General features: G+C 66.0%; 50 protein-coding genes, 1 tRNA gene and 1 pseudogene (2 of these 52 cut by a window edge). 27 read left to right on the top strand and 25 right to left on the bottom strand.

The window, feature by feature from the left end; all coding sequences use genetic code 11:
• Both C8J43_RS06415 and C8J43_RS06410 read left to right on the top strand, forming a co-directional pair.
• Positions 1–274 carry the 3' portion of a DUF2721 domain-containing protein gene (locus C8J43_RS06415; protein WP_093398747.1) on the top strand. The gene continues 185 nt to the left of window position 1, outside the view, so the window shows 274 of its 459 coding nt (coding positions 186–459); the start codon falls outside the window, past its left edge; the stop codon is at positions 272–274.
• Positions 271–675, top strand: a complete 405-nt coding sequence (locus tag C8J43_RS06410; RefSeq protein WP_133030215.1) for a DUF4345 domain-containing protein — start codon at positions 271–273, stop codon at positions 673–675. The genes C8J43_RS06415 and C8J43_RS06410 overlap by 4 nt, the downstream gene beginning before the upstream one ends.
• A 121-nt stretch (positions 676–796) precedes the next feature.
• Here the strand turns inward: C8J43_RS06410 and C8J43_RS06405 are convergent, their stop codons facing one another.
• A complete protein-coding gene (locus C8J43_RS06405) occupies positions 797–2377 on the bottom strand; it encodes an amidase (protein WP_133030214.1) in 1581 nt (526 codons plus the stop codon).
• Positions 2378–2496: 119 nt separating this feature from the next.
• On the opposite strand from C8J43_RS06405, the gene C8J43_RS06400 reads away from it, so the two are divergent.
• Complete coding sequence (locus C8J43_RS06400; RefSeq protein WP_133030784.1) at positions 2497–3660, top strand: MBL fold metallo-hydrolase; 1164 nt, start codon at positions 2497–2499, stop codon at positions 3658–3660.
• A 290-nt stretch (positions 3661–3950) separates the two neighbouring features.
• Here C8J43_RS06400 and C8J43_RS06395 read toward each other — a convergent pair whose 3' ends face one another.
• Together C8J43_RS06395 and C8J43_RS06390 are read right to left on the bottom strand one after the other, a co-directional pair.
• On the bottom strand, positions 3951–4337 hold the full coding sequence (locus C8J43_RS06395) for a VOC family protein (RefSeq protein WP_133030213.1): 387 nt from the start codon (positions 4335–4337) through the stop codon (positions 3951–3953).
• 170 nt (positions 4338–4507) lie between these two features.
• Entirely contained in the window at positions 4508–5338 is an 831-nt protein-coding gene (locus C8J43_RS06390) for a ferredoxin--NADP reductase (RefSeq protein WP_060526489.1), read from the bottom strand.
• Positions 5339–5504: 166 nt separating this feature from the next.
• On the opposite strand from C8J43_RS06390, the gene uvrB reads away from it, so the two are divergent.
• Together uvrB and C8J43_RS06380 are read left to right on the top strand one after the other, a co-directional pair.
• On the top strand, positions 5505–7703 hold the full coding sequence (gene uvrB, locus C8J43_RS06385; protein ID WP_133030212.1) for an excinuclease ABC subunit UvrB: 2199 nt from the start codon (positions 5505–5507) through the stop codon (positions 7701–7703).
• Between the two features lie 264 nt (positions 7704–7967).
• Complete coding sequence (locus C8J43_RS06380; protein ID WP_133030211.1) at positions 7968–9317, top strand: PQQ-dependent sugar dehydrogenase; 1350 nt, start codon at positions 7968–7970, stop codon at positions 9315–9317.
• Positions 9318–9325: 8 nt separating this feature from the next.
• Here C8J43_RS06380 and C8J43_RS06375 read toward each other — a convergent pair whose 3' ends face one another.
• A complete protein-coding gene (locus C8J43_RS06375) occupies positions 9326–9703 on the bottom strand; it encodes a PRC-barrel domain-containing protein (RefSeq protein ID WP_056051762.1) in 378 nt (125 codons plus the stop codon).
• A gap of 112 nt (positions 9704–9815) precedes the next feature.
• Here C8J43_RS06375 and C8J43_RS06370 point away from each other — a divergent pair, with 112 nt between their 5' ends.
• On the top strand, positions 9816–10400 hold the full coding sequence (locus tag C8J43_RS06370; protein ID WP_243645452.1) for a hypothetical protein: 585 nt from the start codon (positions 9816–9818) through the stop codon (positions 10398–10400).
• 799 nt (positions 10401–11199) lie between these two features.
• Here C8J43_RS06370 and C8J43_RS06365 read toward each other — a convergent pair.
• The 3 genes from C8J43_RS06365 to C8J43_RS06355 form a co-directional block, all read right to left on the bottom strand.
• A complete protein-coding gene (locus tag C8J43_RS06365) occupies positions 11200–11694 on the bottom strand; it encodes a DUF2501 domain-containing protein (protein ID WP_133030210.1) in 495 nt (164 codons plus the stop codon).
• Positions 11695–11763: 69 nt separating this feature from the next.
• A complete protein-coding gene (locus C8J43_RS06360; protein ID WP_133030209.1) occupies positions 11764–12264 on the bottom strand; it encodes a hypothetical protein in 501 nt (166 codons plus the stop codon).
• Between the two features lie 171 nt (positions 12265–12435).
• On the bottom strand, positions 12436–13953 hold the full coding sequence (locus C8J43_RS06355; RefSeq protein ID WP_133030208.1) for a fumarate hydratase: 1518 nt from the start codon (positions 13951–13953) through the stop codon (positions 12436–12438).
• Between the two features lie 196 nt (positions 13954–14149).
• On the opposite strand from C8J43_RS06355, the gene C8J43_RS06350 reads away from it, so the two are divergent.
• Positions 14150–14368: a hypothetical protein gene (locus tag C8J43_RS06350; protein WP_060526483.1), complete on the top strand. Its 219-nt coding sequence runs from the start codon at positions 14150–14152 to the stop codon at positions 14366–14368.
• Positions 14369–14864: 496 nt separating this feature from the next.
• Here the strand turns inward: C8J43_RS06350 and C8J43_RS06345 are convergent, their stop codons facing one another.
• Entirely contained in the window at positions 14865–15659 is a 795-nt protein-coding gene (locus tag C8J43_RS06345) for a hypothetical protein (RefSeq protein ID WP_133030207.1), read from the bottom strand.
• Between the two features lie 217 nt (positions 15660–15876).
• On the opposite strand from C8J43_RS06345, the gene C8J43_RS06340 reads away from it, so the two are divergent.
• A complete protein-coding gene (locus tag C8J43_RS06340; protein ID WP_133030206.1) occupies positions 15877–16626 on the top strand; it encodes an NAD-dependent deacylase in 750 nt (249 codons plus the stop codon).
• A 179-nt stretch (positions 16627–16805) separates the two neighbouring features.
• Here C8J43_RS06340 and era read toward each other — a convergent pair whose 3' ends face one another.
• The 3 genes from era to lepB form a co-directional block, all read right to left on the bottom strand.
• Positions 16806–17729 (bottom strand): GTPase Era, encoded by a 924-nt coding sequence (gene era, locus C8J43_RS06335; protein ID WP_207893342.1) that lies wholly within the window; start codon positions 17727–17729, stop codon positions 16806–16808.
• A gap of 276 nt (positions 17730–18005) precedes the next feature.
• Positions 18006–18668: a ribonuclease III gene (gene rnc, locus C8J43_RS06330; protein WP_107954640.1), complete on the bottom strand. Its 663-nt coding sequence runs from the start codon at positions 18666–18668 to the stop codon at positions 18006–18008.
• A complete protein-coding gene (gene lepB, locus C8J43_RS06325) occupies positions 18665–19474 on the bottom strand; it encodes a signal peptidase I (RefSeq protein WP_133030204.1) in 810 nt (269 codons plus the stop codon). The genes rnc and lepB overlap by 4 nt, the downstream gene beginning before the upstream one ends.
• A 125-nt stretch (positions 19475–19599) precedes the next feature.
• Between lepB and pgi the strand changes: the two genes are divergently transcribed.
• The 6 genes from pgi (at position 19600) to C8J43_RS06295 (ending at position 29183) form a co-directional block, all read left to right on the top strand.
• A complete protein-coding gene (gene pgi, locus C8J43_RS06320) occupies positions 19600–21090 on the top strand; it encodes a glucose-6-phosphate isomerase (protein WP_056065526.1) in 1491 nt (496 codons plus the stop codon).
• 124 nt (positions 21091–21214) lie between these two features.
• Positions 21215–21592: a DUF4174 domain-containing protein gene (locus C8J43_RS06315; protein ID WP_133030203.1), complete on the top strand. Its 378-nt coding sequence runs from the start codon at positions 21215–21217 to the stop codon at positions 21590–21592.
• A 106-nt stretch (positions 21593–21698) separates the two neighbouring features.
• Complete coding sequence (gorA, locus tag C8J43_RS06310) at positions 21699–23054, top strand: glutathione-disulfide reductase (RefSeq protein WP_243645451.1); 1356 nt, start codon at positions 21699–21701, stop codon at positions 23052–23054.
• A 370-nt stretch (positions 23055–23424) separates the two neighbouring features.
• Positions 23425–26382 (top strand): TonB-dependent receptor, encoded by a 2958-nt coding sequence (locus tag C8J43_RS06305; protein WP_133030201.1) that lies wholly within the window; start codon positions 23425–23427, stop codon positions 26380–26382.
• Positions 26383–26449: 67 nt separating this feature from the next.
• A complete protein-coding gene (locus tag C8J43_RS06300) occupies positions 26450–27919 on the top strand; it encodes a glucoamylase family protein (RefSeq protein WP_133030200.1) in 1470 nt (489 codons plus the stop codon).
• Between the two features lie 67 nt (positions 27920–27986).
• On the top strand, positions 27987–29183 hold the full coding sequence (locus tag C8J43_RS06295) for an acetyl-CoA C-acyltransferase (protein WP_133030199.1): 1197 nt from the start codon (positions 27987–27989) through the stop codon (positions 29181–29183).
• Between the two features lie 126 nt (positions 29184–29309).
• Here the strand turns inward: C8J43_RS06295 and C8J43_RS06290 are convergent, their stop codons facing one another.
• From C8J43_RS06290 to C8J43_RS06275, 4 genes are all read right to left on the bottom strand, one after another.
• Positions 29310–30674, bottom strand: coding sequence for a dihydrolipoamide acetyltransferase family protein (locus C8J43_RS06290; protein WP_133030198.1), 1365 nt, complete (start codon positions 30672–30674; stop codon positions 29310–29312).
• A gap of 103 nt (positions 30675–30777) precedes the next feature.
• A complete protein-coding gene (locus C8J43_RS06285) occupies positions 30778–31785 on the bottom strand; it encodes an alpha-ketoacid dehydrogenase subunit beta (protein WP_133030782.1) in 1008 nt (335 codons plus the stop codon).
• A 56-nt stretch (positions 31786–31841) separates the two neighbouring features.
• Positions 31842–33131, bottom strand: coding sequence for a thiamine pyrophosphate-dependent enzyme (locus C8J43_RS06280; RefSeq protein ID WP_133030197.1), 1290 nt, complete (start codon positions 33129–33131; stop codon positions 31842–31844).
• A gap of 138 nt (positions 33132–33269) precedes the next feature.
• Positions 33270–34289, bottom strand: coding sequence for a fumarylacetoacetate hydrolase family protein (locus tag C8J43_RS06275; RefSeq protein ID WP_133030196.1), 1020 nt, complete (start codon positions 34287–34289; stop codon positions 33270–33272).
• A 151-nt stretch (positions 34290–34440) separates the two neighbouring features.
• Between C8J43_RS06275 and C8J43_RS06270 the strand changes: the two genes are divergently transcribed.
• The 4 genes from C8J43_RS06270 (at position 34441) to C8J43_RS06255 (ending at position 37610) form a co-directional block, all read left to right on the top strand.
• A complete protein-coding gene (locus C8J43_RS06270; protein ID WP_133030195.1) occupies positions 34441–34686 on the top strand; it encodes a hypothetical protein in 246 nt (81 codons plus the stop codon).
• A 206-nt stretch (positions 34687–34892) separates the two neighbouring features.
• The gene (locus C8J43_RS06265) at positions 34893–35621 is read left to right on the top strand and encodes a Crp/Fnr family transcriptional regulator (protein ID WP_060526428.1); all 729 of its coding nucleotides are present in this window, start codon (positions 34893–34895) and stop codon (positions 35619–35621) included.
• A gap of 225 nt (positions 35622–35846) precedes the next feature.
• Positions 35847–37286, top strand: a complete 1440-nt coding sequence (locus C8J43_RS06260) for a DEAD/DEAH box helicase (protein ID WP_133030194.1) — start codon at positions 35847–35849, stop codon at positions 37284–37286.
• A gap of 57 nt (positions 37287–37343) precedes the next feature.
• Positions 37344–37610, top strand: coding sequence for a hypothetical protein (locus tag C8J43_RS06255; RefSeq protein WP_133030193.1), 267 nt, complete (start codon positions 37344–37346; stop codon positions 37608–37610).
• A 222-nt stretch (positions 37611–37832) separates the two neighbouring features.
• On the opposite strand, the gene C8J43_RS06250 is transcribed toward C8J43_RS06255, so the two are convergent.
• The 5 genes and pseudogenes from C8J43_RS06250 to C8J43_RS06230 form a co-directional block, all read right to left on the bottom strand.
• Positions 37833–38498, bottom strand: a complete 666-nt coding sequence (locus C8J43_RS06250) for a nitroreductase (RefSeq protein ID WP_133030192.1) — start codon at positions 38496–38498, stop codon at positions 37833–37835.
• 114 nt (positions 38499–38612) lie between these two features.
• Positions 38613–39908, bottom strand: a complete 1296-nt coding sequence (gene hslU, locus C8J43_RS06245; RefSeq protein ID WP_056489881.1) for an ATP-dependent protease ATPase subunit HslU — start codon at positions 39906–39908, stop codon at positions 38613–38615.
• 118 nt (positions 39909–40026) lie between these two features.
• Positions 40027–40569, bottom strand: a complete 543-nt coding sequence (hslV, locus tag C8J43_RS06240) for an ATP-dependent protease subunit HslV (protein ID WP_056053053.1) — start codon at positions 40567–40569, stop codon at positions 40027–40029.
• Positions 40570–40774: 205 nt separating this feature from the next.
• Positions 40775–41008 (bottom strand): annotated as a pseudogene (locus C8J43_RS06235) (3TM-type holin); the annotation flags it as partial.
• A gap of 87 nt (positions 41009–41095) precedes the next feature.
• Positions 41096–41632, bottom strand: a complete 537-nt coding sequence (locus tag C8J43_RS06230; RefSeq protein ID WP_133030190.1) for a glycosyl hydrolase 108 family protein — start codon at positions 41630–41632, stop codon at positions 41096–41098.
• Between the two features lie 553 nt (positions 41633–42185).
• Here C8J43_RS06230 and C8J43_RS06225 point away from each other — a divergent pair.
• Positions 42186–44468: an NADP-dependent malic enzyme gene (locus C8J43_RS06225; RefSeq protein ID WP_133030189.1), complete on the top strand. Its 2283-nt coding sequence runs from the start codon at positions 42186–42188 to the stop codon at positions 44466–44468.
• Positions 44469–44682: 214 nt separating this feature from the next.
• Here the strand turns inward: C8J43_RS06225 and C8J43_RS06220 are convergent.
• Positions 44683–44759 (bottom strand) — tRNA-Pro (locus C8J43_RS06220).
• 255 nt (positions 44760–45014) lie between these two features.
• Between C8J43_RS06220 and yajC the strand changes: the two genes are divergently transcribed.
• From yajC to C8J43_RS06200, 4 genes are read left to right on the top strand one after another with little or no spacing between them, the layout of a single operon-like run.
• Complete coding sequence (gene yajC / locus C8J43_RS06215) at positions 45015–45356, top strand: preprotein translocase subunit YajC (protein WP_055875282.1); 342 nt, start codon at positions 45015–45017, stop codon at positions 45354–45356.
• Positions 45356–46960: a protein translocase subunit SecD gene (gene secD / locus C8J43_RS06210; protein WP_133030188.1), complete on the top strand. Its 1605-nt coding sequence runs from the start codon at positions 45356–45358 to the stop codon at positions 46958–46960. The genes yajC and secD overlap by 1 nt, the downstream gene beginning before the upstream one ends.
• Positions 46961–46974: 14 nt before the next feature.
• Entirely contained in the window at positions 46975–47940 is a 966-nt protein-coding gene (gene secF, locus C8J43_RS06205) for a protein translocase subunit SecF (RefSeq protein WP_060526421.1), read from the top strand.
• Positions 47941–48315: an MTH938/NDUFAF3 family protein gene (locus C8J43_RS06200; RefSeq protein ID WP_060526420.1), complete on the top strand. Its 375-nt coding sequence runs from the start codon at positions 47941–47943 to the stop codon at positions 48313–48315. It abuts the gene before it with no gap.
• Here the strand turns inward: C8J43_RS06200 and C8J43_RS06195 are convergent.
• Positions 48297–49481 carry a glycosyltransferase gene (locus C8J43_RS06195; RefSeq protein WP_133030187.1) on the bottom strand — a complete coding sequence of 395 codons (1185 nt, stop codon included), beginning with the start codon at positions 49479–49481 and terminating at the stop codon, positions 48297–48299. The two genes, C8J43_RS06200 and C8J43_RS06195, sit on opposite strands and share 19 nt — an antisense overlap.
• 332 nt (positions 49482–49813) lie before the next feature.
• Positions 49814–50638: a class I mannose-6-phosphate isomerase gene (locus C8J43_RS06190; protein WP_133030186.1), complete on the bottom strand. Its 825-nt coding sequence runs from the start codon at positions 50636–50638 to the stop codon at positions 49814–49816.
• A gap of 169 nt (positions 50639–50807) precedes the next feature.
• Here C8J43_RS06190 and C8J43_RS06185 point away from each other — a divergent pair, with 169 nt between their 5' ends.
• Positions 50808–51770 (top strand): outer membrane protein assembly factor BamD, encoded by a 963-nt coding sequence (locus C8J43_RS06185; RefSeq protein WP_056051853.1) that lies wholly within the window; start codon positions 50808–50810, stop codon positions 51768–51770.
• Between the two features lie 73 nt (positions 51771–51843).
• On the top strand, positions 51844–53508 hold the full coding sequence (gene recN, locus C8J43_RS06180; RefSeq protein WP_133030185.1) for a DNA repair protein RecN: 1665 nt from the start codon (positions 51844–51846) through the stop codon (positions 53506–53508).
• A 403-nt stretch (positions 53509–53911) separates the two neighbouring features.
• Here the strand turns inward: recN and C8J43_RS06175 are convergent, their stop codons facing one another.
• On the bottom strand, positions 53912–54691 hold the full coding sequence (locus tag C8J43_RS06175; protein ID WP_133030184.1) for a class II aldolase/adducin family protein: 780 nt from the start codon (positions 54689–54691) through the stop codon (positions 53912–53914).
• Positions 54692–54788: 97 nt separating this feature from the next.
• Here C8J43_RS06175 and C8J43_RS06170 point away from each other — a divergent pair, with 97 nt between their 5' ends.
• Positions 54789–55457, top strand: coding sequence for a Crp/Fnr family transcriptional regulator (locus tag C8J43_RS06170; RefSeq protein WP_133030183.1), 669 nt, complete (start codon positions 54789–54791; stop codon positions 55455–55457).
• A gap of 161 nt (positions 55458–55618) precedes the next feature.
• Here C8J43_RS06170 and C8J43_RS06165 read toward each other — a convergent pair whose 3' ends face one another.
• On the bottom strand, positions 55619–56590 hold the full coding sequence (locus C8J43_RS06165) for an SDR family oxidoreductase (protein WP_133030182.1): 972 nt from the start codon (positions 56588–56590) through the stop codon (positions 55619–55621).
• A 113-nt stretch (positions 56591–56703) separates the two neighbouring features.
• Between C8J43_RS06165 and ligA the strand changes: the two genes are divergently transcribed.
• Positions 56704–57671, top strand: the start of a protein-coding gene (gene ligA, locus C8J43_RS06160) for an NAD-dependent DNA ligase LigA (RefSeq protein ID WP_133030181.1). 1156 nt of this gene lie beyond the right edge of the window; 968 of the gene's 2124 nt are visible here — the first part of the coding sequence; the start codon lies at positions 56704–56706; its stop codon lies beyond the right edge, outside the window.

Raw genomic sequence — 57671 nt, 5'->3', positions numbered from 1 at the left:
CTACGGCTGGGAGCTGCGGTTGCTCGACCGGCGGATGACGATCATCAACGCGGCGCTGTTCCTGGCGGTGTCGAGCGCGATCATGACCTGCGTGCTGATCGCGCTGCTGTTCATCGCCGAACTCGCCAAGCTGCATTTCGGCACGGCGGTCGCGCTGTGCTTCATCCTCGCGATGATCCTGCTGATCGCGGCCTTGGTATCGTTTATCTTCGAGGTCAGGATGTCGTTGAGGGCCTTCCGGATCCGGCCGGAATTGCTGAAGGACCTGTCGTGATCGAGAAGCGCCTGCTGCAAGCCGTGATCGCGGTCGCGTGCCTGTTGCCGTTGATCGTCGGTGGCCAAGGCGTGCTGCACGGGCCGGCGCCGTTCGGACATCTCGCCGACGTTCCGCGCGATCTCGATAGCCATTTCCGGTACATCTCGGGGATCTTCTTCGCCACCGGGCTGGGGTTTCTGAGCTGCATTCCGGCAATCGAGCGCAAAGGGCCGCGGTTTCGGTTGCTCGGCGGGTTGATCTTCGTCGGCGGGCTTTCGCGGGGGATTTCGCTACTCGCGGTGGGTGTGCCGTCGCAAGGCCACGTGCTGGGACTGGTCATGGAGACGGTGGTCGTGCCGTTGCTGATGCTCTGGCAGTGGAATTTCGCGAACCGGGCTGCCAGTTCGCCGTCATCCTGACGAAAGTCAGGATCCAGGGTCACGCAGTACGGACCTCCTGGCTCTGGATCCTGACTTTCGTCAGGATGACGGAACGTGTGCGGCAGCGCGGTCTGGCGGCCAGCAGACCAACCGGGTCATACTAGCGGGAAGCCTCCATCCCTGCCCCGACATCGGCGGTCGGCAGATACCGTGGCGCGACCCGCACCTTCGCCCGCTGCTCATACGCATAGCCGGCACCCAGCACCGCCGCGTCACCGTACTTCGTCGCGATGAACGACAGGCCGACCGGCAGTCCGCGGACTAGCCCCATCGGCACGGTCAGGTTCGGATACCCCGCCACCGCCGGCAGTCCGCTCGAACTCGGGCCACCGTATTGATCGCCGTACACAGGTTCGCTCAGCCACGCGGGGCCGTAGGTCGGCTCGACCAGTACGCTCGCGCCCGCCGCCTTGAGCATCGCGTCGATCCCCTCCGTACCCGCCAGCCGCAACGATTTCGCGCGCGCTGCCTTGTACGCCGGATCGTCCAGCCCCTTGGTCTTCGCCGCGGCCTCGAACGTCTCCTGCGCGAAGAAGGGCATTTCGGTGCCTGCGTTGGCGGTGTTGAACGCGATGACCTGATCGAGCGTCCGCGTGCGGACTGCTGCGGGCGTGGTCGCGAGATAGGTGTCGAGATCGGCCTTCAACTCGGTCTGGAGCACCAGCAATTCCGCCTCGCCAAGCCCATCGAGCTTCGGCTGCTTCACTTCGACCAGCACCGCGCCCGCAGCCTTCAGCACATCAAGCGAGGCCTGGTACTTCGCCGCAAGGTCGGCGGTCATCTCCGGCCGGATCACGCCGACGCGCAGGCCCGACAGCGCGCTGGTCGAAAGCCCGGCCGCATAGTCGCGCTTGTAAGCCCCTGCCCCCGCGGTCGCGGCATCGACAGGATCGGCCGCGATCATCGCCGAGAACAGCGTCGCGACGTCGCGCACGCTCCGCGCCATCGGCCCCGGCGTATCCTGGCTGTGGCTGATCGGCACGACATGCGTGCGGCTCACGAGGCCGAGCGTCGGCTTCAACCCGACCAGTCCGTTGAGCGACGACGGACACACCACCGAGCCATCGGTCTCCGTGCCGATCGCCGCCGCCGCGAAGCTCGCCGCGATCGCCGCGCCCGAGCCGCTCGACGATCCGCACGCGGTCCGGTCGAGCGCGTAGGGATTCTTGACCAAGCCGCCGACCGCACTCCAGCCGCTCATCGACCGGGTCGAGCGGATGTTCGCCCATTCGCTGAGGTTGGTCTTCCCGAGGATCACCGCCCCCGCCGCGCGGAGTTGCGCGACCACGGGTGCGTCGCGACGCGTGAGATTGTCCTTCAGCGCGAGGCTGCCCGCAGTGGTCGGCATCGCATCCGCGGTCTCGACATTGTCCTTGATCAGCACCGGCACGCCGTGGAGCGGCCCGCGGATGCGCCCGGCCTTGCGCTCGGCGTCGAGCGCCTTGGCCTGCGCCAGCGCGTCGGGGTTGAGCGCGATGACGGCGCGGAGAGTCGGGCCCTTGCGATCCATCGCGGCGATCCGCCCGAGATAGGCGCGGACGAGGTCGACGCTGCTCGCCTTACCAGCGGTCATCGCCGCCTGGAGCTGGTCGATCGACTGTTCCTCGACCGCGACCGTCTTGGCGCTCGCGACGGCTGGAAGCGCGGTCGCGAGCAATATCCCGATGATAAACTTACGCATTTTGCGAATCCCCTTTGGCGCGAGGCTATCGGGGTTGCGGGCCTGCGCCAAGCGGTCTGAACGATGCTCGACACGATGCGTTACGGACCAGCAACGGATAGGGGAATGGCGTGCGTCTCGTGTTGAAGATCGTCGGGGGCGTCGTGCTGCTGGCGGTCGTGGTCGTCGCGTTGGCGGTGACGATCGTCCCACGCTTCCTCGACCGCATCTACTATCGCGGACCGGCGAGCGGCCATTTCGACGGCGCGCACTTCGCCAATCCCGACAACGACGCCGACACGCAGCAGATTCAGCCCGCCGGTGGCGGTCGTGCGAGCTTCTTCTGGCGCTATTTCACCGGCAGCGATGGGCGGCCTCCGTGGCCGAAATCGGTCGCAGTGAACCGCATCGCGCCGCCCGCCCGCGTCGAGGGCGAACGGATGGTCGTGACGTGGGTCGGCCATGCGAGCGTGCTGATCCAGACGCAGGGGCTCAACATCCTCACCGATCCGGTCTGGGCGGAGAAGGCCGGGCCGCTCGGCACGGGGCCGAGTCGTGTCGCCGAGCCGGGGATCGCGTTCGATGCGCTGCCCAGGATCGACCTCGTGCTGGTCAGCCACAATCACTACGACCATCTCGACAAGGCGACGCTCAAGCGGCTCTGGCAGCGCGATCGGCCGCGCATCGTCACCAGTTTGGGCAACGACAGCGTGATCGGCCAGACCGGCGCGCAGGCGACCTCGCTCGACTGGGGGCAGCGAGTGGCGATCAAGTCAGGCGTTGCTGTCACCGTGACACGCAACCATCATTGGGGCAGCCGCTGGTTCACCGATCGCAATCGCGCGCTGTGGTCGAGCTTCGTCGTCACGCTGCCGGGCGGGAACGTGTTCTTTGCGGGCGATACCGGGATGGGTGACGGCCGATGGCCGGTCGAAGCGGCGGCGCTCGGGCCGGTCCGGCTGGCGCTGATCCCGATCGGTGCGTTCCGGTTCGTTGACGGGCAGATGGAGTCGGGCAGCCATATCGGGCCAGTCGATGCGGTCGAGGTCTATCGCCGACTGGGCGCGGCGCACGCGATCCCGATTCACTGGGGGACGTTCCGACTGTCGTTCGAGGGGTATGATACGCCGCCGAAGCTGCTGGCGGCGGCGATGCGGTGCACGGGGCAGACTGGGTTCGCGCCGGTGGCGATCGGGCGGACGACGGAGGTTGCGGGGTATGTGAAGCCTGCGGCGGTGACGCCAATGTCTCGGGCAGCGTTGCTCAAGTGTCTCGATACGCCGCAGGTTCGCGCACTCCGTTAATTCCTCCGCCACCCCGAAGCTGTTCGGCGGGTATCCCCTGCGACCAAGTAAGCCTGTTTCCCCGCAAAGGCGGGGACCCAGACTGGGCTCCCGCCTTCGCGGGAGACAACGAGAGAGAAGCGTAACGCCGGCTCCACATCCGACCACCCCGGCGAAGGCCGGGGCCCAGTTGGAAAGGTCGCAGTAACGAAAGACCGCGTTAAGTTAGCGACGTTCCCCAACTGGGCCCCGGCCTTCGCCGGGGAGGTGTACCCGCTCGGACGCGATAGGCGCCGAACCCAGCATGCACTTCACCCCATCTTGAACACGCAGAGCTTGTTGCCGTCCGGATCGCGGAAATACGCGCCGTAGAAACCCATTTCCTCAGGGCCACGCGTGCCAGGAGCACCTTCGTCGGCACCGCCCAGTTCGATCGCCTTGGCGTAGACCTGGTCGACCTGCTCGCGCGAATCCGCTGCCAACGCGACCATCGTGCCATTGCCCGCGGTCGCGGCTGCGCCGTCATAGGGCTTGCCGATCACCAGCATCGGCTTGCCGGGGCCCGCGCCGTAGAAGGTCAACTGGCGCGCGTCAGGCATTTGCATCAGGCGCTTGCCGCCGACCGTCGCGAACAGCGCATCGTAGAACGCGAGCGCCGAATCGATGTCGTTGGTGCCGAGCGTCGCGTAACCGATCATGGGTCTCTCCTCTTATGAATAAGGAGCGATATCGGAGGGTTACGCGGGGACGCAACTAGCTGTTCCCCCGCGAAGGCGGGGGTCCAGGCCCGAACCCTCCCGGCATGCGGCAGTGATGTAATCCCTGGGCCCCGCGTTCGCGGGGGAACAGCTAGCGTTGCGGTCGTGGATTACCCGACGAAAGCGCGCTCGATCACGAACGTACCCGGCTTCGAGTTCGCGCCCTCCTCGAAGCCATTCGCCTCGAGCATCACCGCGAACTCCTTGATCATCTCGGTCGAGCCGCACAGCATCGCGCGGTCGGTCTCGGGGTTGAGCTTCTGCTCGCCGCGGACCGGGTGGCCGAACAGCGACGCATCCTCGATCAGCGCGCCGATCCGCCGCGTGGTGCGGAACGGCTCGCGCGTCACGGTCGGGATGTAGTGGAACTGCGTCTGCGCCTCGTCGGCGATCAGCGGATCCTCCGAGAGCAGCCCGACCATCTCGTCGTGATAGGCGAGATCGCTCACGCGGCGCACGCTGTGCACGACGATCACCTGCTCATACGCAGCATAGACGTCGGGGTCGCGCATCAGGCTGAGGAACGGCGCGAGGCCGGTGCCGGTCGAGAACATGAACAACCGCTTCCCCGGCAGCAGCGCGTCGAGCACCAACGTGCCCGTCGGCTTCTTGCCGAGATACACCTCGTCGCCAGGCTGGATCAGCTGGAGCTTCGAGGTCAGCGGACCGTCTTCGACCTTGATCGACAGGAACTCCAGTTCCTCCGAATAATGCGGGGAAGCGATCGAATAGGCGCGCATGATCGGCTTGCCGCCTTCCTGGGGAAGACCGATCATCACGAACTCGCCCGAGCGGAAACGGAAGGTCGAGGGCCGCTCGATCGCGAAGCTGAACAGATGTTCGTTCCAGTGACGTACCCACAGCACCTTGGCGTTGAGGAACGCGGGGGTCTCGGGGATCAGCGCGGGCGCGCGGGTTGCTTCGACGGTCGGGGCGGTCATGCGTCTATTCCTTGGCCTGCGCGCGGGCGCTGGCGGATCGATGGCTTGCGAAACGGTCGCATTATGGGCGCGAGCCGGACGGGTCAACAACAGCTAAACTTGGCATCGCCCAAACAGGTCCCGTGGCCGTTGCCGACTCACCGTATGTTCCCCATATTCCCCCTCGATGGCCATTCAGATCCGCACCAGTCTCGCCGAGCCCGAAACCGGCGAAAGCTTCGTCCCGCACCGCCCGACCGCGCGTCCCGACAAGGTCGAGGGCGGCAAGCGGTTCAACCTCGTCAGCGAGTATGAACCCGCGGGCGACCAGCCCACTGCGATCGCCGAACTCGTCTCAGCGATCGGCGACGGCGAGAAGGACCAGGTGCTGCTCGGCGTCACCGGCTCGGGCAAGACCTTCACGATGGCCAGCGTCATCAACCGCGTCCAGCGCCCCGCGCTGATCCTCGCGCCGAACAAGATCCTGGCCGCGCAGTTGTACGGCGAGATGAAGTCGTTCTTCCCCAACAACGCGGTCGAATATTTCGTTAGCTATTACGATTATTACCAGCCCGAGGCGTATGTCGCGCGCTCCGACACCTACATCGAGAAGGAATCCTCGACCAACGAGTCGATCGACCGGATGCGGCATTCCGCCACCCGCGCATTGCTCGAACGCGACGACGTGATCATCGTCGCGTCGGTGTCGTGCCTGTACGGTATCGGCTCGGTCGAGACGTATTCGGCGATGATCTTCGACCTCAAGAAGGGCACGACGGTCGACCAGCGCGAGATCGTGCGAAAGCTCGTCGCGCTCCAGTACAAGCGCAACGACGCGGCGTTCCAGCGCGGCAATTTCCGCGTGAAGGGCGACACGCTGGAGATCTTCCCGTCGCATTACGAGGACAGCGCGTGGCGCATCTCGTTCTTCGGCGACGATATCGAGGAGATCATCGAGTTCGATCCGCTGACCGGCAAGAAGGTCGCGTCGCTGAACTCGGTGCGGGTGTATGCGAACTCGCATTACGTGACGCCCGGCCCGACGCTCAAGCAGGCGGGCGAGGCGATCAAGCACGAGCTCGCCGAGCGGCTGAAGGAGCTGGTGCTGGAGGGCAAGCTGTTGGAGGCGCAGCGGCTGGAGCAGCGCACGAACTTCGATCTGGAAATGATCGCCGCGACCGGCTCCTGCGCGGGGATCGAGAATTACAGCCGCTTCCTCACCGGCCGCATGCCGGGCGAGCCGCCGCCGACGCTGTTCGAATATCTCCCGGACAACGCTTTGCTGTTCGTCGACGAGAGCCACGTCACGATCGGCCAGATCAACGGCATGTCGCGCGGCGATCATCGTCGCAAACTGACGCTCGCCGAATACGGCTTCCGCCTGCCGAGTGCGATCGACAATCGCCCGCTGCGCTTCAACGAATGGGACGCGATGCGGCCGCCGACGACCTATGTCTCGGCAACCCCGGGCAGTTGGGAGATGGAGCAGACCGGCGGCGTGTTCGCCGAACAGGTCATCCGTCCGACCGGGCTGATCGATCCGCCCGTCGAGATCAAGCCGGTCGAGGAACAGGTCCAGGACCTGATCGTCGAAGTCGGCAAAACGACCGCGCTCGGCTACCGCACCCTAGTCACCACCCTGACCAAAAGGATGGCCGAAGACCTGACTGAATACATGCACGAGGCGGGGATAAAAGTCCGCTACATGCACAGCGACGTCGAAACGCTGGAACGCATCGAACTTATCAGAGATCTCCGTCTCGGCGTCTACGACGTGCTGATCGGCATCAACCTGTTGCGCGAGGGGCTCGACATCCCCGAATGCGGGCTCGTCGCGATCCTCGATGCGGACAAGGAGGGCTTCCTGCGCTCCGAGACGTCGCTGATCCAGACGATCGGCCGCGCCGCGCGCAACGTCGACGGCCGCGTGATCCTGTACGCCGACCGCGTCACCGGATCGATGGAGCGCGCGATGAACGAGACGTCGCGCCGTCGCGAGAAGCAGGTCGCGTACAACACCGAACACGGCATCACCCCGACGACGATCCGCCGCAACATCGGCGACATCATCGCACACGTCGCGAGCCAGGATCAGGTGACGATCCCGATCGACGAAGACCGCCCGCACATGGTCGGGCACAATCTGCGCGCGTACATCGAGGATCTCGAAAAGCAGATGCGTAAGGCCGCGAGCGATCTCGAGTTCGAGACCGCCGGGCGATTGCGCGACGAGATCCGCCAGCTGGAGAACGAGGAGCTCGGCCTCCCGGTCGACCAGCAGAAAGCGCCGGTCATGGGGCGCTCTAACGAGGGCAAGCCGGGCACGCGAAAGACGCGCTACGGCAAAAGCCAGAAGATGCGGATGGGGGGATTGCGGTCGCGATAATCGGTCGAACTTCGGTCGCCCCGCCCCTTGGCGTCCGCCCGGATCCACGGTAGCGTCGCTCATCCGGCGGGGGCCGGGTTCTGGGGAGTAACGATTATCGCTACCATCAAAGCCGTCGCGCGTTCGCGCGGCGCATCGCGTCCGTGGGCAGCAGTTGCCGCGATCACGGCGCCGATCGCGGCCTTACTGCTGACGGCCTGTGACGGTAGCGATTCGGCAAGTTCGCCGACCGTTCCCACGGCCCCGACGCCGACCCCCGCTCCCGTGAACGCGCCCCCGGTCTTCACATCGGCCAATGCGGTGAGCGTGGTCGAGAATACGACGGCCATCGTCTATCAGGCTGCTGCAACCGATCCCGAGGGCGCCCCGGTCGCCTACGCGATCAGCGGCGGCGTGGATGCCGCGAAGTTCACGCTGAACGGAACCGGCCAGCTCGGCTTCGTGGCACCGCCGAATTTTGGATTGCCGACCGACCTCGACGGAAACAACGTCTATCTGGTCCAGCTGACCGCAAGCGACGGTCAGGCAACCAGCACGATCGCCCTTCAGGTCACCGTGACGAACAGCAAGGAGGGAATCGCCGTCCACCGTGTCGCAACCGGTTTCATCCACCCCGTCGCGATCGCCAGCCTGAGTGCGACGCGGATGCTGGTCGCGGAACGATCCGGCGCGATTTACGATTTGAACCCGCAGACGGGTGCGCGGACGTTGTTCTATCAGGTCGCCAATGTCGGAACCGGCGACCGCGGGATGATCGCACTGGCGGTTGCGCCGACGTTTACCACCACCGGCATCTTCCACGTGATGTTCACGAACCCCAACGGGTTCCTGATCGTTCAGCGCTATCTCCGCAACCAAGCGGGGCCGACTGTCCCGGATAATAGCGGTCCGCTGCTGGCAGTGTCCGCGCCTCAATATCCCGGCGGGGGTTGGCTGGGCTACGACGCCGGCAACCTGATCATCGCGACGGGCGATGCCGGTGGCGCAGGCGACCCGGCTGGCAGCGCGCAGGACTCATCGTCCCGATTGGGGAAGATCCTTCGCGTGACGAACAATCCGGATCCCTATGCCGGAGCCTCTCCGCAGTTCTTCCTGGTTTCGGCGATCGCGAAAGGCCTGCGAAATCCGAACGGCGGCGCGTATTATAGCGGTGGCCTGCTGATCGCAGACAGCGGACAGGATGTCGCCGAGGAGGTCGACTTCCTGCCGCTCGGCGCGCCCGTGACGAATTTCGGCTGGCCGTTCAAGGAAGGGACCAAGATCGTCCACGGCACCCCTCCGGCCGACATCGTAGACCCGTCGATCCAATATCCGCACACCGGCGGTACGCGCTTCGGCCAAGCGATCGTCGGCGGATTCGTGGGGTCGCCAACGATCGCCTCGCTCTCGGGCGTCTATGTCTTCGCCGATCGCAACGGCGCCCTGTTCACGACGCCCGCCGATCCACTGCGCCGTGCCGGGACGATCGAGGGGCCGATGCTGGAGCGGCGCAACGAGGATTTTGCGCCCGATCAAGGCACGATCGATCGCCCGGTTTCGTTCGGCGTCGCCAGCGATGGTCAGGCCTATATCGTCGACGACGATGGCGAAATATTCAGCATCGACCAAGGGTAGCGCAGGGCTCAGCCGACGACGAGATCCTCGCTGCTCGATCCGTAATAGCTTGCCACACGGTCGGCATAGGCCTGATCAAACACCGGTGCGTTGTTCGCCCAACTGGGGCCGCCTTCGAGGACGCGCTTGTCGATCGTGACGACGTAGAGGTCGCGGACCGCGTCGAACTGGAGCAGCGAGAACGGCAGCGGGTAGAAGCTCTTGCCCATGCCGAGGAAGCCGCCGAGGCTGAGCACGGCATGCGTGACGCGGCCGGTGCCCTTGTGGACCATGAACGCGTGGACCGAGCCGACGTTGTCGCCATCGCGGCTCTCGACCTTCATCGTGCCGGAGATGTTCGACTGGACGAGCAGCTGGGTGGGGGTCTGGGCGGCGGTGTCGGACATGGACGTTCTCCTGATTTCTTCCGTCGCTGAACCGGTATCACCGTGCGGCGGTTCCCGGCTAGCGCGCTTCGTCGTACTTGAGCGGCCGCCGGGCGTGCCGCATAGCGATGCGATGCGCACCCCGTCCCCTTCCCTCGTCGGCTTGCGATCGCTTGCCAGCCCCCGCGTCCTGGCGCGTCTTGCCGGCCTGGCGGCGCTCGCGTCGATCGCCGGCTGTGTCCCGCCGCCGCGGGCTGAAGCACCGCCGCCTCCGCCGCGCACCGTGGCGCGGCCCCCCGCGCCGGCGCCGCGCCCGGTACCGATCGCCGCCGATTGGCGCGACTGGCTGTATTCACCTGGGACATGGGTGTATCGCCGCGATGCGCGCGGCTCGATCGCACTGTTCGGACCGGCCAATGCCGATGCGTCGCTCACGCTGCGCTGCGATACAGCTGCGCGCGCGATCTATCTGTCGCGCGCGGGGAGCACGGCGACGCCGCTGACAATCCGCACGTCGAGCGTGACGCGCGCCGTGTCGGTCCAGCCGACCGGAGGCACGCCGCCCTATGTCGCGGCCGCGCTGATGCCGAACGACTCGTTGCTGGAGGCGATGGGGTTCAGTCGCGGGCGGTTCGTCGTCCAGCAGCCCGGCCTACCGCCGCTCGTCGTGCCCGCCTGGGCCGAGATCGAGCGCGTCACCGAGGATTGCCGCGGCTGATTTCGATCGAGTCAGCGGGTGGCTGGCAGTCGCACAGGATTGCCCGAAAACTTCCGTAAAACAAGGCTTGTATAGCAGGCGCGGTCGGCACACATTGGCGTTGCGGTCAGGCTTGGCCGCGTTGTTTCAACAAGCGAAAGGAGGTGATCCGATGTCTCATGGTTCAGCAGTGAGTTCGGTTCGGTTCGTTCGGGGGACGCACTGCTAAGTCCGCCGGTCCGCGTGGGGAGTATCCTCTCCCAGTCAACACGTGGTCCATAGGATAGGCGGTACGCATGGTCCTCCGGGCTGGAGCTCTCCGGCCGCTGACCATGTCAGGAGGTTGTCGGGTCGTCGGGAGACGATCCGGCAGCCTCTTTTCGTTTGTGGGGTGGTCGTTGGCGGCGGTGGTCGATCCAGGTGCCATTTACGACCACATTGCGTGAGCTAACGATGCCGCCGTCTTCGAAGCCGCTCCCACTGCGCCTAGCTGACGATATCGGCAGGCACGGGCGAGCGGGTGCTAGCTTTCCCTCCCCACCGGTCATCTCCTGTGTTCCGCTTTACGGCCGAGGACGAGGCAATCAAACGTGCATAGGGCCGAAGCTGCAGCAGCCGAAGCGTCACAAGTGCGCGCCCCCCCTGCGCCGTCATCCTGATGAAAGTCAGGATCCAGGGTCGCAAAGAGCTGCATTTGGTACTCTGGATCCTGACTTTCGTCAGGATGACGGGACGTAGGCGGGACCGAGTGGGCTGCTGATGCACGCAGCTCGACCTGCTACGCGTGTTGCCGCCCCCCGCCCTTGGTCCGTAACTGCCCCTACAGGAACGACTTCGCCCGATTGAGGACGATGCTGCACATCCGCGTCTTCACCTGCCCGCCGAGGTCGTCGAGCGAAAACGCCTGCCCGTTCGGCGCCTGCACTTCGCCGTCTTGTCCGGCGGCATAGCCCGGCGACGTCTGCACATCTTGCCGTCCGGTCAGTCGCTGGAGGATCGATTGCGCGCCGGTCGCCGGGGCTTTCGCGGTGCTGCCCGCTCGCGGTGCATTCCGCCCACCGGTCAGCGCACCAAGCGCACCACCCTGCCCGAGCAGATTGTTCTTCAGGCAATACCCGAGCAGGCCAGCCGCGTTCCCGGCACCGATCGATCCGACGCTAGGCAACGCACCACCGAGCAAGCCGCCCAAGCCGCCAAGTCCACCCAGACCGCCAAGGCCATTTTGCGTCGATGCCGACTCGGGTGCGCTGGTCTGGGCCGATGCGGAAGTCGCGAGGGCGAAGGCTGCGACGAGGGCGATTGCGGTCTTGGGCATGATACGGAGCTCCGATAAGGTCGTGTTACCAACAGGACTGGCCGGGGTGCGTTCCGAACTCGGCTTCGTTCAATCGCCCGCGAAGAACGCGTCGACCGATCCGCGCTTGGCGCCTAACGCTGCCGCGACCCGTCGCCGGGCGTCGTAATAGACGAGCGCCGGCGCGCCCGGATCGGTCTTGCGAAGACGAGAGGCCTCCGCGTCCGTCAGGCTGCTCTCGCGCGCGACATGATCCGCATACCCCTCCTGCTCCCAGGTCGGGAGTATCGCGCTACGTACTTCGCCAAGGTGGTTGGCGATCATGATGTGCGTCATCTCGTGCGCGATCACGCCGGACAGCGTGCGAATGCCGCCAACCGCACGACCGTTCGTCACGCGATCCGCGGCGATGTTGCTGCGGTTGAAGACGATCGCCGAACTGAACGGCCGGCGGAACGCGAAGGCGCCCGGCGACTGGATCGCCAGAAGGCGCCATCGCCAGCCGCCGTCCGTCAGGAACAGCGACCGATCGAGCGGCCCTTTTGTAGATCGGACTGGTGCGCAACAACCCTTCCGCGCGCGCCAGTTCACTGGCGATCCGCGGATCGATCGGACGCTCGGCATAGACGGTGACGGTGCCGACGTGCTGCTTATACGGAAACGCAAGCAACTGCGGCGCGTGGACGACCGCGACGGCAAGCAGAAGGAGGAGGGCCACGACCCACCGGACGGGCCCCTGCCCCCTTCTGCGTGCGCGGGTCGTCATGCTGGCGTCAGCAACCCCTCACGCGCGATCTTCTCCCGCCAGACCAGAGGCGCGAGCTGGTGGACGTTCTCGCCCGCGGAATCGACCGCGACCGTCACCGGGAAGTCGCTGACCTCGAACTCGTAGATCGCTTCCATCCCGAGATCCGCAAAGCCGACGACCTTCGAACCCTTGATCGCGCGGGCGACCAGATATGCCGCGCCGCCGACCGCCATCAGATACGCCGACTTGGCCTCGGCGATCGCCTTGGTCGCATCGCCCCCGCGCTCCGCCTTGCCGACCATCGCCAGCAGGCCTTGGTCGAGCATCATCCGCGTGAACTTGTCCATGCGCGTCGCCGTAGTGGGTCCCGCCGGGCCGACAACTTCCTCGCCGACCGGATCGACCGGCCCGACATAATAGATCACGCGACCCCGGAAATCGACCGGCAGCGGCTCGCCCGCATCGAGCATGTCCTTGATGCGCTTGTGCGCCGCATCGCGCCCGGTCAGCATCTTGCCGTTGAGCAGCAGGCGGTCGCCGTGCTTCCACGTCTGCACGACTTCGGGCGTCAGCGTGTCGAGATCGACGCGGATCGCGGCCTTGTCGGGCGTCCAGTTGACGTCGGGCCATTCCTCCAGCTTCGGCGCTTCCAGATACACCGGGCCCGAGCCGTCGAGCACGAAATGCGCGTGGCGCGTGGCGGCACAGTTCGGGATCATCGCCACCGGCTTCGACGCGGCATGCGTCGGCCAGTCGAAGATCTTCACGTCGAGAATAGTCGAAAGTCCACCCAGCCCCTGCGCGCCGATGCCGAGCGCGTTGACCTTGTCGTAGATCTCGATCCGCAGCGCCTCGATGTCGTTCCTGGGGCCGCGCGCCTTCAGCTGCGCCATGTCGATCGAGCCCATCAGCGACTGCTTGGCGAGGATCATCGACTTTTCCGCGGTGCCGCCGATGCCGATGCCGAGCATGCCGGGCGGGCACCAGCCGGCGCCCATCTGCGGGATCATCTCGAGCACCCAGTCGACGATCGAGTCGGACGGGTTCATCATCTTGAACTTCGACTTGTTCTCGCTGCCGCCGCCCTTCGCCGCGACGTCGATCGAGACGGTGTTGCCGGGCACCATCTCGACATGCATCACGCTCGGCGTGTTGTCCTTGGTGTTGCGGCGGGTGAAGGCGGGGTCGGCGAGGATCGACGCACGCAGCTTGTTCTCGGGGTTGAGATAGGCTTTCCGCACGCCCTCATCGATCACTTCCTGAAGCGAGCGGGTCGAGTCGAGGCGGCAATCCTGGCCCCATTTGACGAAGATCGTGACGATCCCGGTGTCCTGGCAGATCGGGCGGTGGCCCTCCGCGCACATCCGGCTGTTGGTCAGGATCTGCGCGATCGCATCCTTGGCGGCGGGGCTCTGCTCGGCCTCGTACGCGACGCCCAGTGCGCGGATGTAATCCATCGGGTGGTAGTAGCTGATGAACTGGAGTGCGTCGGCAACGCTTTCGATCAGGTCGGCTTCGGTGATGACGGTCATGCAGCGCCTTTGAGATACGGATGTGTGCGCATCTTAACGGCGTTCGCGACGCGGAGGAAGCGCGCGGGCTTCGTCGATATCCCATTCGTTCGATAGGGTATTGCGCGCGATGTCGGTCCCTTGTAGCCTTTGCTACCGAAACACCCTGTTGCACACAGCAACACGACGCTCGGCCTGGATCAACCGGAGATTATCCATGAAGAAGATCGCATTCGTACCGATACTTGCAGTCCTCGGCCTTGGCCTCGCTGCCTGCAACAAGACTGCCGATACGGCCAACACCAGCTCCGTCGAGACGAACACGGTGGTCGAAGAGTCGGATGCGAACTTCTCGGCGGTCGATGGCATCGATACCGCCAATGATGCAGACATCGGCAATGCCGAGCTATCGAATGGTACGACGAACGCCCAATAAGCGCATCGGTCAGCGAGCGGGGCAAGACGATCGCTGGCTTTTCGCAGAGTTGAAAATATTACTCCCCCATACCGGGGGAGTTTTCAGTCGTTGCGCAAGCAATGTTTGCTAACGGCTTTTCCCTCTAATTGACCGTCCAAAATCTCGTCTTGTTTTTAAGGCGTCTCGTCGCCGATCAATAGTTCAGCGTATTCCCATCGTAGCGATGTGGATTACAAAGTCGCAACGTCAAGGCGAAGTGAAGCTCCCTGGACGGACCCTCGGCGGCTCGGCGGATCTCCCGGCGAGCCGCTTTTTTGGTCGTTGGTCGCGCGGGGCAAACGGCCAACGTCTGGACGAGGTCATGACCGGACGTGCGCGCTGCCAACACGCACACGCGGCGACAGACTTACCGTGTGAAACGAGAGCGGGCTGGAATGACCCTGCGATCATTCCAGCCCGCTTTCATTGCCAGCATCCCTGCATCACTGCCGGGTCACATAGTGCACCGGTGCGATTACATCGGTGGCGTCAGGCCGTCCTTGCCCACTGCGACCGACCTGGCTCCCTTGGAGTCCGCCGTGATGATCGCGAACAGCTTCTGGCCCTTGGCGAGCACGGACCGCTCGGCCGGCTCGAACCGGACGATCGGCGTGCCGGCGGGAACCACGACCTGTGCCTTGCCACCCTTGTACGAGATGCTCAGCTTGGTCTCGCCGGGCTTGCCTGCGCCGCCGGTAACGGTGCCGTTGGTCATGCCGCTCTGCTGCGCGACCGTGCCGTTCGTCATCGCGCTCTGGCCATCGACCGTACCGTTGGTCATCGCGCTCTGCCCGTCGACGGTGCCGTTGGTCATTGCGCTGGACCCATTCGTGCCGCCGCCTGCAGCCGCGACCGCGCCGGGGACGTCCCAGGGATAATGCCCCTCGCCGGTGCCACGCATCGCCTCGGGGAAGATGACCAGTTCGACCGCGCGCAGCGCGTCGTCGGGACCGGTCGTCGCGGTGCCGATGAAGTCGCCGTCCTTGAGCGTCGACAGGTCGGACTTCACCACCCAGGCGAACTTGGTGTTGGCGTCGAGCGGTACGGTGGCCGACTTGCCGTCATAGGTCTGGACGGTCAGCGCGTCGGTGCCGATCGCAGTGATCACGCCGCGGACGCGGTTGACCGCCGGGGTCGCGCTCGCCGCGGCGCTGGTGTTGCCCATGGCGATGTTCGCGGTCGAGGTGTTCGAGTCCGTCGAAGTCGTCTGACCACAGCCGCCCAGGACCGCGATCACGCCGCCCAGCAGCATCAGCTTTTTCGTCAACATCGCAGTAAGTCCTTCACAATATCAAAGCGTAGCGCCGAGACGGCACCGGCGATCGGTTCGCAGACGGCCATGATGATATGGTCGATGTACCTCAACGCCGGAAGGGACAATCGGTCGCATCGCATGGACAGGGCGGGCGGGCGACCGGAAGGCCATTTCCGCGGCGGCAGGCCGACTTCGGCTTTCCGTGCGTCGCTGCCCCGCCTAGAATGTGCCGATGCAGAATATCAGAAACATCGTCGTCCTGACGGGCGCCGGCATCTCGGCGGAGAGCGGGATCGCGACGTTTCGCGGGCCGGGCGGCTTGTGGGAGGGGCACCGGGTCGAAGACGTGTGCACCCCCGAAGCGCTCGCGGTGGATCCGGAACTGGTGCACCGGTTCTACGATCTGCGGCGCGCGGCTCTGGCGGGGGTCGAGCCTAACGCCGCGCACCACGCGCTGGCGCGGCTGGATGCGGCTTGGGAGGGCGAGCTGCTGATCGTCACGCAGAATGTCGACGATTTGCACGAGCGGGCGGGGGCGACGCGGATGCTGCATATGCATGGCGAGTTGTTGTCGGCCTTGTGTGCCGTGTGCGGCGCGCGCGAACCTTGGACTGACAGCTTGCCAGAGGGGGCGACGTGCGCGGCGTGCGGCTCAGCCGCGTTGCGGCCGGACATCGTGTTCTTCGGCGAGATGCCGTACCAGATGGAGCGGATCGAGGCGGCGCTGGCGAAGGCCGATCTGTTCGTGTCGATCGGCACGTCGGGCGCGGTGTATCCGGCCGCAGGGTTCGTCCAGACCGCCGCGTATCACGGTGCGCGGACGCTGGAGCTGAACCTCGACCCTTCGATGGGGAGCGTGTTTTTCGAGCAGACGCGGATCGGGGCGGCTGGGGTATTGGTGCCGGCGTGGGTTGATGAGGTGCTCGGCTCGTTACCTGGCATCCACCCCGGCGGAGGCCGGGGCCCAGTTGGGAAGGCCTGAGTGACGGAGCGCTGTCCGTCGTGACAACCGTCCCCCAACTGGGCCCCGGCCTTCGCCGGGGTGGTTGTGGAGTGGGCGCAGGTTGGTGCTGACCGAGGGCGGAAAGATTGTTCTCCTGCGAAGGCGGGAGTCCAGGCTGGGCCCCCGCCCTCGCGGGGGAACAGTCTTTTGCGTGAGGATCAGTCGACCCAGTCGAGGCCCATGTCGCGGTAGACTTCGCGGTCTTCGTCCCAGCCGGGTTTGACCTTTACGTGCAGATACAAATGCACGGGCTTGCCGGTGATCGAGGCGAGTTCGATGCGGGAGCGGGCGCCGATCTCTTTGATCCGGACGCCGCCCTTGCCGAGCACGATCGCGCGCTGAGTCGGGCGTTCGACGAGGATCTGCTGGTGGATCTCCAACGAGCCGTCCTGGCGTTCGATATACTGCTCGGTCTCGATCGTGCTCGCGTAGGGGAGCTCGGCGTGGAGCTGGAGATAGAGCTGCTCGCGCGTGACTTCGGACGCCAGCGCACGCTCGGTCGAGTCGGAGACCTGATCTTCGGGGTAGTGCCACGGACCTTCTGGCATCGCCTTGGCGAGCTGCGTCTTGAAGTGGGCGAGGCCGTCGCCGGTGCCGGCGCTGATGAAGAACGTCTCCGCGAAGGGCAGCAGCGCGTTCAGTTTCTCGGCGTGGATCAGCAGCTTGGTCTTGTCGGCGAGATCGACCTTGTTGAGGATCAGCCAGATCGGTTCGGTGCGGCCGACCAGCGATTCGACGATCGTGGTGACCTTGCCGCCGATCCCGCCCTTGGCGTCGACCACCAGTGCGATGATGTCGGAGCCTTCCGCGCCACCCCAGGCGGCGGCGACCATGGCGCGGTCGAAGCGGCGCTTGGGCTCGAAGATGCCGGGGGTGTCGACGAGCAGGATCTGCGTGTCGCCCTCGATCGCAACACCCATCAGCTTGGCGCGCGTCGTCTGCGCCTTGGGGCTGACGATCGCGACCTTCTGGCCGACGAGCGCGTTGACGAGCGTCGACTTGCCCGCGTTCGGCGCGCCGACGATGGCGACCAGGCCGCAATGCTTGGGGGCGGAGATTTCAGACGTGGTAGGTTCGGTCACTTAGGCTCTTTTCGGCATCGGGATATTCGGGGGTGGTCATACAGACAAAACGCCCTCGCGTCATTCCCGCCAAACTGCGGGCCCGTCGTGCGTTGTGCGCAGTCTCAGAAAGGGATTTGTTCGCGCAGAGGCGCAGAGGACGCGGAGGCGTTGCGAATGAGGCGCCGGCCCTCTGCCATCATACGCAGCCGAGTATCTCGGTGTCTTGCCGGGCACGACCTTGCCCTAATCGCACCATCTCCGCGCTCTCTGCACCTCTGCGCGAAAAAATCCTTTTTAGCCCAGCTTCTCCAGCAACGCCTTGGCGGCCGCGGTTTCAGCTTCCTGCTTGCTGGAACCCGTCGCGGTCGCTTCGGCTAGCTTGCCGACGGAGACGAGCATCGTGAATTTCGGGGCGTGGCCGGGGCCGGTGCGTTCGACGATGGTGTATTCGGGGGGCTTGCGGTTGTGCGCGGCGGCCCATTCCTGGAGGGCGGACTTGGGGTGTTGCGGGGCCTTTGCACCGGCCTGGACGCGATCTCCCCATGCGCCGCGGACGAAGGCGCGCGCGGCGTCGAGGCCGGCTTCCTGGTACCAGGCGCCGATCAGCGCCTCCATCACGTCGCCGAGCACGTTGTCGCTGTCGCTGGCGCCGTCGTCGCGCGCCTGTTTGCCGAGCTTGAGGTGCGCGCGGACGCCGAGTTCGCGGGCGACATCGGCGCAGACGGGGCCGGTGACGAGCGCGTTGAGGCGTTTCGACAGCGAGCCTTCGGGGTCGGTCGCAAAGAGTTCGTACAGCCACTCGGCGATGATCAAGCCGAGGACGCGGTCGCCGAGGAACTCGAGTCGTTCGTAGTTCGCCGCCGCCTGACTGCCGTGCGTCAGCGCGCGCTCATAGGGGGCGAGGTTGGTTGGTGCGCGGCCGAAGAGCGTCTTCAACCAGCCGGCGAGGTCGCTCAAAAGCCTTCCCCGATACGGCTCCAGCGCGCGGCACTGACCCAGGTCCACGGCTTCAGCCATTCGGCATCGCCGTCGGTCGAGAAGAAGTTGACGACCGCCTTGCCCTCGACGTTCTCGAGCGGGACGTAGCCCATGCCCTGCGGCGCGGGGAAGCGGCTGTCGCCGCTGTCGTCGCGGTTGTCGCCCATCACGAAGATGTGGCCGGCGGGGATCGTGTAGAGCCCGGTGTCGTCGCGATCAGGGAGTTCGGCCTGGTCGAGGACTTCGTAACTGCGGCCATCCGGGAGCGTTTCGCGGAAGCGGGGGTAGCGGCAGATCTGCACGTTCGCGACGACGTCGACGTACGGCGCGCCGCATTTCTCGGCGTTGAAATTGGCGGTCAGAGGGATCGTGAAGTCGGCGATGCGGAGCTTCGGGATCGCCTTGCCGTTGAGGTAGACGGTGCCCTGGCGCATCTGGATGGTCTCGCCGGGGAGGCCGATGACGCGCTTGATGACGTCGTGATCGAGCACTTCGGGTGCGCGGAAGACGACGACGTCGCCGCGCGTCGGCGTGCTGCCGAAAATGCGGCCGGGGATCAGCGGTATGCCGGCGGGCAGCGACCAGCGCGAATAGCCGTAGTTCCACTTCGACACGAAGAGATAGTCGCCGATCAGCAGCCGGGGCAGCATTGATTCGGACGGGATGCTGAAGGGCGCGAAGATGAAGCTGCGCAGGATCAGCACGACCACCGCGAGCTTCAGCAGGAAGCGGAACGTTTCGCTCGTTTCGGAACGTATGGGTTTGGTCTTCACGTCATTTGCCATGTGCGCGGGTTTGCTCAACCTGCGCCTATCGTCAAGCGTGTGCGGGATACGTGTCACCGAAAGAACGTTGTCGCGGTCTCGCGCTTGCAGCATGACCGGCGCGCACGTCTATTCGGAGAAGTAGCATGACCGCCGACTGGTCCAAGATCGAAGCCCTGCCCGCCACCAAGCTGACCGACCTGTTCGCAGCGGACTCGGAGCGCCTCTCGAAGCTGAGCCTCGACGTCGCGGGGATCCACTTCGACTGGTCGAAGACGCACCTGACGACGGACATGGTCACCGCGTTCGAGGAAATGGCGAAGGCGCAGGATCTGTCGGGCAAGCGCCAGGCGCTGTTCTCAGGCGAGGTCGTCAACGTCACCGAGGGCCGCGCGGTCGAGCACACCGCCGAGCGCGGCGAGGGCAAACCCGAGAGCGTCGCGATCGCGCAGGCGAGCCACGCGCGGATGCGGACTCTGATCGACGCGATCGAGGCCGAGGCGCTCGGCCCGGTGCGGCATATCCTGCACGTCGGGATCGGTGGGTCGGCGCTGGGGCCGCAGTTGCTGGTCGATGCGCTGGGGCGTGACGACAAGCGCTACGACGTGGCGATCGTCGCCAATGTCGACGGCGTTGCGCTGGAGGACGTGTTCGCGAAGTTCGATCCGGCGGCGACTCTGCTCGTGGTCGCGTCGAAGACGTTCACGACGACCGAGACGCTGATGAACGCCGAAAGCGTCCTGCAGTGGATGACCGAGCATAATGTCGAGGACCCCTATGGCCGTGTGATCGCGCTGACCGCGTCCCCTGAGAAGGCGATGGAATGGGGTGTCGATGAGACGCGCATCCTGCCGTTCGCGGAAAGCGTCGGCGGGCGGTATTCGCTGTGGTCGACGATCGGTTTTCCGGCAGCGATTGCGCTGGGTTGGGACCGGTTCGAGGAGCTGCTCGAGGGTGCTGCCGAGATGGATCGGCATTTCCGGCTGTCGGCGCTCCACGAGAACGCGCCGGCGCTCGCGGCGTTCGCGGACCTGTATTACACGCAGATCCGCCATGCCGAGACGCGCGCGCCGTTCGCGTATGACGAGCGGTTGCGGTTATTACCGAGCTATCTCCAGCAGCTGGAGATGGAGTCGAACGGCAAGTCGGTGACGGTAGACGGCCAGCCGCTCGGGCGTCCTTCGGCGGCGATCACCTGGGGTGGCGTCGGGACCGAGGCGCAGCACGCGGTGTTCCAGTTGCTGCATCAGGGTACGCATCTGGTGCCGGTCGAGTTCATCGCGGTGATCGAGCCGGGCGATACGTTGCCCGAGGAGCATCACCGGGCGCTGCTGCTGAATGCGTTCGCGCAGGGGGCTGCGCTGATGGCGGGCAAGCAGGTCGAGGATCCGGCGCGGAGCTATTCGGGCGATCGGCCGTCTTCGACGTTGCTGCTGGACGATCTGGATGCGCGGACGCTGGGCGCGCTGATCGCGTTTTACGAGCACCGGGTGTTCGTGAACGGGGTGCTGTTGGGGATCAACTCGTTCGACCAGTTCGGGGTCGAGCTGGGGAAGGAAATGGCGAAGGCGGCGGAGAAGGGCGGGCAGACGTTCGATCCTTCGACGGATGATCTGATCAAGCGCGCGTTTGGGTAAAACACGGTCGTCATCCCGGACTTGATCCGGGATCCAGAGCCACGCGCGGCACCGGGCGTTGCTCTGGATCCTGGGTCGAGCCCAGGATGACGGAGCTTCGATACCATCGGAGCGTTTGCCGATTATGCCCATCTTTCTCGCCGTCGCGCTCGCCGCCTCTCCTACTATCGCGCAGATGAAGTGGGAGCGGCGCGTGTTGATCGTCTCCGCCTCGACAGCCGGAGACCCCGCGCTCGCGGAGCAACGGCGCATCCTCGTCGGGTGGAAAATCCACGCCGCCGCCCGCGACCTCACTGTCGTCGAAATCGTCGGCGACACGGTCCGCGGCGCAAGCGACCCAGCCTCAGCACTCCGCCGCAAATACCACCTCCCCGCCAGCTTCACCGCGATCCTGATCGGCAAGGACGGTGGCGAGAAACTCCGCAGCGCCAAGCCCTTCCCCGCCGCAACGCTGGAGGCGACGATCGACGCGATGCCGATGCGCCAGGCCGGCCACCGATAGAGACAGCCGATCAGTGTGATCGGCGCGGCGGGGTTGCCGCCGCATCCGCCCTGCCCCAGATGGCATGCAAAGCCGCGAAGAGCCGCGCGACCTGCAAGGACTGCCTGTGACCGATTCCCAATTCGACTATGACCTCTTCGTCATCGGCGCTGGCTCGGGCGGCACGCGCGCATCGCGCGTCGCCGCGGCGCACGGTGCCCGCGTCGCGGTCGCCGAGGAATACCGGGTCGGCGGGACCTGCGTCATCCGGGGCTGCGTGCCGAAGAAGCTGCTGATCTACGGCGCGCATTTCGCGGAGGATTTGAAGGACGCCAAGCGGTTCGGCTGGCAGGTGCCCGACAATTGTGCGTTCAGTTGGCCCACGCTGCGCGACAACGTCATGGAAGAGGTCGACCGGATCAACGGCGCGTACACGACCACGCTGCAGAACAATCATGTCGACATCATTCACCAGCGCGCGGTCGTCTCTGGGCCCAACGAAGTCACGCTGGCCGATGGCACCGTCAAGACCGCGGCGAAAATCCTGATCGCGGTCGGCGCGCATCCGCTTGTGCCCGAATTCCCCGGTGCCGAGCACGGCATCACCTCGAACGAGGTCTTCCACCTCGATGATGTGCCCAAGCGCGTGCTGATCGCCGGCGCGGGCTATATCGCCAACGAGTTTGCCGGGATTTTCCACCAGTTCGGGTCGCACGTGACGCTGGTCAACCGCACCGACGTGATCCTGCGCGGTTACGACGAGTCGATCCGTGACCGCCTGCTCCAGATCTCGATGAGCAAGGGCATCGATTTCCGGTTCAACGCCGCGTTCGAGAGCATCGAGAAGGGCGAGGATGGTTGCCTGACGGTCAGCATGAAGGGCCATGAGCCGATCGTCGTCGACCTCGTGATGTTCGCGACCGGTCGCCTGCCCAATACCAAGGGGCTCGGGCTCGAGAGCGCTGGCGTCGAGATGGACGCGGCGGGCGCGGTGATCGTCGACGAGGACAACCGCTCGAGCTGCGACTCGATCTTCGCGGTCGGCGACGTCACGAACCGGATACAGCTGACCCCGGTCGCGATCCGCGAGGGGCAGGCATTCGCCGACACGTTCTACGGCAACAAGCCGACGCGGGTCGATTACGCCAACGTGCCCGCCGCGGTGTTTAGCCACCCGCCGATGGCCGGCGTGGGCATGACCGAATTGCAGGCCAAGCAGGCGCTGGGATCAGTGAAGGTCTACACGTCCGATTTCCGGCCGATGAAGAACGTGCTGGCAGGCCGCAACGAGCGCTCCCTGTACAAGATGATCTGCGATGGCGAGACCGACCGGGTGGTGGGCATCCACATGATCGGGCCAGACTGCCCCGAGATCCTGCAATCGGCGGCCGTGGCGGTAAAGGCCGGACTGACTAAGGCGGATTTCGACGCGACGGTCGCACTGCATCCGACGATGGCGGAAGAATTAGTCCTTATGAAGTAAGGGATTCTCTGCTTTCGGCGAGCAAACCTCGAGGCGGATCACCGTCCTGATAGTCACAGGTGAGCGGCAAATCCCTGCAACACATGGGTTGTTGCGGAAAAGACACGGCTTGTCGCGCAATGACCACAACCCTGGCGGAAGGCTGGATGCCGGCGAAAACGCGGCGTAAGCCCCCTCTCCCGGCAGCATACGCAAACATGCGCGGCGCCGGGACCGTCTCCATGAGGAGCGGTTCGCGGGAGTGGATCAGGGCATGGAAGCGCGGGAAATCGCGACGCAGGATACCGACAGTCGGCGCACAGCCCGACCTGACGGTGCGATGCGCGTACCGTCTGTCCCGATGCGACTTCCCAACAGGGGACTTTGGGACATGAAGACGATGATGGCCACGGCGTTGCGCGCGGCACTGGCGACGACGACGATACTCGGCACTGCGGCTGCACTGGTTGCCCCCGCATCGGCGCAGACCACGACGGCGGCGATCCGCGGCCAGGTGCGTGATGCCGCCGAGGCGACGGTCGCGGGCGCGACCGTGGTCGCGGTGAATGACGGGACCAACCAGACGTTCCGCGCGACCACCAGCGCGACCGGCAGCTATGTGCTGAACGGCCTGCGCCCTGCCACCTACACGATCACGTTCACCGGTCCCGACGGCAAGATTTCGGCGCAGCGTATCTCGGTCGGCGTCGGCCAGTCCGCGACGCTCGACGCGGTGCTCGCGGCACCGACCGCGGTGGCCCCTGCCGCCGGCGCGACCGCCGAGGGTGGCACCACCACCGGCGGCGCCAACGAAGGCGGCGAGATCGTCGTCACCGCGGGGAAACTGGTCGAGACCAAGACCTCCGAAGTCGCGACCAACGTCAGCCAGAACCAGATCCGCATCCTGCCGCAGGGCGATCGCAACTTCCTGACCTTCGCCGCGCTCGCGCCGGGCGTGCGCTACAACGACAGCGAGACCAACAAGGGCATCACCGCGGGCGCCTCGCCCGCGAGCCAGGTCAACGTCTTCATCGACGGCACCAGCCTGAAGAGCCAGACGCTCGGCGGTATCGCCGGCCAGACCGACAGCCGCGGCAACCCGTTCGGGCAGCTCGCGGTCGGCGAATTCCGCGTCCTGACACAGAACTACAAGGCCGAATACGAACAGGCTGGGTCGGCGATCATCACCGCGATCACCAAGTCGGGCACCAACGACTTCCACGGCGAGATGTTCGGCCAATATACCGATCGCAGCCTGACCGCTGCCAACATCAGCGACCAGCGCGCCGGCCGTGACAAACCGAAGTTCGAGCGCAAGCAATACGGCATCTCGCTCGGTGGCCCGATCATCAAGGACAAGCTGTTCTTCTTCGGCGCCTACGAAGGCAACGACCAGGATCGCGCATCGAGCGTGACCGTCGGCACCCCAACGCCGCAAAACCTCGCGCGCTTCGGCCAGTATGAAGGCACCTATGTCAGCCCGTACCGCGGCGATTTTTACTTCGGCAAGCTGACCTTCACGCCCGACGAGCGCCAGGTGTTCGACCTGTCGTTCAGCCGCCGCCAGGAGACCGACATCACCGGCTTCGGCGCCAATTTCGGCTCGGCCAACATCGCGTATTCGGCGGCAGTCAACAAGATCAACAAGACCGACACCTACACGTACAAATGGACCTATACCGGCGACAGTTTCCTCAACGAATTCAACGCGACCTATCTCGATACGGTCTACAACCCGTCGTCGCTCAACCCCGACGATCCGAGCTTCCAGTTCGAGGGCGTCATCACCTTCGGCGGCAAGGATTCGACCCAGCGGATCAGCCAGCAGAGCTACACGTTGCGCGACGACCTGACGTATAACGGCCTGGACAACCACGTGATCAAGGGCGGCATCCGCTTCGCCTTCCAGGATTATGACTTCACCAAGAACTTCTACGTCCAGCCGAACTACTTTTTCCAGAACGACGCGAAAAGAGGGCTCGATTTCAGCTTCCCGGCGACCGCGCAGCTCGGCGTGGGCAATCCGCGGATCATCGCGTCGAACTCACAGCTCGGCGTGTATCTGCAGGACGACTGGGATATCACTAACAAGCTGCAGCTGAACCTCGGCCTGCGCTGGGACTACGAAAGCAATCTGTTCAACAACAAGTATCGCACGCCTGCCGCGGCCGTCACGACGTTGAACGCGCTGCCCCGGACCGATTATTTCGATCCCGCGAACTACATCACCGACGGCACCGATCGCCCGACGCGCAAGGACATGTTCCAGCCGCGCGTCGGCTTCAGCTATGACTTCAACGACGACCAGCGCACCGTCCTGTTCGGCGGCTACGGCAAATATTACGACCGCAACGTCTTCAACAACACACTCGACGAGCAATTCCGCCTTCAGTACCAGACCGGCATCTTCTACTTCTCCCGCGATGGCCAGCCGCGCGACGGCAACCCCACCGTGGTGTGGAACGAAAGCTATCAGACGCGGGAGGGCTTGCTCGCGCTGCGCCAGACCGCGCAGACCGGCCTGCCCGAACTGTTCGCGGTGAAGAACAACGCGAAGGCGCCGTCGACCGATCAGTTCAGCCTTGGCCTGCGCCAGAAGTTCGGGATCTTCCGCGCCTCGGTGACCGGGTCGTATGTCCGCGGGCAGAACGGCTACACGCACCTGTTCGCGACGCGCAACGCGGACGGATCCTGCTGCGATACGACGATCCCGCGCGCGAACGGCTTCGGCAACGTGCTGATCGGCTATGATGGCCTTCGTACGCGCTACAAGGCGCTGCTCGTGACGATCGACAAGGATTACACCGTGTCGTCGGGCTGGGGCTTCAACCTCACCTACACGCTGTCGAAGGCGGAGCAGGACGGCGGCGATCTGTTCAGCCTCGATAAGGTGACGCCCGATCAATATGGCTGGCGGCCGATCGCCGATCAGGACGAGCGCCACCGGATCGTCCTGTCGGGGATCGTCGACCTGCCGATCGGCTTCCAGTTCTCGACGCTGACGACGCTCGGCAGCGGCACCGCGTTCCAGCTGCTCGACCAGTCCGCCGGCACCAGCATCAACCAGCAGACCATCCGATCGTTGTACCGGCCGAAGAACTGCCTCGGCAGCGTGTTCGCGTTCTGCGAGGTCAATCTGACGCTGCAGAACAACATCAAGGTGTTCAACACGCACAACATAAACGTCGCGGTCGACCTGCTCAACGCCTTCAACAACAAGAACTATACCGGCTATTCGGGCAACCTCGGGGTCGGCGAGAGCTATAGGTTCGGCGGGCCGACCAACCTGCCGACCGGGCTGCTCACCCTGCCGCGTCGCTTCCAGTTCAGGGTCGGATATCGTTTCTGATGCGTTAATCGGCGGGCGGCCATGTTGGTTGCCTGCCGCCATCGGCGGTCCCCGATCAGGAGTATCCATGCTCGACAGACGGCAGTTTCTGGGCACCGGCGCACTATCACTTGGCGGACTGACAGCAGGGTGTACATCGGTCGGACGACCGATCGTCAAAGCGTTTCAAGAGGTTACGGGCTTCACCCCGGCCCCGGCGCCGTCCGCCAACCCGCTTATCGACAATCTGCAGGAGCGCGCGTTCCTGTATTTCTGGGATACGACGAATCCGGTGACCGGGCTCGCGCTCGATCGCTGGCCGACGCCGTCTTTCTCGTCGATCGCCGCGGTCGGTTTCGCGCTCACCGCGTATCCGATCGGCGTCGTCAACGGCTGGATCACGCGCGAACAGGCGCGCAAGCGGACGCTCGCCACCTTGTCGTTCTTCGCCGACGCGCGGATGGGTCCCGAGCCGACCGGTAACAGCGGCTACAAGGGATTCTTCTACCACTTCCTCGGCATCACCAAGGGCCAGCGGTTCGCGCGCGCGGAAGTGTCGACGATCGACACCGCGCTGATGCTCGCCGGCATGCTGTTCGCGCAGAGCTGGTTCGATGCGGATCATCCCGAGGAGCAGCGGATCCGGGCGCTGGCCGACCAGATCTACGGTGCGGTCGACTGGACCTGGATCACGCCGCGCGCGCCGTTCCTGTCGATGGGCTGGCACCCCGAGAGCGGCTTCATCCCGAGCGACTGGAACATCTACAACGAGGGGATGCTGATGTACCTCCTCGCGCTGGGCTCGCCGACGCATCCGCTGCCGCCGTCGACCTGGACCGCGCTGACCGCAAAGTTCGAGCCGAGCTGGACCGATCGCTACGGTACGGCCTATCTCCATTACCCGCCGCTGTTCGTGCACCAGTACAGCCATGTCTGGGTCGATTTCCGCGGCATTCGCGACGCCTATATCGCGACCAAGGACATCGACTATTTCGAGAACAGCAAGCGCGCGACGATCGCGCAACGCGACTATGCGATCGCCAACGGCGGCAGCAACGGCGCCGGGTTCGCGGGCTATGGACCGGACATCTGGGGGCTGACCGCGTGCGACGGGCCGGGCGATTTCAAAGCGACCATCGGCGGGCGGCCACGCCAATTCTTCAGCTACTCCGAGCGCGGCCCCGGAGCCCGCGACGACGGGACGCTGGCGCCCACGGCGGCGGTCGGATCGATCGTATTCGCGCCCGATCTCGTCATCCCGGCGATCACCGCGATGCACGATCGCTACGGCAAGGGCATCTACGGCAAATACGGGTTCTTCGACGCGTTCAACCCGACGCTGACCGAGATGGGCGAACCGTTGAAGCACGGCCGCATCGTCCCCGACGTCGGCTGGGTGGACAACGACTATCTCGGGATCGACCAGGGGCCGATCGTCGCGATGATCGAGAATTGGCGGACCGGCATGGTGTGGAACACGATGCGGAAGAACCCGCATATCCGCCGCGGGCTGGACCGTGCCGGGTTTACCGGGGGATGGCTGGCGCGAGTCCCGTGACGGGGGTTTCGCGGAGGCGCCGGAGCGCCTAGAGGATCGACATACCCGATCCTCGAAAGGTTACAGCATGCGTGAAGCCGCCATCGTCTCGACCGCCCGTACCGCCATCGGCAAAGCGTATCGCGGCGCGTTCAACGCGACCGAGGCGCCGGTGCTCGCGGGCCATGTGATGAACGCGGTGGTCGAACGCGCCGGGATCGATCCGGCGCGGATCGACGAGGTGTTCTGGGGCGTCGGCAACCAGCACGGCACGCAAGGCGGCAATGCGGGGCGGATGGCGATCTTCGCGGGCGGGCTGCCGGAGTCGGTACCGGCGTTCACGCTCGATCGGAAATGCGGGTCGGGGCTGACCGCGGTGGCGCTCGCGGCGCGGACGATCATCTGCGACGAGGCCGATGTCGCGCTGGCCGGCGGGATGGAGTCGATCAGCTATACCGTGACGAAGGACGCGCCGCGTTTCGTCAATGCGAGCGTCGTGGCGAAGGAGCCGGCGGCGTATATCCCGATGATCGAGACCGCCGAGATCGTTGCGGAGAAATACGGCATCAGTCGCGAGGCTCAGGACCAATACGCCGCTATGAGCCAGCAGCGTGCGGCCGCCGGGCTGGCGACCGGAGCATTTGCCGAGGAGATCGTGCCGATCACCGTCGAGAAGGCGCTGTTCGACAAGCAGGGCGCGCATGCCGGGATCGAAAGCGTCACGCTGTCGCAGGACGAGGGCATTCGCGCCGGCACTACGCTGGAGGGACTGCGGGGGTTGAAGACCGTTTGGCCGGGGGGCGAGTTCTCGGGGCCAGGATCGAGCGTCACTGCCGGCAATGCGAGCCAGTTGTCGGACGGCGCGTCGGCGCAACTGCTGATGGATCGCAGGACCGCGGAGGCCGAGGGGAAGGACATCCTCGGAATCTATCGCGGGTTCCAGGCGGCCGGGTGCAGCCCGGCGGAAATGGGTATCGGGCCGATCTTCGCGATCCCGAAACTGCTCGAGCGGGCGGGGTTGTCGGTCGCCGATATCGGGCTGTGGGAACTGAACGAGGCGTTCGCGTCGCAGTGCCTGTATTGTCGCGATTTCCTCGGGATTGATCCGGAGAAGTACAACGTCAACGGCGGTGCGATCGCGGTCGGGCATCCGTTCGGGATGACCGGCTCGCGGCTGGTCGGGCATGCGCTGATCGAGGGCCGCAAGCGCGGCGTCCGCTATGTCGTGGTGTCGATGTGCACCGCCGGGGGCATGGGCGCGGCGGGGTTGTTCGAGATCGTCTGAGCTCCTTCGCCCTCCCTGGAAGGGAGGGTTGGGGTGGATCGCCCAGTTGGCAAGCGTCTTGTTCGCCCAGCAGCCAACCCACCCCCGGCCCCTCCCTTCCAGGGGGGGGGGGAAACAGTTCCGGACTTAGTCCGCGAAGAGCAGGACGGGGGTTTCGAGGTACTTCTTCAACCCTTGCACGAAGCTTGCCGCGTCCCAGCCGTCGACGACGCGGTGGTCGCAGCTGATCGACAGGTTCATCAGCTTGGCGCGAACCACCTCATCACCCTTGAACACCGGGCGTTCGACGATCTTGTTGGGGCCGATGATTGCGACTTCGGGGCGGTTGATCACCGGGGTCGTGGCGATGCCGCCGAGGGGGCCGAGCGAGGTCACAGTGATCGTGCCGCCGCCCATTTCGCTGGGGGCGAGCTTGCCGGCGCGCGCGGCTTCGGCGAGGCGGGTGATCTCGGTCGCGAGCTGCCAGACGTTGCGGTCCTGTGCGTCCCGGATCACGGGGACGGTGAGCCCCGCGTCGGTCTGCGCGGCCATACCGAGGTGGATGGCGCCGTGGCGCGTGACCACGCCCGCTTCGTCATCGTAGCGCGCGTTGAGCATCGGGAAGTCGGGGATCGTCTTGCAGATTGCGACGATCATCAGCGGCAGCATGGTGAGCTTGGGGCGGCCGCCGCGGTTGGCGTTGAGGTCGGCGCGCATCGCTTCGAGGGCGGTGACGTCGATCTCGTCGACATAGGTGAAGTGCGGGATCGCGCGCTTCGACGCGGCCATGTTCTCGGCGATGCGGCGACGCATGCCGATGACCTTGATGGGCTGGTCCTCGCGGGCGCGTGACGCGTGCGGGGGGTGATAGCCTTCGCCGGAGCCGTAGCGGAGATAGGCGTCGAGGTCGGCGTGGCGGACGCGGTCGGAGTCGGTCTTTACCGAGGCGAGGTCGATGCCGAGATCACGCGCGCGGGCGCGGACTGCGGGGGATGCGAGCGCGTGCGCCTTCTGCTCGGTCTCAGCCGCGGGAGCGGCGTGCGCCTTCTGCTCCCTCTCCCCTGCGGGGAGAGGGCTGGGGTGAGGGGTTGGGGCCGTTGCCGGCGTTTCCGCCTGGGGCTGCCCCTCACCCCGACCCTCTCCCCGGAGGGGAGAGGGAGGTGTCTCAACCACCTCTTCGACGCCGGGGTTTTCGGCTTCGTATTGTTCCGCCGTCTCGGTCTGCGCCGACGTCAGCGGCGCGGCGACGACTTCGTCTGCGGCGTCGACCGCGTCCGTCTCGATCACCACCAGCGCGGCACCGATCGACACCTGGTCGCCGACTTCGCCCGCGAGTTCGACGACCACGCCGGTCACCGGCGATTCCATCTCGACGGTGGCCTTGTCGGTCATCATGTCGGCGATCGGCGAGTCTTCCTCGACACGGTCGCCGATGGCGACGTGCCATGCGACGATCTCGGCCTCGGAGATGCCTTCGCCGATGTCCGGCAGCTTGAAGGTGAAGCGGGCCATCAGAAAATTCCGTTCGTTTCGAGCGAAGTCGAGAAACTTGCGTGAGGGATACCGGAGGCTTCTCGACTGCGCTCGAAGCGAACGGGGGTGGGTGAAGGCACCATTATGCGTCCTTCATGATCTTTTTCAGGGCTTCGCCGATGCGGACCGGCCCCGGGAAATACGCCCATTCGAGGCTGTGCGGGTACGGCGTGTCGAACCCGGTCACGCGCTCGATCGGCGCTTCGAGATGGTAGAAACAGCGTTCCTGGACGATCGCCGACAGCTCCGCGCCGAAGCCGCTGGTGCGCGTCGCCTCGTGGACGATCATGCAGCGACCGGTCTTCTTCACCGACGCTTCGATCGTCTCGATGTCGAGCGGCACGAGCGTGCGCAGGTCGACGATCTCGGCGTCGATCCCGGCTTCGGCGACGACGGCCGTGCAGACATGGACCATCGTGCCGTAGGCGAGGATGGTGAGCGCTTCGCCCGCGCGGACGATCTTCGCCTTGCCGAGCTCGATCTTGTAATAGCCGGTCGGGACTTCGCCGGCCGGATGCTTCGACCAGTTCTGCGACGGGCGATCCCAATAGCCGTCGAACGGGCCGTTATAGATGCGCTTGGGTTCGAAGAAGAGCGTCGGGTCGTTATCCTCGATCGCGGCGATCAGCAGGCCCTTGGCGTCATAGGGCGTCGAGGGGATCACGGTCTTGATGCCGGACATGTGGGTGAAGAGCCCCTCCGGCGACTGGCTGTGCGTCTGGCCGCCGAAGATGCCGCCGCCGAACGGCGAGCGCACCGTGATCGGCGAGGTGAACTCGCCGGCGGAGCGGTAGCGCAGGCGTGCGGCTTCGGAGACGAGCTGGTCGAGCGCGGGATAGATGTAGTCCGCGAACTGGATTTCGGGGACGGGGCGCAGGCCGTACGCGCCCATCCCGACCGCGACGCCGATGATGCCGCATTCGGTGATCGGGGTGTCGAACACGCGCGTCTTGCCATGCTTGGCCTGGAGCCCGGCGGTCGCGCGAAAAACGCCGCCGAAATAGCCGACGTCCTCGCCCATGACGATCACGTCCGGATCGCGCTTCATCATGATGTCCATGGCGGAGTTGATCGCCTGGATCATGTTCATGCGAGTGGTGGGTTCGGCGTCCGTTGTTTCGGACTCGTGTGCCTCGATCATGTCGCTCATGCCTTGCGATCCCACGGACGGCCTGACGCCGTTTCTTCATCGAGCATCTGCTGGCGCTGCTCCTTCAGATGCCAGGGCATTTCCTCGAACACGCCGTCGAACAACGACTCGAGCGGCTGGTGCAGGCCGTGGCCGAGGATGCCGTTCTTCTCGGCTTCCTTCTGCGCGGCCTTGACCTGCTCGGCGAGTTCCTTGTCCTGTGCCGCGTGGCGCTCCTCGTCCCATTCGCCGATCGCGATGAGATGGTCCTTGAGGCGCTTGATCGGGTCGCCGAGCGGCCAGGCGTTGGGTTCGCCCTCGCTGCGATACTGGCCGGGATCGTCGGAGGTCGAGTGGCCTTCCGCGCGGTAGGTGAAGTGCTCGATCAGCGTCGGGCCCTGATTGGTCCGCGCGCGCTCGGCAGCCCATTCGGTCGCGGCATAGACTGCCAGCGCGTCATTGCCGTCGACCCGGAGCCCAGCGATGCCGTAGCCGACCGCGCGCGCTGCGAAGGTCGTCGCCTCAGCGCCGGCGAACCCGGAGAAGCTGGAAATCGCCCACTGGTTGTTGACGACGTTGAAGATCACCGGCGCGCGGTAGACCGCGGCGAACGTGCACGCCGAGTGGAAGTCGCCCTCGGCAGTGGAGCCTTCACCGCACCAAGTCGCGGCGATCCGCGTGTCGCCCTTAGCCGCCGAGGCCATCGCCCAGCCGACCGCCTGGGGATATTGCGTCGTGAGGTTGCCCGAGATCGAGAAGAACCCGGCTTCCTTGACCGAATACATGATCGGCAGCTGCTTGCCGCCGAGCCTGTCCGCGGTGTTCGAATAGATTTGGTTCATCATGTCGACGAGGCTCCAGCCCCGCGCGATCAACAGCCCCTGCTGGCGGTAGGAGGGGAAGCACATGTCCTCGTAATCGAGCGCGTAGGCCGCCGCGACCGCGACCGCCTCCTCGCCGAGCGCCTTCATGTAGAAGCTGGTCTTGCCCTGCCGCTGGGCGCGGAACATGCGCTCGTCGAACGCGCGGAGCAGCGCCATGCTGCGCAACATCCGGCGCATCACGTCGGGCGAGAGCTTGGGGTCCCACGGGCCGACCGCGTTGCCGTCGTCATCGAGCACGCGGACCAGCGTATAGGCGAGATCGATGAAGTCGGACGCCTTGTCTGCGGTGTCGGGACGGCGCGCCTCGCCGGCGGGCGGCACGTCGACTTCGGCGAAGTCCACCGCGTCGCCGGGGCGGAACTTCGGCTCGGGGATATGCAGCGTAAGTGGCTGCAAATTGGCGCGCGGATGCTCGCTTGCCATCGTGATTCCATCTCCATGAGGCCGCTGTGACCGCGGAACACTCTTACCGAAGCTTGTTATTAAATTTCAACGCAGATTGCGAGGGGGAGTTGCGCATTCACGATGTGCCGCGCGGATTTTTCTCCCCCTCCGCAGAATTCAGCCGCCGACGGTCTGTTCGATCACGCCGAAGATCGGATGGCGCTTGTCGTCCTCCGCCCAGATGCGGACGACGTCACCCTGCTTGAGGAACGGCGTGACGGGCTTGCCGCCCTGGATGGTTTCGATGGTCCGCACTTCGGCGAGACAGGAGTAGCCGACGCCACCCTCGGCTACCGACTTGCCGGGACCACCATCGGCACCGCGGTTCGATACGGTGCCCGAGCCGACGATCGTCCCTGCGCCGAGCTTTCGGGTCTTGGCGGCGTGCGCGACCAGCGTGCCGAAATCGAACGTCATGTCCTCGCCCGCCTCGGCGCGCCCCAGTGGCTGGCCGTTGAGATCGACCATCAGCTTGCGGTGGAGCTTGCCGTCCTTCCACCAGTCGCCCAGCGAGTCGGGCGTGACGAAGACGGGCGAGAATGCGCTGGCCGGCTTCGACTGGAAGAAGCCGAAGCCCTTGCCGAGCTCGCCGGGGATCAGGTTGCGCAAGCTCACGTCGTTCGTGAGCCCGACCAGCAGGATCGCCGCCAGCGCCTCGTCGCGACTCGCGCCGAGCGGGACGTCGCCGGTGACGACGACGACCTCGCCCTCCATGTCGCAGCCCCAGGACTCGTCGGCGAGCGGGATCGGATCGCGCGGGCCGAGGAACCCGTCCGAGCCACCCTGGTACATCAGCGGGTCGTGCCAGAAACTGTCGGGCATCTCCGCCGCGCGCGCCTGTCGCACGAGCGCAACATGATTCACGTAGGCCGAGCCATCCGCCCACTGATACGCACGCGGCAACGGCGACTCGGCGTCATGCTCATGAAAGCGCCGCATCGGGATCATCTCGTGCTCGAGATCGGTCGACAGGTTCTTGAGGTCGATCGAAAGCCGGTCCCAGTCGTCGAGCGCGGCCTGCAGCGTCGGCGCGATATGGCTCGCATCGGCGTACCAGGCGAGGTCGTTGGAGACGACCACGAGCTTCCCGTCTCGTCCGCGGGTGGCGTCGGGATGCTTCAGGCTGGCCAGTTTCATGGTGCGGATCCTCTATATGTTTGCACGCATCCTACGCCCGTGACGGAGTTCAAGTCGAGCACGCCGCGCCCGAGAAACCTGATTTTAGTAAGAGCGGAGCGATTTCCGGCCTGATACAAACAGGCCTGCGTAACGGTTGAGGAAGTCGAGCATGCCCAGATACTTCTTCGACATCGACAACCATAAACACGTCAACGACGACGACGGTACCGATCTGGCCGACGACGAGGAAGCGCGCGTCCAGGCGGTGATCTTCGCGGGCGACTATCTTAGCGACCATCCGGCGATCGCCCGTCATGGCGCGCGCTTCCGTGTGGCGGTCCGCAACGATCGAGGCAGCGTGCTTCTGGCGGTTGCCGTCACGATCGACGAACCCGGCGACAGCTCACCGCTCTGACCCCAAATCGTCCCATGTCTTAAGCCGATTTAGCCGCGCGGCGCCGACTCGACGCACCGCGCGAATGCGTCGCGATAATATAACATGGGTTTTGTCATGCTTCTCAATCCTGGGATAAGGTGCGTTCCCTTGCGACGCGCTATCCCAGAGAGGGTGACAGCGAGAAACGAGTGCTCCTGCCCTGGATGCGGAGAGTGCACGTGGATATGTCCACCGTGACTGAACAGGTTATACGGAAATTCGAGTCGCGAACGACGCTGCGTGCGGACGATCGCGTTCAAATCGCCGCGTTGCCGTTCAAGGTTCGGACGCTCGATGCGTCGACGTATATGCTGCGTGAGGGCCAGCGCCCTACCCGGTGCGCGTTCATCCTCGACGGCCTCGCCTATCGCCAGAAGCTGACGCCCAATGGCGAACGCGAGATCGTGTCGATCCTGATGCCCGGCGAGTTCGTCGACCTGCAGAACCTGTTCCTCGATGAATCCGATCACGATATCCAGGCGCTGACCCGGCTGACGCTGGCCGAGGTGCCGATCGTGGCGTTGCGGCAGTTCATCGAGACGTGCCCGGCGGCGGGTCAGGCGTTGTGGATCGACGCGCTGGTCGAAGCGTCGATCCACCGCGAATGGTTGCTCAACGTCGGGCGGCGCAACGCGCGCAGCCGGCTTGCGCATCTGCTGTGCGAGTTCTCGGTGCGGTTCAAGACATCAGCCTTGGGAGGCGGGATGGCGTACGAGTTGCCGATGACGCAGGAGCAGCTCGGCGATGCGCTCGGGCTGACCCCGGTGCACGTCAACCGCGTGCTGAAATCGCTCGAATCGGACGGCCTGATCGCGCGCAAGAAGCGTCAGGTCAGCGTGACCGACTGGCCCCGCCTGCGGGATGCCGCGGAGTTCAACGAACGCTATCTGCACCTGGGACAGATCCGGAGCTGACACCGCCACGGGTCCCGATCGGCGCCGCAGGTTGACTTTTCGACGATGATACGCCAGATGGCGCTCATCGAAGCGTAATGCAGCGTGATTGGACCTTTACGGTCTTAGCTCCGCCTCGGTCGTTTCCAACGGGCTTCCCTTTTCACGCGGGGTGTCAAAACACCACCGCCCCTCGCGCGTCCTTGTGTGGATTCGCGAGCCCGGCATCTATTTGAGAGACTATTCATGTCATTTGCAAACCTCGGCCTTGCCGAGCCGCTCGTCCGTGCGCTCGAAGCCAAGGGCTATACCGAGCCGACGCCGATCCAGGCCCAGTCGATCCCGATCCTGCTCGAGGGCGGCGACCTGCTCGGCATCGCGCAGACCGGCACCGGCAAGACCGCCGCATTCGTGCTGCCGTCGATCCAGCGCCTGACCGAAAACCAGAAGCGCGTCCTGCCGACGCATTGCCGCATGCTGGTGCTCGCACCGACGCGCGAACTCGCCAGCCAGATCGCCGACAGCGCGCGCGCCTATGGTCAGTTCAGCAAGATGTCGGTGACGACCGTGTTCGGCGGCACCAGCATCAACAAGAACCGCCAGGACATGAGCCGCGGCGTCGACATCCTCGTCGCCACGCCGGGCCGCCTGATCGACCTGATCGAGCAGGGCTTCGTGAACCTGTCGATGATCGAGATCCTCGTGCTCGACGAAGCCGACCAGATGATGGACCTCGGCTTCATCCACGCGCTGAAGAAGATCGTCCGCATGCTGCCGAAGAAGCGCCAGACGCTGTTCTTCTCGGCGACGATGCCGGTCGCGATCCGTGAGCTGGCGTCGCAGTTCCTGCTCGACCCTAAGACGGTGTCGGTGAAGCCCGCTGCGACGACCGCCGAGCGCGTCGACCAGTATGTTACCTTCTGCAACCAGTCGGAAAAGCAGGCGCTGCTGACGATCACGCTGGCCGATCCGGCGATCGATCGCGCGCTCGTGTTCACGCGCACCAAGCATGGCGCCGACCGCGTCGTGAAGCTGCTCGCGGGCAATGGCATCGCCTCGAACGCGATCCACGGCAACAAGAGCCAGGGCCAGCGTGAGCGGGCCCTCGGCGAGTTCAAGCAGGGCAAGGTCAAGGTCCTGATCGCGACCGACATCGCCGCACGCGGCATCGACGTCTCCGGCGTCAGCCACGTCATCAACTTCGAGCTGCCGAACGTCGCCGAGCAATATGTCCACCGCATCGGCCGTACTGCGCGTGCGGGCGCCAGCGGAATCGCCGTCGCGTTCTGCGCGGATGACGAGAAGGCCTACCTGCGCGACATCGAGCGGATCACCCGCCAGAAGGTCCAGGTCCGGTCGCTGCCGGACGATTTCGTCAACCTGTCGAACCAGATCAAGCAGACGCGCGTGAAGACGATGGGTGCCGACCCCGAGGTCCGGATCGACCGTCCGCGCGATCCGGCACGGCCGCGTGCGACGCATTCGCCGCGGGCGACCGGTACGACCGGCCGCAACTATGCAGGTGCGAGCCGTGGTGGCCAGGGTGGCGGCGGTCAGGGCGGCGGCGGCGGTCGTCCCCAGGGCGGTGGTCGTCCCGGCGGTCAGGGCGGCGGTGGTCGTCCGGCTGGCGGCGGCGGTGGTGGTCGTGGTCCGAGCCGCGGCGCGGGCCCGAGCTCGGCACGCTAAGGAGCATTCGTTCGCCTCGCGGGTTTGGTGTAGACCGGTCCCGCGAGGAGAATGCTCATGGACGTTTCCACTACACCTGTCGCCGAACGCGTCGCACGCGTGCTGGCGGGACAGCGGATCAGCGCGAACGCCGGCGGCGATGCCGAGTCGGCGTCTCGGCTGATCGATGCGGCGTGGGCGGATTATCTTCCGGACGCGCTGGCGGTGCTGAAGACGTTGCGCGAGCCTGACAAGGCGATGGCCGCGGCGGGTGATCCTGCGGTTTGGGAAGTGATGATCCTTGCGGGGATCAAGGATGCCAAGCCGGTGACGGTGGTCCTCTAAAAACTTGTTCACCCGCGAAGGCGGGGACCCAGTCTGGGCACCCGCCTTCGCGGGTGAACAAGCTGGGCGTACGCACACTCAGCACACGCAGTCCACCCCGGCGGAGGCCGGGGCCCAATTGGTAAGGCTGACATGGCGAGGCGCCTCGCTCCGTTACCATCGTCCCCAATTGGGTCCCGGCCTTCGCCGGAGTGGTGTTTTGGTTAGCCTCGATACCCTAAATCAGCTGATCGTTGTCAGCCATTCCGCTTCGTTCGCGCGCTCCGTGCACAGCGCGTTGGCAGGCGCCTCTTTGTCCTCATAGCCAATCGCCATGCCGCAGAAGAGCATGCGGTCGTCGGGCAGATCCAAGAACCGCCCGACCGTTTCCGGATACATCGCCCAGCATTCCTGCGGGCAGGTGGCGAGGCCGGCGTCGACCGCGAGCAGCATCAGGTTTTGCAGGTACATGCCGAGGTCCGACCATTGTGGCGGGCCCATGCGGCGATCGACCGTGCAAAAATAAGCGGCGGGGGCGCCGAAGAATTCGAAGTTCCGAGCGAACCATTTGTGCCGCGCCGACTTGTCGTCGCGGGGGATGCCGAGGTGCGCGTACATCGCTTCGCCGACCGCGTAGCGGCGGTCTCGGTATGGGGCGACGAGGTCTCGCGGGTAGACGTCGTAGGCTGGGGTTTCGGTTGCGCCGGTGGCGAGTTTTTCGGCCATCGTCGCCTTGAGGCGGGCGAGGGGTTCGCCTTGGACGATGGCGATGTGCCAAGGTTGGAGGTTGCCACCGGTTGCGGCTCGGGACGCTTTTATCGCGAGGTCGTGGAGGAGTGCGGGATCGACCGGGGTGTCGAGTAAGCCTCGGACGGAGCGGCGAGCGGCTATGGCTTCGGTCACGTCCACGGTGTTCTCCTCTCTAATTCTGTTCTCCTGCGAACGCAGGAGAACAGGGTTGCGAGCGTTTCGCCATGTTACCCTGGATTCCTGCGTTCGCAGGAAAACGGTTAGGCTTGGCCCTTACAGCACGAACCGGCTCAGGTCGGTGTTGCGGGCAATTTCCTTCAGCTGGCTGTCGACGTACGCGCCGTCGATGACGAGGTTCGAGCCGCCTCTGTCTTCGGCGTTGTAGCTCACCTCTTCCAGCAGCTTTTCCATTACCGTCTGCAGACGCCGCGCACCGATGTTTTCGATCTCGGAGTTCACTTCGGCGGCGATGCGCGCGATCGCGGCGATGCCGTCTTCGGTAAACTCGATGCCGACGCCTTCGGTGGCGATCAGCGCCTTGTATTGCAGCGGCAGCGACGCTTTGGTGTCGGACAGGATCGCGACGAAATCGGCTTCGGTAAGCCCCTTCAGTTCGACCCGGATCGGCAGGCGGCCCTGCAATTCGGGGAGCAGGTCGCTTGGCTTGGCGACGTGGAACGCGCCCGAGGCGATGAAGAGGATGTGGTCGGTCTTCATCGGGCCGTACTTGGTCGCAACCGTCGTGCCCTCAATTAGCGGGAGCAGGTCGCGCTGGACGCCTTCCCGGCTGATCGAACCGCCGCGGCCGTCCGCGACCGCGATCTTGTCGATCTCGTCGAGGAAGACGATGCCGTTGGCTTCCGCATCGGCCAGCGCCGCGCGGCTGACCTCGTCCTGGTCGAGGCGCTTGTCGGCCTCTTCCTCGACGAGCTTGTCCCAGGCCGCGTGGACCGTGAGTTTCCGCCGCTTGAGTTGCTGGCCGCCGCCGAACGACTTCATCATCTCGCCGAGGTTGATCATCTGCGGCGCGCCGCCGGGAATCTCGAACGGCGTGGTCGGCGCCTGCTCGACCTCGATCTCGACTTCGGCATTGTTGAGGTGGCCGTCGAGGAAGCGCTGCTTGAAGCTCTCGCGCGTCGCTTCACTCGCGTTCTTGCCGGTGAGCGCGTCGAGCAGGCGCGACATCGCTGCCTCCTCGGCCTTGTCCTTGACCGCGACGCGACGGCGTTCCTTTTCGAGGCGGATGGCTTCCTCGACGAGGTCGCGGGCGATCTGTTCGACGTCGCGGCCGACATAGCCGACCTCGGTGAACTTGGTCGCCTCGACCTTCACGAACGGCGCGTCGGCGAGCTTGGCCAGACGGCGGCTGATCTCGGTCTTGCCGCAGCCGGTCGGTCCGATCATCAGGATGTTCTTCGGCGTGACCTCGTCGCGGAGGTCTTCGCTGAGCTGCTGACGGCGCCAGCGGTTGCGCATCGCGACCGCGACCGCGCGTTTCGCGGCGGCCTGGCCGATGATGTGGGCGTCGAGCGCGGCGACGATTGCCTTCGGAGTGAGCTGGTCGTTCATTTGTTTACCTTCTCCCCTCCCGCTCGGGAGGGGTCGGGGGAGGGCGTGGCCGCAGCGAAAGGCGCGGGTGGGTGTATTTCAGCCCCTCCCCTAACCCCTCCCGCAAGCGGGAGGGGGACTACGTGGTCGAATCCATCGTTTCGACCGTGAGGCGGTCGTTGGTGTAGACGCAGAGCTCGGACGCGATGTGCATCGCCTTGCGGCACAACACTTCGGCGTCGGTCTCGTATTCTACCAGCGCTCGGGCGGCGGCGAGCGCGTAGTTGCCGCCGGAGCCGATCGCGGCGACGCCGTTCTCGGGTTCGAGGACGTCGCCGTTGCCGGTGAGGATCAGCGTCACGTCCTTGTCGGCGACGATCATCATCGCTTCGAGGTTGCGGAGGAACTTGTCGGTGCGCCAGTCCTTGGCGAGTTCGACCGCGGCGCGGAGGAGCTGGCCCTGGTGTGCTTCGAGTTTGCGTTCGAGGCGTTCGAACAGCGTGAAGGCGTCGGCGGTGGCGCCGGCGAATCCGCCGATGACGCTGCCGTCGCCTAGGCGGCGCACCTTGCGCGCGTTGGGTTTCATGACGGTCTGGCCCATCGAGACCTGGCCGTCGCCGATCACGACAACCTTGCCGCCGCGGCGGACCGAGAGGATCGTGGTGCCGTGCCAGGTCGGCATGGCGTGGGGGTCGTTGCTCATGGCAGCGATGTAGGGTTTGGTTTTGGGGGTGCAACGCCCCCTGCCGCCTCCCATCCCCCCTCTCCCATCATCCGTCATCCCCGCGCAGGCGGGGATCCAGACCCTCGGACCTCACCCGTTCATCACTGAAGTCAGCCAGTATGGGTTCCCGCCTCCGCGGGAATGACGAAGGAGGCTTGGGTGGTTACCGCCCCTTCCCCCATTCCCGCACTACCGTGTAGCCAAGGTAGCCGGTGCCGAAGAGCGCGTAGAGGGGTTCGGGGATTGCATTCAAATACGCTGCCATCCCTGCCGCGATTGCCTGCGCCATTTGCGGGCGGACGGCGGCGATCAGGCCTGCGGGGATCGCGCCGAGCAGCAATGTGTACATCACGTAGAGGAACGTCGGGCGGGCTCGGGTGATCCAGGGATCTGGTGCGGGATCAAGGGGTTGCGGGGTCATTGGCTGCCTCCGGCAAAAGTGAAGTATAGGAAGTGTAGACGCTGGGAGCGTTTCGCCGGGGCGTCAGGTGCGGTTGGCGAGCCAGCCGTAGAGGAAGGCTTCGTTGGCGGGACGGGTCTCGGCTAGCGCGACGTAGCGTTCGCCCTGGAGCGCCTCGATCGCTTTCAGCAGCACGGTTTCGCCGCGGGGTTTTCGGCGGGATAGGAAGGCGTCGAGCGCGGTGAGCGTCGCTGGGCCGATACGGCCGTCGAGGGTCATGTCGGGATAGTCGGTGGCGCCGCGGTTGAGCGCGTTGAGCGCGCGTTGGAGGAAGGTGGCGGCGACGGCGGGTCCCATGTTGATGCCGGTGTCGAACAGTTCTTCGGCGATTTTCGGGGCTCGGGGGGCGATCTGGTCGAAGGCGGGGCGGGTCCAGTAGAGGCGGCGGTAGATGGTTTCGGCCTGGTCGCGGGGGAAGTTGCGCATGTCTCCGGGGTAGCCGTTGGTGCGGGCTACTTGTTGCGTGATGCCGTATCTGGTGGGGCCGCCGCGGTCCGCGGGGTGGTTGGAGTAGCCCCCTTCGCGGTCGATGACGGCGTCGATTAGGTGGTCGATGGTCATGATGTGGGTCCCGCCCTGTTTGGGGGTGGATCGAACCATATTGGTTCGCTGTAGGACAGGGGAAATTGGTCGCCTCTCCCGCTGCGCGCTCACCGTGGTCGCTGAGGCGCAACCTGCCCCCCTCCCTGGAAGGGAGGGGTTGGGGGTGGGTCGGCCTGCTTGGGTCTGGTGCGTTCGTATGCGGAAGCCGACCCACCCCCTGCCCCTCCCTTCCAGGGAGGGGGGTGAGAAGTGATCTTCATCCTCTGCACCACCCCGGCGGAGGCCGGGGTCCAATTGGGGGACGGTGCTGACTGAGGGCGGCGCTTCGTTAGGTTCGGCGTTCCAATTGGGCCCCGGCCTTCGCCGGGGTGGTGGCACCTTCTGGGTGGCGGCACTCTTGGTTCGACACTTGGTAGGGCAAACGTGCCCCCCTGCCCCCCAAACCGACGCTACGTCCGCGCGGGGTTGGCGGATCGGTCCCCCTGCGGCTATGCGCTGCCTTGAACATGCGCCGCGGGGCTGCCCGCGTGCCCCACCCGGTCGCCGCCGCGGCCGACAGGTTAGGAAGACCATGGAAGACGATTTCCGCAAGGCCGCGCTCGATTATCACCGCTATCCAAAGCCGGGCAAACTCTCGGTCGAGGCGACCAAGCGGATGGCGACGCAGCGCGACCTCGCGCTCGCCTATTCGCCGGGCGTCGCCGCTGCTTGCGAGGAGATCGCCGCCGATCCGGACAAGGCGCGCGACTATACCGCTCGCGGAAATCTCGTGGCCGTGATCACCAACGGGACCGCGGTGCTCGGGCTCGGCGCGATCGGTGCGCTCGCGTCGAAGCCGGTGATGGAGGGCAAGGCGGTGCTCTTCAAGAAATTCGCCGGGATCGACTGTTTCGACATCGAGATCGACCAGCTCGATCCGCAGGCGTTCATCGAGGCGGTCCGCGTGCTCGAGCCGACGTTCGGCGGGATCAATCTCGAGGATATCAAGGCACCCGAATGCTTCGAGATCGAGACGAAGCTGCGCGAGGTGATGAACATCCCGGTGTTCCACGACGACCAGCACGGCACCGCGATCGTGTGTGCGGCTGCGGTCCGCAACGTGCTCGAACTGCGCGGCAAGCGGCTCGACCAGATGAAGCTGGTGACGTCGGGCGCAGGCGCGGCGGCGCTGGCGACGGTCGACTTGCTCGTGTCGATGGGGCTCAACCCCGAGAACGTGACGCTCACCGATATCAAGGGCGTCGTCCATGCCGGGCGTGACGAGAACATGCCGCCGAACATGGCGCGCTATGCACGGACGACCAACGCGCGGACCTTGCCGGACGTGCTGGAGGGGGCGGACATCTTCCTTGGCCTGTCGGCGCCGCGCGTGCTGAAGCAGGAATGGCTGCATCTGCTCGCGCCCGATCCGCTGATCCTCGCGCTGGCGAACCCCGAGCCCGAGATCCAGCCGGCGCTGGTCCATGCGACCCGGCCCGATGCGATCATCGCGACGGGCCGTTCGGATTTTCCGAACCAGGTCAACAACGTGCTCTGCTTCCCGTTCATCTTCCGCGGTGCGCTCGACGTCGGCGCGACCGAGATCAACGAGGCGATGAAGGTCGCGGCGGTCGACGCGATCGCGGCCCTCGCACGCGCTACGGCTTCGGATGTGGTCGTGTCGGCCTATGGCGGCGCGACGCCGGTATTCGGGCCGACCTACATCATCCCGAAGCCGTTCGATCCGCGGCTGATCCTGCATGTTGCGCCGGCGGTGGCGAAGGCGGCGATGGAGTCGGGCGTGGCGACGCGGCCGATCGAGGATTTCGACGCGTATCTGCGTGACCTCGAAGTGTTCGTGTATCGCTCGGGCCAGCTGATGCGGCCGATCTTCGCGCGCGCCAAGCAGGCCGGGCGCTCGATCGCGTACGGCGAGGGCGAGGACCCGCGGACGCTGCGCGCGGTGCAGACGGTGATCGACGAGGGCATCGGCCGGCCGGTGCTGATCGGGCGGCGTGAAGTCATCGCCGAGCGGATCGAGGCGAGCGGGCTTCGCATGACGATCGGCACCGACGTCGAGGTGCTCGATCCGGGGACCGATCGCGAGGTGTTCGATCCCCTGCTCGCCGGCTACAGCACGCTGGTCGGCCGGCGCGGCACGCCGCCCGACAGCGCCGAGCGTGCGCTGCGGACGCGGCCGAGCGTGGCGGCGGCGATGCTGCTGCGCGAGGGGCGAGTCGATGCGGCGTTGTGCGGTGGCATCGGCGACTGGTGGACGCAGATGACGTACGTCATGCCGCTGTTGCCGCGGAAGCCGGGCGTGTCGCGGCTGTACGCGATGTCGGCGGTGATCCTGCGGACCGGCAGCCTGTTCTTCTGCGATACGCACGTGACGATCGACCCGACCGCCGAGCAGATCGCGGAGATGACGATGCTGGCGGCCGAGGCGGTGCGCGCATTCGCGATCGAGCCGAAGGCGGCGTTGCTGTCGCATTCGAGCTTCGGTGCGTCGCGGTCGCCGTCGGCGCAGAAGATGCGCGCGGGGCATGCGTTGCTGAAGGAGTTCGCGCCGGAGTTCGAGTTCGATGGCGAGATGCACGGCGATGCGGCGCTGTCCGAGGCGCTGCGGCGGCGGTTGGTCGCGGATAGTCCGCTGACCGGATCGGCGAACTTGCTGGTGATGCCGAACATCGATGCGGCGAACATCGCGGTGTCGCTGCTGTCGGCGTCGACCGAATCGGCGCCGCTGGGGCCGATGCTGCTGGGGCTGGCCAAGCCGCTGCAGATGATGGTGCCGAGCGTGACCGCGCGCGGGATCGTGAACCTGAGCGCGATCGCTGTGGGGCATGCCGCGACGGTGCGCGAGACGGCGTAAACCTTCTCCTTCTGCCCCCCTCCCTGGCAGGGAGGGGTTGGGGGTGGGTCGGCTTCCGCATGTTCGGACCGGTGGGGCTCAAGCCGGCCTACCCACCCCCAGCCCCTCCCTTTCAGGGAAGGGAGCGCGTTGCGGGCGGGGTGAGCGTGGCACGCAAGTGAGCAGCGTCGATGCTGCCTGAGCAACGCCGCGTCTTTTCATCGATGTAAGAAAATGGTCGGAGCGACAGGATTCGAACCTGCGACCCCCACACCCCCAGTGTGGTGCGCTACCAGGCTGCGCTACGCTCCGACCGAACGGGCCGCAAGGCGACCCGAGGGGGGCGCACTACGCGGGGTCCGCCCCCGATGCAAGCCCGAACACCGCAGCGATGTCCGCCGCCATCTCGGATGCGCCCGGTCGTATGACGCCCACGTCTCATCCTGTGGCGATCTGTTGCGCGAGGTTCCAAGCGATGATAGCGGGCGGACCAATGCGGGCGCGACGCGCGACGTCCGGCCCGACCCAACCTTGCGCCTTCCACGGCCCAGCCAGATACGGACCTTCATGTTCATCTCACCAGCTTATGCCCAGGCCGCAGACGGCGCCACGACGGCGGGGGGCGGGATCGCCTCGTTCCTGAGCCTCGCGCCGCTCTTCCTCGTGTTCGTCGTGTTCTATTTCCTGATGATCCGCCCGCAGCAAAAGCGCATGAAGGCGCTGCAGGCGTCGGTCGCCGCGGTGAAGAAGAACGACAGCGTCGTCACCTCGGGCGGGATCCTGGGCAAGGTGACCAAGGTCGAGGATAACGTCGTCGAGGTCGAGATCGCGCCGAATGTCCGCGTGCGTGTCGTCAAGGCGACGCTGACCGACATCACCAGCCCGAACACGAAGCCGGCGAACGACTGATGCTCGATTTCCCGCGCTGGAAAATCGGATCGATCATCGGGCTGCTGGCGGCACTGTGCCTGCTGGCGATCCCGAGTTTCCTCCCCGAGAGCACCACGAGCCAATGGGGGCGGATCCCGCATCCGCACATCAACCTCGGGCTCGATCTCGCCGGCGGCAGCTATCTGCTGCTCGAGGCGGACACCGCCGACCTCGCCGCGACGCGGATTGAGGCGATGCGCGACAGCGTCGCGGGGACGATGCGCAACGGGACGCCGCGAATCGAGATCGGCGACATTTCGACGCGCGGCGGCCAGCTGAGCTTCCTGCTGCGTGATCCTAGCCAGGTCGATGCGGCGCGCGAGCGCCTGCTCGCGATCACCGGCGGTGGCGCCGGGATGAGCGGCCAGCGCGAATGGGACATCAACGTCGTCGACACGAGCCGGTTCGTGCTCAAGCCGACCGAGGCCGGCCTGACCCAGGCGGTCGACACGGCGATGAAGGACGCGACCGAAGTCGTCCGCCGCCGCATCGACGAACTCGGCACCAAGGAGCCGACGATCGTTCGCCAGGGCGCGACGCGGATCGTCGTCCAGGTGCCCGGGCTGAAGAACCCGCAGGCGCTGAAGGACCTGCTCGGCAAGACCGCCAAGCTCGAATTCAAGCTGGTCGACGAGACCGCGAACCCCGCTGACCTGGTCAAGGGTATCGCGCCGATCGGCAGCCAGGTCCTCCCCTACCCCGGCAATCCGCGCGGCGTACCGTTCATCGCGGTCAAGCGCTCGGTGATCATCTCGGGCGACCAGCTCGCCGATGCACGCCAGGAGTTCGAGCCGCAGACCAACGCGCCGCAGGTGGCGATCACGTTCGATGCGGTCGGCGGGCGTCGCTTCGCCAAGGTGACGACCGAGAACACGGGTAAACCGTTCGCGATCATCCTCGACAATTCGGTGATCTCCGCGCCCAACATCAACGAGCCGATCCTCGGCGGTCGCGCGTCGATCTCGGGCAATTTCACCGTCGAATCGGCGAACTCGCTGGCGATTTCGCTGCGCTCGGGCAAGTTGCCGGTCGCGCTGAAGACGATCGCCGAGAGTACCGTCAGCCCCGATCTCGGCAAGGATTCGATCCGCGCCGGCGTGCTGGCGTCGATCGTCGCCGCGCTGCTCGTGATCGTGTTCATGTTCGTCACCTATGGCCGGTTCGGGCTGTATGCGAACCTCGCGGTGGTCATCAACATCCTGGTCATCGTCGCCGTCATGGCGATGCTGAACGCGACGCTGACGCTGCCGGGGATCGCCGGGTTCGTGCTGACGATCGGCACCGCGGTGGATGCCAACGTGCTGATCAACGAGCGTATTCGCGAGGAGCGACGGCGCGGGCGTAGCGTGATCCAGTCGGTCGAGCTCGGCTACAAGGAAGCATCGCGGACGATCTTCGAGGCCAACGTGACTCACGCCATCACCGGCGTGATCATGCTGCTGCTCGGCTCGGGTCCGGTGAAGGGCTTCGCGGTCGTGCTGCTGATCGGGATCTGCACGTCGGTGTTCACCGCCGTCACGTTCACCCGGATGATGGTCGCGCTGTGGCTGCGGAAGAACCGCCCCACCACGATCAATATTTGAGGCGGGAGATAACCATGCGCCTGCTGAAACTCGTACCCGACAACACGAACCTGAAGTTCGTTTCGCTCCGTAAATGGGCGTTCGGGTTGACCCTGCTGCTGTCGTTGCTGGCGATCGGACTCGTCGTGACGAAGGGCCTCAACATGGGCGTCGACTTCGTCGGCGGCGTCCTGATCGAAGAGAAGTTCGCGACCACGCCGTCGATCGACGCGGTCCGCACCGAAGTCGACCGGCTCGGCGTCGGCGAAGCCTCGATCCAGTCGTTCAGCGATCCCAAGACGCTGTCGATCCGCCTGCCCGTGCCCGCGGGTGACGAAGGCGCGACCAACCGCCTCGTCAAGAAGGTGTCGGACGACCTCGCGGTGAAGTTCCCCGGCGCGACCTTCTCGAAGTACGACACGATCTCGGGCAAGGTCTCGGACGAGCTGATCAGCAAGGGGCTGCTCGCGGTCGGCCTCGCGATCCTCGGCATCGCGCTGTTCGCGGTGGTGCGGTTCGAGTGGCAGTTCGGCGTGTCGACCGTCGTCGCGATCGTCCACGATCTGTTGATGACGCTCGGCTTCTTCGCGCTGACGCAGTTCGAGTTCGACCTCAACATCGTCGCGGCGGTGCTGACGATTATCTCGTACTCGATCAACGACAAGATCGTGATCGACGACCGTATCCGCGAGAACATGCGCCGGTATCGGAAGATGGACATGCGCGAGATCATCGACCTGTCGGTCAACGAGACGCTGCCACGCACCGTGATGACGTCGGTGACGATCCTGCTCGCGCTGGTCGCGATGCTGGTGCTCGGCGGCCACGTGCTGCGCGGGTTCACCGCGGCGATGATCCTGGGTATCGTGGTCGGGACGTATTCGTCGATCTACGTGTCGTCGTCGCTGCTGATCACGCTGGGGCTGCGTGCCGATCCTGCGCCGCGCAAGGGCGGCGTACAGGACGGTGCCGAGCGGGTTGGTCCCAAGGTCGAGCGCTAAATGAGGATGGACCGCGAGAAGACCGATGGGCCGATGATCTCGGCGATCGGTCGGGCCGGGTTCAAGGTCGACGACGGCTATTATACCGCGTTGTCGATCAGTCCCGAACGCGCGGATGGTTGGGAGCCGCCGGCGTTCGAGGCGCTTGGCGAAGCCGACGTTGCAGCATTGCTCGCGCTCGATCCGCCGCCGGAATTCCTGTTGCTCGGGACGGGCTCGGCGCTGCGCCAGCCGCCGCTTGCGTTCAAGCGTGCGGTCGAGGCGCGCGGGTTCGGGATCGAGGCGATGGACAGCCGCGCCGCCGCCCGCGCCTGGGCAGTATTGCGCGGCGAAGGTCGCTGGATCGTCGCGGCGCTCTACCCCCTCGAAGGGTAATTCGTCACCAGCGCCGCGAGGTGCGCGTACAGCGTTGCCGTGTTTCTCTCCCAGGTGAAACCGGCCGCCATCGCCCGCGTGGCTTCGGAAGATGGGGGATCGGCAAGGATATCGCTGATCGCACCGGCGAACGCGAGGGGATCGCCGATCGTCACGCGTCCGGCGTCGGGGGACGTCACGACCTCGCAGGCACCGCCAGCCGCAGTGATGACGATCGGCGTCCCGCACGCGAGCGACTCGACCCAGACATTGGCGAGGCCTTCCGAACTGGAGGCGAGCGCGCTGACGTCGGCGGCGGCGACCAACCCCGGCACGTCGGCATGCGGGACGGCACCCAGCAGCCGGACACGGTCGCCGACACCGAGTCGCGCGATCTGAGCCTCAAGCGTTGCGCGCGCCGGTCCGTGTCCCGCGATAAGCAGCGTCACCCCCGGCAACGCCGCGACCGCGTCGATGACGATGTCGTGGCCCTTGCGCGGCAACAGCCCGCCGATCGCGATCACCAGCGGACCACGCACGCCGAGCCTGGCCTTGGCGGCGATGCGGTCGTCGATAGGGCGGAAGCGGTCCTGGTCGACGCCGGTATGATGCACCATGATCCGCTCGACAGGCATGCCGAGCGTGACCATGTCCGCTTTCATCGCAGCACTGACCGCGAGCAGGCCGGCGGCGCCCTGCCCCGCGCTACGGACCTGTGATGCGGTCGCGGGCGCTTCGCCCCAATGATGGACGTCCGAGCCGCGCGCCTTGATCGAGACGGGCACGCCGTAGCGTTTGCCGAGCGCAACCGCGGCGGGGCCATCGGGGAAGAAGAACGACACGTCGATGACGTCGAACGCAAAGTCGGCGCGGATCGCGTCGAGCACCGGCACGAGCGCGCGTTCGAGCGCGGCGGCGTGATGGCGGCCCTTGGTGAACGGAACCGCGGTGAAGCGCGGGCGGTGGACGTCGAGGCCCTTCCAGCGTTCGCGGTGCGGCAGCTTGGCGAGCGGCGCGTAGTGGCGGACATTGCGCTGGATGCCGGGCGGGAGACCGATCGGCGCGACCATTTTCAGGTCCACGTCGGGATGCGCGGCGAGCCCCAGCGTCTGCCGTTCGACGAAGCCGCCGAAGTTCGGACGGGTCGCGTCGGGAAACAGCGTGGAGAGGGTGAGAACGCGCAGCATTGCGCGGGGGTATAGCGCGGCGGTTAATGGGTGGTGAGTGGGCAAAAGAGGGGCCGGGCCGTCCTCGCTTACCACCCCGGCGGAGGCCGGGGCCCAGTTGGAAAGGTGATCATAACAGCGTGCCACGCTTCATGAGCAACGTTTCCCAATTGGGCCCCGGCCTTCGCCGGGGTGGAGCAAGAAGGTATGGGGTGGTCGCTCGTGGGAATGGCGTTCGGCCTGAACCATCATGTTTCCCCGCGAAGGCGGGGACCCAGACTGGACTCGCGCCTTCGCGGGAGAACAAGGGCGGAAAGCGCTTTCCCCCCTCCCTCGTTCGATCTACCCCTCGCTCAAATCCGCTTCGCCAAAGGATACGCGAACAACACGTCCGCATCCGCGCTGGTCGAGACCGTCTCGCTACCAGTCATCGTCGCACACTCACCCGCCTTGAACGCAACGCCGGCGACATCGCCCGAGCCGGTGATCGGGATGACCCAGCCGGTCGTGCCCTCGGGCAGGTTGACGACGTGATCGCCGCCCTTCCAGCGCTCCAGCACGAACTTGGGCCCTTCGACCATGATCGTGCGGCCGGTCTCGATCTCGACCGGCGGCGCGACGGGGACGTACGGGGTCGGATCGGCGACCTCGATGCCGTCCTTCAGATGCAGTTCGCGGTCGCTGCCGTAATCGTACAGGCGATAGGTCGTCTCGGAATTCTGCTGGACCTCGATCACCGTCAGGCCGCCGCCGATCGCGTGGATCGTGTCCGAGGCGCAATACATGAAGTCGCCCGGCTTGACCGGCTTCCAGTCGAGCTTGTCCTCGATCGTGCCGTCGATCGCCGACTGGCGCAGTTCGTCCTTCGAGATCGCCTGCTTCGTGCCGACCGCGATCGTCGATGTCGGTTCGGCGGCGAGGACCGTCCAGCACTCGTCCTTGCCGCGCGGCAAGCCGCGGGCGTGCGCCTGCTCATCGTTCGGATGGACCTGGACCGACAGCTTTTCGCTGGTGAACAGGTACTTGATCAACAGGTCGGGCGTGGTGTTGCCCGGCTCCTGGAACCAGACTTCGCCGATCGGCGGCGTTCCCGCGGCCGCGTCCTCGAAACCGGGCCAGAGCGTGTCGCGACCCCAGGGCTTCTCGACGCGGTGGGTGTGCAACAGGGTGGCGGGCATGGGATCGTCCTCGATTGGAATGGCGTTTCGCCAACGCACGACCTTTGCCGTGCGATCCGCGCCAGCGAAAGCCCCCCTGCCCCATGAAAGTCGCCTGTCCGAACGCCTGCTTGGGTGTTTGGCGAAAGGGATTGTTCGCGAAGCCCCGGTTACGCTAAGGACAACGCCAATGCGTATCCCCCAGTCCTTTCCGAGCATGCCCCGTGCCCTTGTGGTCACGCTCGTCGCCGCGCTTGCGCTCCCCATGGCTGGTTGCGCGGGCGGTCGTGCCGCAAAGGGCGACCTGCCCTATGTCGCGCGCGACGTGGGTACGCTGTACTCTACCGCCAAGCGGCGGCTCGATCAGGCGCGCTACAAGGAAGCAGCGCAGCTGTTCGACGAGGTCGAGCGCCAGCATCCCTATTCGATCTGGGCACGCCGTGCGCAGATCATGTCGGCGTTCAGCTATTACCTCGCACGCGATTACACCGCCTCGATCAGCTCGGCGCAGCGCTTTCTCGCGGTCCATCCCGGCAACCGCGATGCGCCGTACGCCTATTACCTGATCGCGCTCGGCTATTACGAGCAGATCACCGACGTGACGCGCGACCAGAAGATCACGCGCCAGGCGCTCGATTCGCTCGGCGAACTGATGCGCCGCTATCCGAACACGCGCTATGCATCGGATGCACGGCTGAAGATCGATCTGGTCAACGACCATCTCGCGGGCAAGGAGATGGAGATCGGGCGGTTCTACGAGACGCGCGGCCAGTGGCTCGCCGCGAACGGCCGGTTCCGCACCGTGATCGACAAGTTCCAGCAGACGACGCACACCCCGGAAGCGCTGATGCGGCTGACCGAGACGTATCTGGCACTCGGCGTGCCGGTCGAGGCCGAGAAGGCCGGCGCGGTGCTTGGGCGCAACTATCCCGGGACCGACTGGTATCAGCATGCGTACGACCTGCTGAAGAAGAAGCAGGTGCCGGCCGTGCCGCCGCTGAAGCCCGGCGAACAGGTGGTGCCGGTCGGGACCAAGGGGACGCCGTCGGTGATGGTCGAGCTCGACGAGCCGGGCTCGACGCCGACCGGCCCTTCGGTGCGGACGCCCGACAAGCCGCGTTCGGCGGGCCAGCCGTCCAACACCGGCAGCTGACGCGAGTCCAGGCCGTTCGGTTGGAACATAGGGGGATCGCATTGCGCGCCCGTTCGTCTATGGCGGACATCCTATGCTGACCGAACTTTCCATTCGCGACGTGGTGCTGATCGAAGCGCTGGATCTGGGATTCGGCGAAGGGCTCGGCGTGCTCACTGGCGAGACCGGTGCGGGCAAGTCGATCCTGCTCGATGCGCTGGGCCTCGCGCTCGGCGGACGCGGCGACAGCGGGCTCGTGCGGCATGGTGCCGCGCAGGCCGTGGTCACCGCGACGTTCGATGCCCCTGCCCCCGAGTCGCCGCTCGCGCTGCTGTTCGACGAGAACGGGGTGGAGATCGAGCGCGGCGAACCGCTGATCGTGAAGCGGATCGTCAAGGCGGATGGCGGCAGTCGCGGGTTCGTCAACGACCAGCCGGCGTCGGCGGGGCTGCTGCGCGAGATGGCGCCGCATCTGGTCGAGATCCACGGGCAGCATGACGAGCGCGGGCTGCTCAATGCGCGGGGGCATCGGGCGTTGCTCGACATCTTCGGGCGGACCGAGCCGGGCGCGACGGGCAAGGCGTATGCGGCGTTTCGTGCTGCTGAGGCTGAGTTGGCGGTGGCGCGCGCGGATATCGAGACGGCGGCGCGGGATCGCGAGTGGCTGGAGCATACGGTTGCCGAACTGACCGCGCTGGCGCCTGTCGCGGGCGAGGAAGAGACGCTGGCGGATACGCGGCGGTCGATGCAGCGCGCGGAGAAGATCGCGGACGACCTCGCCGCGATCGACGATTTCCTCGAGGGTAAGGACGGCGGGATGGCGAAGCTGCGCCAGGCCGCGCGCGTGCTCGAGCGGATCGCGGAGGATCATGTTGCGCTCGGCAATGCGCTCGCCGCGGTCGATCGCGCGGTGATCGAGGCGTCGGTGGCGGAGGAGAGCCTGCGCGATGCGCGGGCCGAGATGGCGTATGATCCGCGCGCGCTGGAGGATGACGAGGCGCGGTTGTTCGAGCTTCGCGCGATGGCGCGCAAGCATCGCGTGCAGCCGGATGACCTTGCCGCGCTGGCGGACGAGATGCGTGCGCGGCTGGAGCGGCTCGATGCGGGCGAAGGCGGGATCGCGAAGATCGAGGCACGCGTGACGTCGGCTCGGAAGGCATTCGATGCGGCGTCGGATGCGTTGACGAAGCGGCGGTTGGCGGCAGCGAAACGCCTCGACGTGGCGGTGGCGGGCGAGCTGGCGCCGTTGAAGCTGGATGCGGCCCGGTTCCAGACGGTGGTGGCACCACTGGGTGAAGAGGGCTGGTCGGCGGCGGGCAAGGACCGCGTCGAGTTCGAGATTTCGACCAATCCGGGTGCGCCGTTCGCGGCGCTGACCAAGATCGCGTCGGGCGGCGAATTGTCGCGCTTCATCCTCGCGCTGAAGGTCGCGCTGGCGGAAGAGGGCGGCGCGTCGACGATGGTGTTCGACGAGATCGACCGCGGCGTCGGCGGCGCGGTGGCGAGCGCGATCGGCGAACGACTCGCGCGGCTGGCGCTGAGCACGCAGTTGCTGGTGGTGACGCACAGCCCGCAGGTCGCGGCGCGGGGGGCGAAGCATCTGCTGATCGCGAAAAGCAGCGACGGCACCGTCACGCGAACCGGCGTGCGGGCCTTGTCCGAAGACGAACGCCGCGAAGAGATCGCCCGGATGCTGTCCGGCGCGCAGATCACCGACGAGGCGCGCGCGCAGGCGGAACGGTTGCTGGAGCGCGCCTGACTTTTGCCGACTTCTCTCCCCTCCCTGAAAGGGAGGGGCCGGGGGTGGGGCGGCTTCCACGCGTTCGGAGAGTGGTGGCACAAGCCGGCCTACCGACCCCCAGCCCCTCCCTTTCAGGGAGGGGAGCCGACATTTTCCGGGGCGAGGGTATCTGAAGCCGATCCGATCAGGGCATCGCTTGCCGCGGATGGGTGTGGCTAGGAAGAGTGCGATCGCCAATACCGGAGGCGTTTTCGGCACCCTAGTCTAACCACCCCGGCGGAGGCCGGGGCCCAGTTGGGAGACGGCATTTGGCGAAGGCCTCCAAGCGTTACAGCGACCTTGCCAACTGGGCCCCGGCCTTCGCCGGGGTGGTGGACTTAGTAGCGTACACCACCGCATGGCCCGCGCCGGTCTGATCCGCTCAGTCGCGAAAACTCGGGTCGATCCGGTCGAGCTTTCGCAGCAGCGCCGGCCACGCCAGGCCGTCCGCCAGCATCCGCATCCCGGGGCCGCTCGACTGCCCCTCGACCTTCTCCGCGACGCCCTGGTTGGGATCATTGAGATTCTGCCGCCCAGCGCTGAGCATCAGCACCTGCGCCTCGCACGCGCGTTCGAGGAAATACATCCGGAGGAACGCCTGCGGGATCGATTCGCCGACCGTCAGCGTGCCGTGGTTGCGCAGGATCATGCTGTGCTTCGTACCGAGATCCGCGACCAGCCGCTCGCGCTCCTCGAGCTCGGTCGCGATGCCTTCGAAGTCGTGATACGCGACGTCGTGCCCGGCGATCATCGCGGTCTGCGTGTGCGGGAGCAGCCCCTCCGCCATCGCCGACACCGCCTGGCCGTGCGGCGTATGCAGATGCAGCACCGCGACCGCATCGTCGCGCGCGGCGTGGATCGCGGAGTGGATCACGAACCCCGCGCGGTTGACCGGTGCGGGCGTGTCCATGACCTTGTTGCCATCGACGTCGATCTTGACGAGCGACGACGCGGTGATCTCCTCGAACATGTGCGTGTAGGGGTTGATCAGGAAATGATGCTCGGGGCCGGGCACGCGCGCCGACAGGTGCGTGAAGATCAGATCGTCCCAGCCATAATAGGCGATCAGGCGATACGCCGCGGCGAGGTCGACGCGCAGCGCCCATTCCTCGGGCGACACGAGATCCCGTATCGTCGGCTCGGTTCTGAGTGCGGTCGCCATCATCCATCTCCTTTTGTTATGCGCGTCACATAGCATGGCGCGGATCGCGGAAATGTCGCCGGATTGACAATCCCGGCGATCGGCCGACACTTCCGCAATGTCTTCGATCGATCCTGCGCTGCTAGAAGCGGACTCGTGGTTCGGCGCGGTACCAGCTGCTCGACGCGCGCTGCTGCTGCAGGAGGCGAGCGTCCGATCCGTGGCGGCGGGCACGCGGCTCTACGGCGTCGGCGATCCGCCCGACGGGCTGTGGGCGGTGCTCGACGGGCAGGTCCGGCTGATCGGCTATCCCGCGATCGGCGCCGAAATGGTGGTGTTGATGATGGGACCGGGGACGTGGTTCGGCGAGCTGTCGACGCTCGACGCGGGGCCGAGGCCGCACGATGCGATCGCGTTCGGACCGGCGCGCGTGCTGCATATCGGGATCGAGGCATTCCGGCGGCTGGCCGGCGGCACGCCCGAATTATGGTGGGACATCGGGCTGCTGGCGTGCGCGCACCAGCGCGCGTCGCTGGCGTTCATGATGAACACGTTGTCGCAGCCGATCCCGGTCCGGCTCGCGCGGATGCTGGGCGGAATGGTGCGCGCGGCGGGGGGCGACAGCGTCGCACTCCGCCAGGAGGATATCGCGGCGATGATCGGGGTGTCGCGACAGACGCTCAACAAGGCGTTGAAGGCGATGGAGCGCGAAGGCGTGATTGTGCTGGAGTATGCGCGGATCAGGGTGGTGGATGCGGAGGGGCTGCGGCGGTTGGGCGCAGGGTAGGTTGCGCCGCTAATAGGTACCACCACCCCGGCGAAGGCCGGGGCCCAATTGGGGGATAGCGATAACGATCCGCATCGCTCCGTTACTGCGACCTTGCCAATTGGGCCCCGGCCTTCGCCGGGGTGGAGTTAAGGGGGATCGAGCGGTGGTAACGCGCCCGGTTACAGCACCCCGGTGCCACCCGTTGCCGCGAACGCGCTGCCGCTGGTGAAGCTCGTCCCCGTCTCCGCCAGCGTCACGTACAGCGACGCCAATTCCGCGGGCTGCCCGGCGCGGCCGAGCGGCGTGTCCTGCCCGAACTCGCCCATCTTGCCCGGCAGCTGCCCGCCCGCGACCTGGAGCGGCGTCCACACCGGGCCCGGCGCGACCGCATTGACGCGGATCCCCTTCTTGCCGAGCTGCTTCGCCAGCCCCTTGGTGAAGATCAGGATGGCGCCCTTGGTGGTGGCGTAATCGAGCAGTTCTTCACCGGGGCTGACCGAGTTGACCGAGGCGGTGTTGATGATCGACGCGCCCGGCTTCATCAGCGGGATCGCCGCCTTGCAGAGGTGGAACATCGCGTAGACGTTGGTCTTCATCGTCCGGTCGAACTGCTCGACGCTGATCTCGGCGATCGACTCCTTCGACTGCTGGTAGGCGGCGTTGTTGACGAGGATGTCGAGCCCGCCGAGTTCGCGATTGGCGCGTGCGATCAGGTCGTTGCAGAATTTCGCATCGGTCAGGTCGCCGGGGATCAGGACGACTTTCCGGCCCTCGGCACGGAGCAGCTTCGCCACGTCCTGCGCATCGGGCTCCTCGCTCGGGTAATAGTTGATCGCGACGTCGGCGCCTTCGCGCGCGAACGCGATCACCGCCGCGCGGCCGATCCCCGAATCGCCGCCGGTGACCAGCGCTTTGCGCCCCGCGAGCCGCCCAGAGCCGCGGTAACTCGTCTCGCCGCAATCGGGGACGGGGTGCATGTCGCGCTGGAGCGCCGGCCATTTCTGGCGCTGTTCGGGGAACGGCGTCGAGACGAAGCGCGTCTGCGGATCGGCGAGCGGCGCGGCGCCTTGTGCGAAGGCGGGCGCGGCGGCTGCGGCAAGGCCAGTGACGGCGGCGCCCTTGAACAGGTCGCGGCGATTGGTGTCTGTCATGATGGCACGTCCCAAAGATTGTCTCGGGATGTCAGCGCGCAAGTCGGGCGAATGTTCACGCCATGTTGATCGAGGTCTTGTCGAAAGGTGGCGCCCTCCCCTAACCCGGCGCGATGCCCGACCTTCCCGCGACCGAGACCGAAGCCGCCGCCGAGCTGGAGACGCTTGCCGCGCAGATCGGGTATCATAACGCGCGCTATCACACCGACGACGCGCCCGAGATCAGCGATGCCGAGTATGACGCGCTGGTGCGGCGCAATGCGGCGGTCGAAGCGGCGTTTCCGGCAGCGGTGCGGAGCGATTCGCCGAGCCGGACGGTGGGCGCGGCGCCCGCGGGGCATCTCGCGAAGGTCGCGCATGCGAAGGCGATGATGAGCCTCGACAACGCATTCGCGGACGAGGAGGTCGAGGAGTTCGTCGCGCGCGTGCGCCGGTTCCTGAAGCTGGCGGACGACGCGCCGGTGGCGCTGACCGCCGAACCGAAGATCGACGGGCTGTCGTGTTCGCTGCGGTATGAGGACGGGCGGCTGGTCCAGGCCCTCACGCGAGGCGACGGGCAGGTCGGCGAGGACGTGACCGCCAATGTCCGCACCATTAGTGATATCCCCCAGACCTTGCAGGGTGAGGCCCCCGCGATCTTCGAGGTTCGCGGCGAGGTCTATATGGCGAAGGACGACTTCGCCGCCTTGAACGCGCGCCTGCTCGCCGAGGCCGAGGAGACCGGCAAGGACGCACGGCAGTTCGCCAACCCGCGCAACGCCGCCGCCGGGTCGCTGCGCCAGAAGGACGCGAGCGTCACCGCGAGCCGCACGCTCCGGTTCCTCGCGCATGGCTGGGGCGAGGTCAGCGTCGTGCCGGGCGAGACGCAGGCCGAGGTCGTCGACACGTTGCGCGGCTGGGGCTTCCCGATCGCCGAAGGGTTCGCGCGGGTCGAAGGAACGGCCGCCGCGCTCGACGTGTACCGCAAAATCGAAGCCGAGCGCGTCGACCTGCCGTTCGACATCGACGGCGTCGTCTACAAGGTCGACCGGCTCGATTGGCAGGCACGGCTCGGCCAGGTCGCCAAGGCACCACGCTGGGC

Source organism: Sphingomonas sp. PP-CE-1G-424 (assembly GCF_004341085.1).
In the GTDB taxonomy this organism is placed as follows: domain Bacteria; phylum Pseudomonadota; class Alphaproteobacteria; order Sphingomonadales; family Sphingomonadaceae; genus Sphingomonas.
The sequence above is the reverse complement of the archived record's forward strand: the minus strand, read 5'-3'. Positions and strand labels throughout refer to the sequence as shown.

Excerpts from the sequence above, each read along its gene's own strand:
- C8J43_RS06405 (WP_133030214.1), bottom strand. The coding sequence starts at position 2,377 with ATGCGTAAGTTTATCATCGGGATATTGCTCGCGACCGCGCTTCCAGCC.
- C8J43_RS06395 (WP_133030213.1), bottom strand. The coding sequence starts at position 4,337 with ATGATCGGTTACGCGACGCTCGGCACCAACGACATCGATTCGGCGCTC.
- C8J43_RS06390 (WP_060526489.1), bottom strand. The coding sequence starts at position 5,338 with ATGACCGCCCCGACCGTCGAAGCAACCCGCGCGCCCGCGCTGATCCCC.
- uvrB (WP_133030212.1), top strand. The coding sequence starts at position 5,505 with ATGGCCATTCAGATCCGCACCAGTCTCGCCGAGCCCGAAACCGGCGAA.
- C8J43_RS06375 (WP_056051762.1), bottom strand. The coding sequence starts at position 9,703 with ATGTCCGACACCGCCGCCCAGACCCCCACCCAGCTGCTCGTCCAGTCG.
- C8J43_RS06370 (WP_243645452.1), top strand. The coding sequence starts at position 9,816 with ATGCGCACCCCGTCCCCTTCCCTCGTCGGCTTGCGATCGCTTGCCAGC.
- C8J43_RS06365 (WP_133030210.1), bottom strand. The coding sequence starts at position 11,694 with ATGCCCAAGACCGCAATCGCCCTCGTCGCAGCCTTCGCCCTCGCGACT.
- C8J43_RS06355 (WP_133030208.1), bottom strand. The coding sequence starts at position 13,953 with ATGACCGTCATCACCGAAGCCGACCTGATCGAAAGCGTTGCCGACGCA.
- C8J43_RS06350 (WP_060526483.1), top strand. The coding sequence starts at position 14,150 with ATGAAGAAGATCGCATTCGTACCGATACTTGCAGTCCTCGGCCTTGGC.
- C8J43_RS06345 (WP_133030207.1), bottom strand. The coding sequence starts at position 15,659 with ATGTTGACGAAAAAGCTGATGCTGCTGGGCGGCGTGATCGCGGTCCTG.
- C8J43_RS06340 (WP_133030206.1), top strand. The coding sequence starts at position 15,877 with ATGCAGAATATCAGAAACATCGTCGTCCTGACGGGCGCCGGCATCTCG.
- lepB (WP_133030204.1), bottom strand. The coding sequence starts at position 19,474 with ATGGCAAATGACGTGAAGACCAAACCCATACGTTCCGAAACGAGCGAA.
- pgi (WP_056065526.1), top strand. The coding sequence starts at position 19,600 with ATGACCGCCGACTGGTCCAAGATCGAAGCCCTGCCCGCCACCAAGCTG.
- C8J43_RS06315 (WP_133030203.1), top strand. The coding sequence starts at position 21,215 with ATGCCCATCTTTCTCGCCGTCGCGCTCGCCGCCTCTCCTACTATCGCG.
- C8J43_RS06305 (WP_133030201.1), top strand. The coding sequence starts at position 23,425 with ATGAAGACGATGATGGCCACGGCGTTGCGCGCGGCACTGGCGACGACG.
- C8J43_RS06300 (WP_133030200.1), top strand. The coding sequence starts at position 26,450 with ATGCTCGACAGACGGCAGTTTCTGGGCACCGGCGCACTATCACTTGGC.
- C8J43_RS06295 (WP_133030199.1), top strand. The coding sequence starts at position 27,987 with ATGCGTGAAGCCGCCATCGTCTCGACCGCCCGTACCGCCATCGGCAAA.
- C8J43_RS06290 (WP_133030198.1), bottom strand. The coding sequence starts at position 30,674 with ATGGCCCGCTTCACCTTCAAGCTGCCGGACATCGGCGAAGGCATCTCC.
- C8J43_RS06285 (WP_133030782.1), bottom strand. The coding sequence starts at position 31,785 with ATGAACATGATCCAGGCGATCAACTCCGCCATGGACATCATGATGAAG.
- C8J43_RS06280 (WP_133030197.1), bottom strand. The coding sequence starts at position 33,131 with ATGGCAAGCGAGCATCCGCGCGCCAATTTGCAGCCACTTACGCTGCAT.
- C8J43_RS06275 (WP_133030196.1), bottom strand. The coding sequence starts at position 34,289 with ATGAAACTGGCCAGCCTGAAGCATCCCGACGCCACCCGCGGACGAGAC.
- C8J43_RS06270 (WP_133030195.1), top strand. The coding sequence starts at position 34,441 with ATGCCCAGATACTTCTTCGACATCGACAACCATAAACACGTCAACGAC.
- C8J43_RS06265 (WP_060526428.1), top strand. The coding sequence starts at position 34,893 with ATGTCCACCGTGACTGAACAGGTTATACGGAAATTCGAGTCGCGAACG.
- C8J43_RS06260 (WP_133030194.1), top strand. The coding sequence starts at position 35,847 with ATGTCATTTGCAAACCTCGGCCTTGCCGAGCCGCTCGTCCGTGCGCTC.
- C8J43_RS06255 (WP_133030193.1), top strand. The coding sequence starts at position 37,344 with ATGGACGTTTCCACTACACCTGTCGCCGAACGCGTCGCACGCGTGCTG.
- hslU (WP_056489881.1), bottom strand. The coding sequence starts at position 39,908 with ATGAACGACCAGCTCACTCCGAAGGCAATCGTCGCCGCGCTCGACGCC.
- hslV (WP_056053053.1), bottom strand. The coding sequence starts at position 40,569 with ATGCCGACCTGGCACGGCACCACGATCCTCTCGGTCCGCCGCGGCGGC.
- C8J43_RS06230 (WP_133030190.1), bottom strand. The coding sequence starts at position 41,632 with ATGACCATCGACCACCTAATCGACGCCGTCATCGACCGCGAAGGGGGC.
- C8J43_RS06225 (WP_133030189.1), top strand. The coding sequence starts at position 42,186 with ATGGAAGACGATTTCCGCAAGGCCGCGCTCGATTATCACCGCTATCCA.
- yajC (WP_055875282.1), top strand. The coding sequence starts at position 45,015 with ATGTTCATCTCACCAGCTTATGCCCAGGCCGCAGACGGCGCCACGACG.
- secD (WP_133030188.1), top strand. The coding sequence starts at position 45,356 with ATGCTCGATTTCCCGCGCTGGAAAATCGGATCGATCATCGGGCTGCTG.
- secF (WP_060526421.1), top strand. The coding sequence starts at position 46,975 with ATGCGCCTGCTGAAACTCGTACCCGACAACACGAACCTGAAGTTCGTT.
- C8J43_RS06200 (WP_060526420.1), top strand. The coding sequence starts at position 47,941 with ATGAGGATGGACCGCGAGAAGACCGATGGGCCGATGATCTCGGCGATC.
- C8J43_RS06195 (WP_133030187.1), bottom strand. The coding sequence starts at position 49,481 with ATGCTGCGCGTTCTCACCCTCTCCACGCTGTTTCCCGACGCGACCCGT.
- C8J43_RS06190 (WP_133030186.1), bottom strand. The coding sequence starts at position 50,638 with ATGCCCGCCACCCTGTTGCACACCCACCGCGTCGAGAAGCCCTGGGGT.
- C8J43_RS06185 (WP_056051853.1), top strand. The coding sequence starts at position 50,808 with ATGCGTATCCCCCAGTCCTTTCCGAGCATGCCCCGTGCCCTTGTGGTC.
- recN (WP_133030185.1), top strand. The coding sequence starts at position 51,844 with ATGCTGACCGAACTTTCCATTCGCGACGTGGTGCTGATCGAAGCGCTG.
- C8J43_RS06175 (WP_133030184.1), bottom strand. The coding sequence starts at position 54,691 with ATGGCGACCGCACTCAGAACCGAGCCGACGATACGGGATCTCGTGTCG.
- C8J43_RS06170 (WP_133030183.1), top strand. The coding sequence starts at position 54,789 with ATGTCTTCGATCGATCCTGCGCTGCTAGAAGCGGACTCGTGGTTCGGC.
- C8J43_RS06165 (WP_133030182.1), bottom strand. The coding sequence starts at position 56,590 with ATGACAGACACCAATCGCCGCGACCTGTTCAAGGGCGCCGCCGTCACT.